The 43,824-nt window shown below is 67.9% G+C and carries 42 protein-coding genes, 1 pseudogene and 1 riboswitch; of the genes and pseudogenes, 21 read left to right on the plus strand and 22 right to left on the minus strand.

Annotation, left to right across the window (positions count from 1 at the left end; genetic code table 11):
• Positions 1 to 37: 37 nt before the first annotated feature.
• Positions 38 to 661 carry a TetR/AcrR family transcriptional regulator gene (locus tag DQP56_RS03510; protein ID WP_112683597.1) on the minus strand — a complete coding sequence of 208 codons (624 nt, stop codon included), beginning with the start codon at positions 659 to 661 and terminating at the stop codon, positions 38 to 40.
• A 381-nt stretch (positions 662 to 1,042) separates the two neighbouring features.
• Between DQP56_RS03510 and DQP56_RS03515 the strand changes: the two genes are divergently transcribed.
• From DQP56_RS03515 to DQP56_RS03540, 6 genes are all read left to right on the plus strand, one after another.
• The gene (locus DQP56_RS03515; RefSeq protein ID WP_112683598.1) at positions 1,043 to 2,023 is read left to right on the plus strand and encodes an acyl-CoA thioesterase; all 981 of its coding nucleotides are present in this window, start codon (positions 1,043 to 1,045) and stop codon (positions 2,021 to 2,023) included.
• Between the two features lie 41 nt (positions 2,024 to 2,064).
• Positions 2,065 to 3,462, plus strand: a complete 1,398-nt coding sequence (locus DQP56_RS03520) for an aldehyde dehydrogenase family protein (RefSeq protein WP_112683640.1) — start codon at positions 2,065 to 2,067, stop codon at positions 3,460 to 3,462.
• A gap of 33 nt (positions 3,463 to 3,495) precedes the next feature.
• Positions 3,496 to 4,317, plus strand: coding sequence for an SDR family NAD(P)-dependent oxidoreductase (locus tag DQP56_RS03525; RefSeq protein WP_112683599.1), 822 nt, complete (start codon positions 3,496 to 3,498; stop codon positions 4,315 to 4,317).
• A gap of 11 nt (positions 4,318 to 4,328) precedes the next feature.
• Positions 4,329 to 5,249, plus strand: a complete 921-nt coding sequence (locus tag DQP56_RS03530; RefSeq protein ID WP_112683600.1) for an LLM class F420-dependent oxidoreductase — start codon at positions 4,329 to 4,331, stop codon at positions 5,247 to 5,249.
• A 101-nt stretch (positions 5,250 to 5,350) separates the two neighbouring features.
• A complete protein-coding gene (locus tag DQP56_RS03535) occupies positions 5,351 to 6,088 on the plus strand; it encodes a DUF1906 domain-containing protein (protein ID WP_435673814.1) in 738 nt (245 codons plus the stop codon).
• Positions 6,088 to 6,738, plus strand: a complete 651-nt coding sequence (locus tag DQP56_RS03540; protein WP_112683641.1) for a hypothetical protein — start codon at positions 6,088 to 6,090, stop codon at positions 6,736 to 6,738. The genes DQP56_RS03535 and DQP56_RS03540 overlap by 1 nt, the downstream gene beginning before the upstream one ends.
• Positions 6,739 to 6,777: 39 nt before the next feature.
• Here DQP56_RS03540 and DQP56_RS03545 read toward each other — a convergent pair whose 3' ends face one another.
• The 4 genes from DQP56_RS03545 to DQP56_RS03565 form a co-directional block, all read right to left on the minus strand.
• Positions 6,778 to 7,986, minus strand: a complete 1,209-nt coding sequence (locus tag DQP56_RS03545) for a PPE family protein (RefSeq protein ID WP_205868788.1) — start codon at positions 7,984 to 7,986, stop codon at positions 6,778 to 6,780.
• Between the two features lie 19 nt (positions 7,987 to 8,005).
• On the minus strand, positions 8,006 to 8,302 hold the full coding sequence (locus tag DQP56_RS03550) for a PE family protein (RefSeq protein WP_112683603.1): 297 nt from the start codon (positions 8,300 to 8,302) through the stop codon (positions 8,006 to 8,008).
• A 280-nt stretch (positions 8,303 to 8,582) separates the two neighbouring features.
• Positions 8,583 to 8,755: riboswitch (M-box (ykoK) riboswitch) on the minus strand.
• Positions 8,756 to 9,048: 293 nt separating this feature from the next.
• Positions 9,049 to 9,639, minus strand: a complete 591-nt coding sequence (locus DQP56_RS03560) for a TetR/AcrR family transcriptional regulator (protein WP_165824889.1) — start codon at positions 9,637 to 9,639, stop codon at positions 9,049 to 9,051.
• Complete coding sequence (locus tag DQP56_RS03565) at positions 9,620 to 10,462, minus strand: SDR family NAD(P)-dependent oxidoreductase (protein WP_112683604.1); 843 nt, start codon at positions 10,460 to 10,462, stop codon at positions 9,620 to 9,622. Before DQP56_RS03565 ends, DQP56_RS03560 begins: the two co-directional genes overlap by 20 nt.
• Positions 10,463 to 10,574: 112 nt before the next feature.
• On the opposite strand from DQP56_RS03565, the gene DQP56_RS03570 reads away from it, so the two are divergent.
• Positions 10,575 to 11,438 (plus strand): LLM class F420-dependent oxidoreductase, encoded by an 864-nt coding sequence (locus DQP56_RS03570; protein ID WP_112683605.1) that lies wholly within the window; start codon positions 10,575 to 10,577, stop codon positions 11,436 to 11,438.
• Positions 11,435 to 11,944, plus strand: a complete 510-nt coding sequence (locus tag DQP56_RS03575; protein ID WP_112683606.1) for a nuclear transport factor 2 family protein — start codon at positions 11,435 to 11,437, stop codon at positions 11,942 to 11,944. The genes DQP56_RS03570 and DQP56_RS03575 overlap by 4 nt, the downstream gene beginning before the upstream one ends.
• On the opposite strand, the gene DQP56_RS03580 is transcribed toward DQP56_RS03575, so the two are convergent.
• The 3 genes from DQP56_RS03580 to DQP56_RS03590 all read right to left on the minus strand — a co-directional run bounded on the left by DQP56_RS03580 (position 11,904) and on the right by DQP56_RS03590 (position 14,502).
• Complete coding sequence (locus DQP56_RS03580) at positions 11,904 to 12,884, minus strand: alpha/beta fold hydrolase (protein ID WP_234825491.1); 981 nt, start codon at positions 12,882 to 12,884, stop codon at positions 11,904 to 11,906. The two genes, DQP56_RS03575 and DQP56_RS03580, sit on opposite strands and share 41 nt — an antisense overlap.
• A gap of 44 nt (positions 12,885 to 12,928) precedes the next feature.
• The gene (locus tag DQP56_RS03585) at positions 12,929 to 13,957 is read right to left on the minus strand and encodes a fused (3R)-hydroxyacyl-ACP dehydratase subunits HadA/HadB (RefSeq protein ID WP_112683607.1); all 1,029 of its coding nucleotides are present in this window, start codon (positions 13,955 to 13,957) and stop codon (positions 12,929 to 12,931) included.
• A 107-nt stretch (positions 13,958 to 14,064) separates the two neighbouring features.
• Positions 14,065 to 14,502, minus strand: a complete 438-nt coding sequence (locus DQP56_RS03590) for an Rv1443c family protein (protein WP_112683608.1) — start codon at positions 14,500 to 14,502, stop codon at positions 14,065 to 14,067.
• 69 nt (positions 14,503 to 14,571) lie between these two features.
• Here DQP56_RS03590 and DQP56_RS03595 point away from each other — a divergent pair, with 69 nt between their 5' ends.
• Both DQP56_RS03595 and DQP56_RS03600 read left to right on the plus strand, forming a co-directional pair.
• A complete protein-coding gene (locus DQP56_RS03595) occupies positions 14,572 to 15,324 on the plus strand; it encodes an SCO6745 family protein (RefSeq protein WP_112683609.1) in 753 nt (250 codons plus the stop codon).
• A 50-nt stretch (positions 15,325 to 15,374) separates the two neighbouring features.
• Positions 15,375 to 16,649: an amidohydrolase family protein gene (locus DQP56_RS03600; protein WP_112683610.1), complete on the plus strand. Its 1,275-nt coding sequence runs from the start codon at positions 15,375 to 15,377 to the stop codon at positions 16,647 to 16,649.
• A 5-nt stretch (positions 16,650 to 16,654) separates the two neighbouring features.
• On the opposite strand, the gene DQP56_RS03605 is transcribed toward DQP56_RS03600, so the two are convergent.
• The 6 genes from DQP56_RS03605 to DQP56_RS03630 all read right to left on the minus strand — a co-directional run bounded on the left by DQP56_RS03605 (position 16,655) and on the right by DQP56_RS03630 (position 24,341).
• On the minus strand, positions 16,655 to 17,836 hold the full coding sequence (locus DQP56_RS03605; RefSeq protein WP_112683611.1) for an acyl-CoA dehydrogenase family protein: 1,182 nt from the start codon (positions 17,834 to 17,836) through the stop codon (positions 16,655 to 16,657).
• 121 nt (positions 17,837 to 17,957) lie between these two features.
• On the minus strand, positions 17,958 to 20,129 hold the full coding sequence (locus DQP56_RS03610; RefSeq protein ID WP_112683612.1) for a molybdopterin-containing oxidoreductase family protein: 2,172 nt from the start codon (positions 20,127 to 20,129) through the stop codon (positions 17,958 to 17,960).
• A gap of 93 nt (positions 20,130 to 20,222) precedes the next feature.
• Positions 20,223 to 20,951 carry an SDR family NAD(P)-dependent oxidoreductase gene (locus tag DQP56_RS03615; RefSeq protein ID WP_205868789.1) on the minus strand — a complete coding sequence of 243 codons (729 nt, stop codon included), beginning with the start codon at positions 20,949 to 20,951 and terminating at the stop codon, positions 20,223 to 20,225.
• 87 nt (positions 20,952 to 21,038) lie between these two features.
• Positions 21,039 to 22,181 (minus strand): epoxide hydrolase family protein, encoded by a 1,143-nt coding sequence (locus tag DQP56_RS03620; RefSeq protein ID WP_112683614.1) that lies wholly within the window; start codon positions 22,179 to 22,181, stop codon positions 21,039 to 21,041.
• Positions 22,178 to 23,752, minus strand: a complete 1,575-nt coding sequence (locus tag DQP56_RS03625; protein ID WP_112683615.1) for a flavin-containing monooxygenase — start codon at positions 23,750 to 23,752, stop codon at positions 22,178 to 22,180. The genes DQP56_RS03620 and DQP56_RS03625 overlap by 4 nt, the downstream gene beginning before the upstream one ends.
• On the minus strand, positions 23,745 to 24,341 hold the full coding sequence (locus DQP56_RS03630) for a TetR/AcrR family transcriptional regulator (RefSeq protein WP_112683616.1): 597 nt from the start codon (positions 24,339 to 24,341) through the stop codon (positions 23,745 to 23,747). Before DQP56_RS03630 ends, DQP56_RS03625 begins: the two co-directional genes overlap by 8 nt.
• Before the next feature lie 77 nt (positions 24,342 to 24,418).
• Between DQP56_RS03630 and DQP56_RS03635 the strand changes: the two genes are divergently transcribed.
• Both DQP56_RS03635 and DQP56_RS03640 read left to right on the plus strand, forming a co-directional pair.
• Positions 24,419 to 26,182, plus strand: a complete 1,764-nt coding sequence (locus DQP56_RS03635; RefSeq protein ID WP_112683617.1) for an N-acyl-D-amino-acid deacylase family protein — start codon at positions 24,419 to 24,421, stop codon at positions 26,180 to 26,182.
• Between the two features lie 35 nt (positions 26,183 to 26,217).
• Complete coding sequence (locus DQP56_RS03640; protein ID WP_112683618.1) at positions 26,218 to 26,721, plus strand: SRPBCC family protein; 504 nt, start codon at positions 26,218 to 26,220, stop codon at positions 26,719 to 26,721.
• 20 nt (positions 26,722 to 26,741) lie between these two features.
• Here the strand turns inward: DQP56_RS03640 and DQP56_RS03645 are convergent, their stop codons facing one another.
• From DQP56_RS03645 to DQP56_RS03655, 3 genes are read right to left on the minus strand one after another with little or no spacing between them, the layout of a single operon-like run.
• Positions 26,742 to 27,038, minus strand: a complete 297-nt coding sequence (locus DQP56_RS03645; protein WP_112683619.1) for a type II toxin-antitoxin system RelE/ParE family toxin — start codon at positions 27,036 to 27,038, stop codon at positions 26,742 to 26,744.
• Positions 27,035 to 27,286, minus strand: a complete 252-nt coding sequence (locus DQP56_RS03650) for a type II toxin-antitoxin system ParD family antitoxin (protein ID WP_112683620.1) — start codon at positions 27,284 to 27,286, stop codon at positions 27,035 to 27,037. The genes DQP56_RS03645 and DQP56_RS03650 overlap by 4 nt, the downstream gene beginning before the upstream one ends.
• Positions 27,287 to 27,332: 46 nt before the next feature.
• On the minus strand, positions 27,333 to 28,559 hold the full coding sequence (locus DQP56_RS03655; RefSeq protein ID WP_112683621.1) for a cytochrome P450: 1,227 nt from the start codon (positions 28,557 to 28,559) through the stop codon (positions 27,333 to 27,335).
• Between the two features lie 51 nt (positions 28,560 to 28,610).
• On the opposite strand from DQP56_RS03655, the gene DQP56_RS03660 reads away from it, so the two are divergent.
• Positions 28,611 to 29,555: an oxidoreductase gene (locus tag DQP56_RS03660; RefSeq protein ID WP_112683622.1), complete on the plus strand. Its 945-nt coding sequence runs from the start codon at positions 28,611 to 28,613 to the stop codon at positions 29,553 to 29,555.
• Here the strand turns inward: DQP56_RS03660 and DQP56_RS03665 are convergent.
• Positions 29,524 to 30,144 (minus strand): TetR/AcrR family transcriptional regulator, encoded by a 621-nt coding sequence (locus tag DQP56_RS03665; protein ID WP_112683623.1) that lies wholly within the window; start codon positions 30,142 to 30,144, stop codon positions 29,524 to 29,526. The two genes, DQP56_RS03660 and DQP56_RS03665, sit on opposite strands and share 32 nt — an antisense overlap.
• Positions 30,145 to 30,322: 178 nt before the next feature.
• On the opposite strand from DQP56_RS03665, the pseudogene DQP56_RS03670 reads away from it, so the two are divergent.
• From DQP56_RS03670 to DQP56_RS03690, 5 genes and pseudogenes are all read left to right on the plus strand, one after another.
• Positions 30,323 to 31,172: pseudogene (locus tag DQP56_RS03670) on the plus strand (LLM class flavin-dependent oxidoreductase).
• Between the two features lie 10 nt (positions 31,173 to 31,182).
• Entirely contained in the window at positions 31,183 to 32,832 is a 1,650-nt protein-coding gene (locus DQP56_RS03675) for an acyl-CoA synthetase (RefSeq protein WP_112683624.1), read from the plus strand.
• A complete protein-coding gene (locus DQP56_RS03680) occupies positions 32,829 to 33,686 on the plus strand; it encodes an LLM class F420-dependent oxidoreductase (RefSeq protein ID WP_112683625.1) in 858 nt (285 codons plus the stop codon). Before DQP56_RS03675 ends, DQP56_RS03680 begins: the two co-directional genes overlap by 4 nt.
• An 11-nt stretch (positions 33,687 to 33,697) precedes the next feature.
• Entirely contained in the window at positions 33,698 to 34,783 is a 1,086-nt protein-coding gene (locus tag DQP56_RS03685; RefSeq protein ID WP_112683626.1) for an S-(hydroxymethyl)mycothiol dehydrogenase, read from the plus strand.
• Positions 34,784 to 34,811: 28 nt separating this feature from the next.
• Positions 34,812 to 36,299, plus strand: a complete 1,488-nt coding sequence (locus DQP56_RS03690) for an FAD-binding protein (protein ID WP_112683627.1) — start codon at positions 34,812 to 34,814, stop codon at positions 36,297 to 36,299.
• A 152-nt stretch (positions 36,300 to 36,451) separates the two neighbouring features.
• Here the strand turns inward: DQP56_RS03690 and DQP56_RS03695 are convergent, their stop codons facing one another.
• Together DQP56_RS03695 and DQP56_RS03700 are read right to left on the minus strand one after the other, a co-directional pair.
• Positions 36,452 to 36,922: an SRPBCC family protein gene (locus tag DQP56_RS03695; RefSeq protein ID WP_112683628.1), complete on the minus strand. Its 471-nt coding sequence runs from the start codon at positions 36,920 to 36,922 to the stop codon at positions 36,452 to 36,454.
• A 33-nt stretch (positions 36,923 to 36,955) separates the two neighbouring features.
• Positions 36,956 to 38,044, minus strand: coding sequence for a phosphotransferase (locus DQP56_RS03700; protein WP_112683629.1), 1,089 nt, complete (start codon positions 38,042 to 38,044; stop codon positions 36,956 to 36,958).
• Between the two features lie 148 nt (positions 38,045 to 38,192).
• Between DQP56_RS03700 and DQP56_RS03705 the strand changes: the two genes are divergently transcribed.
• Together DQP56_RS03705 and DQP56_RS03710 are read left to right on the plus strand one after the other, a co-directional pair.
• Positions 38,193 to 39,650, plus strand: a complete 1,458-nt coding sequence (locus DQP56_RS03705) for an aldehyde dehydrogenase family protein (RefSeq protein WP_112683630.1) — start codon at positions 38,193 to 38,195, stop codon at positions 39,648 to 39,650.
• Between the two features lie 18 nt (positions 39,651 to 39,668).
• Positions 39,669 to 40,511: an LLM class flavin-dependent oxidoreductase gene (locus DQP56_RS03710; protein ID WP_112683631.1), complete on the plus strand. Its 843-nt coding sequence runs from the start codon at positions 39,669 to 39,671 to the stop codon at positions 40,509 to 40,511.
• 57 nt (positions 40,512 to 40,568) lie between these two features.
• On the opposite strand, the gene DQP56_RS03715 is transcribed toward DQP56_RS03710, so the two are convergent.
• Together DQP56_RS03715 and DQP56_RS03720 are read right to left on the minus strand one after the other, a co-directional pair.
• Positions 40,569 to 41,249 (minus strand): maleylpyruvate isomerase family mycothiol-dependent enzyme, encoded by a 681-nt coding sequence (locus DQP56_RS03715; RefSeq protein WP_112683632.1) that lies wholly within the window; start codon positions 41,247 to 41,249, stop codon positions 40,569 to 40,571.
• Positions 41,242 to 42,663: an FAD-dependent oxidoreductase gene (locus DQP56_RS03720; RefSeq protein WP_234825492.1), complete on the minus strand. Its 1,422-nt coding sequence runs from the start codon at positions 42,661 to 42,663 to the stop codon at positions 41,242 to 41,244. Before DQP56_RS03720 ends, DQP56_RS03715 begins: the two co-directional genes overlap by 8 nt.
• A 243-nt stretch (positions 42,664 to 42,906) precedes the next feature.
• On the opposite strand from DQP56_RS03720, the gene DQP56_RS03725 reads away from it, so the two are divergent.
• Positions 42,907 to 43,824, plus strand: a 918-nt coding sequence (locus DQP56_RS03725; protein WP_133258884.1) for a PPE family protein, incomplete at its 3' end; no start/stop codon positions are given.

Below are 43,824 nucleotides of genomic sequence, written 5' to 3' on the forward strand. Positions count from 1 at the left end.
GCCGGGGCGAATGGCAGAAGGAATCCAGCGGTGGAGGTCAAGCGTCCGGAGCGGATAGCGTTTCGCCGACGCTGGGCCTCTGCTTCTGGCGGTCGGCGTTTTTCCTGATTGCCGTAACAGCATGTTCAAGTCGCCGGCGCAGTTCACGCGGTGTTGCTCGGTTTTGCGCGAGCGCGAGGAGATTCGCGATCCATACATCCGCCAACAGCGCGGCGACCTGCTGGTTATGGTCGGCGCGAGTCGGTTGGTCCGGCTCCATGGCATGGGCGAAGATGTCTATCAGTTTGTTCCGCACCAGTTGAGCGTTGACGGCGGCGGATCCGGTCGCTTGCAGATATGCGCGCGCCGCGGTATCGGCGAGTCTCGGTGTCACCGACAGCTGTTCAGTAAGACATGCGATGACGTGTAAGAGTCGCTGGTGTGGTTCGGCCGGCCCGACGATGTCGGCCCCTAGCTCACCCGCGAATTCACTCAGCCAGCTGTGGAGGCAGTCCAGCAGCAGCCCATCCTTTGATGGAAAGTAATGGTAGACAGCGCTGGCGGGGACCCCGGCAACGTCGGCCACATCCCGGATCCGCACTGACTCGTAGCCGTTAACAGCTTGTCGCAGTGCGGCATTGACAATTCGCTCCCGCCGGCCCCCATGATCGAGCAGACTCACGGGACGGCGCCTGTCGAGCCCTTGTGCGTGGCCGGCAGTCCAGACCTCTTTCGGGAAGCTGCGCTGGGACGGACTGGCCGGAGGATGCCGAGTCCGACAAACACGTCATTCCCTTTCACCCGGGGGCTTGTGTCCGCAACACTCGTGCGAACGTGTCTTCTGATCAGGAACGCTAGGGTGCGCGCCCAGTAATTGGCTGCTGAGTTCTCGTTCACCGGGACCCTTTCGTCGGTCGCGGTGGCAGCCGGCACCGCTCGCGTTTGCCGGTGAATGTTGGCAGTGCCGATAACGGGGCCGACCGGCCCTTGACATAAGTCAAGCGGTTGACTTAAATCAGGTGACGCCGCCGGTTCCCGGGTCGGCAGTCCATCGAGGAGGCCCATGTCGTCGCCGCCTGAGGCCACCGCCCAGTCCGACTTCAGCGGTCCCCTTCGCGGGTCGGACAGCCCGCTGGAACGGGGCACCCTCGGCGCCCTCGATGAGCTGCACGGGGTGCTGACGCCGCAGCCGGTCGGCGCCGACCGATTCCGGGTCGGCAACGAGGCCGTCCGCTTCGGGCGGATCTTCGGCGGCCAACTCGTCGCCCAGGCGATGGCGGCGGCCGCCGCCACCGCCGCCGAACTCATCCCGCATTCGGTCCACGCGTCGTTCCTGCGTCTCGGCGACTCAGGCGCACCCCTGGACATCATCGTCGAGCGCACCCGCGACGGGCGCTCGATGTCGGTGCGCCACGTCGTCATTGAACAAGACGGCAAGGCGCTGGTGACAGCGACGGTGTCCTTCGACGCCAACGCCGAGAGCACCGACGTAGGCACCGCAGCGGCCCCGGCCACAGCCCCGGAATCCCTACCGCTGCTGCAGCACTGGGCACAGCACGCCCCGGCAGGACTGGCCGGACCGGGAAGGACGTGGATCGACCGGCCGCCGCCGCTGGAGATGCGCATCGGTGAAGCGCCCATCTTCCTCGGCGGCGCACAGGCACCCGGGCAGCGCACTCACTGGATGCGCTTGCCGCGTCCGGTCGACGCCGGCCCACAAGCGCACGCCGTGCTGCTGGCCTACGCCAGCGACTATCTGCTGGTGGACATGGCGTTACGCTCCCACCCGCAGCGTGTCGGCTATGCCACGCACCGGGGACTGACCCTCGACCACACCATCTGGCTGCATCGCCCGGTGCAATTCGACCAGTGGCATTCCTACACCCAGCAGACGATCGCCGTCGTCGGGCATCGCGCCCTCGTGCACGGAGCCATTGTCGACGTGGCCGGGCGGCACGTGGCCAGCACCGCCCAAGAAGTTCTCATCCGGCCGACAACGAATCCGACTGCGCCCCCGGGATTTAAGGAAGGATCACAACAGTGAGTAGCACCATCGAAGCCGACCCCGCCGTCGAAACGGGTGGGATGATCCCGGTCTACAACCCCTCGACCGAGGAACAGATCGCCGAAGTCCCCGACTCCGACCAGGCGGCCGTCGACGCGGCGGTGGCCCGGGCGCGGGAGAGCTTCGAATCAGGGGTGTGGCGCAAACTGCCCGCCGCGCGCCGCGCCGAGATCATGTTCCGCGCCGCCGAAATCATCAAGGAACGCACCGCCGAGCTCGCCGAGATCGAGTCGCGCGACAACGGAATGACCGCGATGGGCGCCAGCCAGATCATCAAGGTCTCCCAGGAGATGCTGACGTACTACGCCGGATGGGTCGGCAAGATTCACGGCGAGTCGAGCAACCTGGTCTCCGACGGGCTACTCGGCCACTTCGAGGAGTACCACACCTTCACCCAGCTGGAGCCGGTCGGAGTGGTCGGCCTGATCATCCCGTGGAACGGGCCGTTCTTCGTCGCCATGCTCAAGGTGGCCCCGGCATTGGCGGCGGGCTGCAGCTGCGTGCTCAAACCCGCCGAAGAGACACCGCTGACCGCGCTGAAGCTCGAGGAGATCTTCCGCGAGGCCGGCCTTCCCGACGGCGTGCTGAACGTCGTCACCGGCTACGGCGAGACCACCGGTGCGGCCCTGACCGCCCACCCGGGAGTCGACAAGATCTCGTTCACCGGGTCCACCGAGGTCGGCCGGCTGATCGTCAAGGCCGCCGCCGGCAACCTCAAGCGCCTCACCCTTGAGCTAGGCGGCAAGTCACCGCTGATCATGTTCGACGACGCCAACCTCGACAAGGCCATCATGATGGCCGGCATGGGCCTGCTGGCCGGCTCCGGCCAGAACTGTTCCTGCACCTCGCGGATCTACGTCCAGCGCGGCATCTACGACCAAGTCGTCGAGGGCCTGGCCAACTTCGCCCAGATGCTGCCGATGGGCGGCAGCGACGACCCCGACTCGGTGCTGGGCCCGCTGATCAGTGAGAAGCAGCGTCAACGCGTGGCAGGCATCGTCAACGACGGGGTGGCCGCCGGAGCGCAGGTGGTCACCGGCGGCAAGCCTATGGATCGGCGCGGCTATTTCTACGAGGCGACGATCATCACGAACACCACCCCCGATATGCGGCTGATCCGTGAGGAGATCTTCGGCCCGGTCGGATCGGTGATCCCCTTCGACGAGGAGGATGAGGCGATCGCCGCCGCCAACGACACCGAGTACGGGCTGGCCGGCGCCATCTGGACCGGGAACCTCAGCCGCGCTCACCGGGTCGCGAACCAGCTTCGCGGCGGCCAGATCTGGGTGAACTGCGCGCTCGCTGCCGACCCGTCCATGCCGATCTGCGGGCACAAGCAATCCGGCTGGGGCGGGGAGCGCGGCCGCAAGGGCCTGGAGGCCTACTTCAACACCAAGTCGGTCTACATCAGCCTCTGACCGGTTGGTCGAGACACCACCCGGAGGTGGATCGTGGCATTGCCGAAGGATGCGTCGGCCCTCGACGGTCGAGTAGCCGTCGTCACCGGCGGCGGGGCCGGCATCGGCCGCGGTATCGCGGAGACCTTCGCGGAATTCGGTGCCCGGGTGGTGATCTGGGAGAAAGACCCGCAGACCGCGGAACGCACGGCCGCCGCGGTCGGGGGTCTCTCCTGCGCGATCGATGTCCGCGACGCTGATCAGGTCGATACGGCGCTGGCCAGAACCATGGCAGAGGTGGGGCTACCGACAGTGCTGGTCAACAACGCCGGCGGGGCGTTCTCGGCACCGTTGCTGGACACCGCCCCGAAGGGGTGGGACACCCTGATCCGTTCCAACCTCACCCATGTGCTGCTGTGCACCCAGCGCGTCGCCCAGGCACTGGTGCGGCACGGGGCGGCCGGGAGCATCATCAACATCGCCAGCATCGAGGGCGCCCGCGCTGCGCCCGGCTTCGCGGCCTACGCAGCGGCGAAGGCGGGTGTCATCAACTTCACCAAGACGGCGGCACTGGAGCTCGCGCCGCACGGCATCCGGGTCAACTGCCTGGCACCGGATCTCACCCTCACCGAAGGCATCGAGCGCATCGGCTCGGCCGAGATGCTGGCGCACGCCGGCTACATGATCCCGATGGGACGGCCCGGCCATGTCGATGAGATGGCCGGTGCCGCAGTGTTTCTGGCCGGCGATCTGAGTAGCTACGTCACCGGCCAGACGCTGCACGTCGACGGTGGGACGCACGCGGCAGGCGGCTGGTATCACCACCCGGACACCGGCGACTACCTACTCGGTCCGCCGCGGCCGAAACCAGAATGAGAGGAACCCGCATGCGGTTCGCGTTCACCTACCCGATCATCACGCATCCGTGTGACCCGGAACTGGTCTCCCCGCACGGGGTGACCACGGTGGCGAAGGCCGCTGAAGCCGCCGGTTTCGGCGCCATGGGCTTCACTGACCATCCCGCGCCGACCCAGCGCTGGCTCGACGCCGGCGGACACGACAGCCTGGACCCGTTCGTGGCGATGGGGTTCGCGGCGGCGCACACCCGAACGCTGCGATTCATCCCGAACGTCGTTGTGCTTCCCTACCGGAACCCGTTCGTGGTGGCCAAGTCCGGGGCGACGCTGGATCTGTTGTCCGGCGGCAGGTTCACCCTGGCGGTCGGCGTGGGCTACCTCAAAGGCGAGTTCGCGGCGTTGGGCGTGGATTTCGATGAGCGCACCGCATTGGTCGAAGAGAGCCTCGACGTCATCCGGGCCATCTGGACCGGGGACGACGTGTCGTTTCAGGGCCGGCACTTCAATGCCAGGGGAGTCACCGCGCATCCGCGCCCGGTCAGCAGCCCGCATCCGCCGATCTGGATCGGCGGCAACACCGGCAAGGCGCGGCAGCGGGTCGCCACCCGGGGTGACGGGTGGGCGCCGTTCGCTGCGCCGCCCGGTCTGGCCGGCACGGCTCGCACCGCCGCGATGGATTCCATCGAAATGCTTGCGGCGGGAGTCGATGACCTGAAGCGCCGCTGCGACCAGGCGGGCCGGGACTGGTCGGCCATCGACATCTGCTTCTCCAACCTGGCCGGCGGCCGCCTCGGCTACGACGACTTCGACGCCGGCGCCTACCTGGACGGTCTGGGCCGGCTCGCTGACGTCGGGGTCAGCTGGGTGCAGGTCGCGCTTCCCGGCGACAGTCTGGGGCGTGCGATCGAGGCGATAGCGCAGTTCGGGGAAGCGGTGATCAAGCACGTTTAGCGATGCACGGGCCTGCTGATGGCGCGCCGGACGCCGGCGGCGGCTACCCTTCCGGTGTGACGCGATCGGTTTCCCGCCGCGAAGCCCTGCGGTACGGCGCGCTGCTGGCACCGGCATTGGCGGTCCCCGGTTTCTTCGCGGCAACAGCCGGTGCGCCGAAGGCGGCGGCCGAGGGGCTGCAGCTCATCGATTTCGCCCACCGGCTGGTCGAGCCCGAGCGGATCAAGGCGGCCGGCTTCGCCGGGGCGCTGGTCTACGTCTCGGAGCTGCGGCCCGGCGCCACCTTCGATTTCAAGCCCGTCACCCGTGACTACGCCGACCGGCTCCGCGCGGCGGCCCTCCAGATCGTCAGCTGCTACCAGTTCGGGAAACCAGGCTGGCCGGATTCGCCGTCGGATTTCACCCGCGGCTACGACGGGGGAGCCGCGGACGCCCGCACGGCGCTGCGGCTGCACACCGCCGCCGGCGGTCCGCCGAGCGCGCCGATCTTCTTCAGCGTCGATGAGGACATCGACGCCAAGGCCTGGAAGAACTTCGCGGTCCAGTGGTTTCGCGGCATCAACTCGGTGCTGGGGGCAGCGCGCACCGGGATCTACGGCGGTGCCCGGCAGTGTTCCTGGGCGATCGCCGACGACGTCATCGGGCACTCGACCAGTGCGGGCCACCGGTGGGCCTGGCAGACCCGGGCGTGGTCGGGCGGCGAACGCGAACCGGCGGCCGTGCTCTTCCAGCGGGAGATGGTCACCGCAACCGACCCGGGTTTCCTGATCGACGACGTCCACGTCGACGTGGATGACGTGTTGGCAGCCGATTTTGGCCAGTGGGAGCTGGTGCGCTGATGGAGTGGGACGCGGCGCGGGTGGCGCGATGGTCCGGCACGCTCGGCTTCGCGCTGCCGGTTGTGACGCTCGCGGTGTATCCGATCTGGTCGTTCCCCGGCACCCAGACGCTGGCCACCGAGGTGGCCTGGTGGGCGACCCAGCACCACGATCGACTGGTCGTGACGATGCTGCTCAACACGGTCGGTGTGACGCTGTGGCTGGTGTTCGGCGGGGCAGTGTGGACACTGCTGCGGGATCGGCTGCCGGTGAGATCGGTTCTTGCGCCGTGCTTCGCCACCGGCTTCATCGGCTGCGTGACGCTGCTGCTCAGCGGGTTCACCGCGTTCGACATCCTGCTGTACCGATTCCACAGCCCCGAAGCAGTCGCGCTGCTCTACGACCTGGCGTTCGGTCTGCTGGCCATGTCCGGTATGCCGACCGTGGTGGCCCTGGCGTCGTTCGCGGTCGCGGTGTACGTCCACGGGGTGCTGCCCCGATACACCGCCCACCTCGCCGTTGCCGCTGCCGCGGTACATCCGCTGTTGTTGCTGGCGTTCATCGTCGGCACTGGACCGCTGTCGCTGGAAGGACTCTCGATCACCGCCATGCCGGCGTTCTTGTTCGCGTGGATCCTCGGAACCGCGTTGGGGATGCCGCGCCGGCCGTAGCTGTCGGTTCCTCGGCTTGCCCACGCCGCGCCGATGTACCTACCCGACCACCACCGGACGCGGCATCACGGTGAGCTTGACGCCATAGCGCGGCGTCCCGAGCCCGAAGCTGCCGCTCCGTCCGCCACCGTTCGGGAGCATCGGAGGTGGCATGGCGGTCATCGACCTGCTGTCCGGGGCGACCGTCCAGCCGCTGGCTGTACCGGCGCTCGGCGCAGCTGCCGGGACGGCCGTTGCCCAGTTCGGTGGTGCGGACAAGGATCCGACCAGGGTCGCTCTGCCCACTCCGGCCGACACCGGCGAGCCTGCGCCGCCGACCGCAGCTCCGGCAGCACGGCCGGCCGTCTCGGCCGACGCCAGTGTCATAGCTGGCGCGGAGCTGAGCCCGCCACCAGTAAGGGCGGCCGTGCCGCCGTCGAGGCCGCGGGCCAGAAACCCGAGCGTGGCCAGACCCGCAAAGCCCTCGAGGTTCCCGCCCGGATCGAAGATGCCGGTCGCGGCGATCGTATTCCACAGCTGGGCATTGATATTCAGGCCCGAGCCGTCGTCGTGGCCCCAGGTCCCGTCGAACAGACCGTCGAAGAACTTCGTCCAATGCCAATCCGGGTCCGTCGGCCTCGTGCCCTGTGCCGGCGACGCCATGCTCCGCAATGCGTTGGGCACCTGGGAGTGCGCATTTCCGGTGTCGGAGGGGAGCGCGCCAGAACTACTCTCGTCGTCTGAACTGGTGGTTTCCGGCGCTACCGCGAACGGAACCAGTTCGGTGGCCGATGCGGCAGCGGCGGCGTAGCTGTACATCGCCACGGCGTCCTGCGCCCACATCGCAGCGTAGCGGGCTTCGGTCGCCGCGATCGCCGGTGTATTCAGTCCCAGAGCGTTGGTCTTGACCAATGCCGCCAACATCACTCGATTGTCTGCGATCGCCGGCGGTGGCACCGTCATCGCGTAGGCCGACGCGTAGGCATCGGCGGCGGCGTAGGCCTGCGCTGCGGTCTGCTCTGCCTGTTCGGCGGTGACGCTCATCCAGGTGATGTAGGGCTCGGCGGCCGCCGTCATCGCCGACGCCGAGGGGCCCCACCAACCTTGGCTGACCAGGCTCGCTACCGACCATTCGAAAGATATCGCTGCAGAACGTAATTCTGCGGCCAACAGGTTCCAGGCCGCTGCGGCGGACAGCATCGGACCGACACCGGGGCCGGCGTACATGCGTGCGGAATTGATTTCCGGGGGAATTGCTCCGTAATCCATCATCAGTAAACCGTTTTCGCTAGATCGAGATGGCGTTGGCAGCGTCGGTCGCTGCGTAGGACTGCGCGCTGCGCTGCAGCATGATCACGAACCTCTCGTGCACCACAGCGGCGCGCTTGCTGATCGCCTGGTACATCTGCGCATGTCTGGCAAATTGGGCGGCGGTCAGTGCAGAGACCTCGTCGGCGGCCGCCGGAACCACCCCGGTTGTCGGCCCGGCGGCGGCCGTGTTCTGCGCAGCCACCGTATTGCCGATGCTGCTCAGATCAGCAGCTGTCGCGGTGAGCTCTTCGGGAAGTGCAGACACAAAAGACATCGAAACTCCTTGGGGCATAGCGAATAACACTGCAGGGACAGCAAATTCGCACGCTGGAACCGCGCTCGGGACAGCAGACGGGAGCGCGGATACGGTATGGCGCAGGCCGAGTCAGAAAGTGAAAGCGGCGCCGCGAACGGGTTCGAGCGAAGTGGTCGTCGAACTCGGATAAGGACTATCGTCCGGACTCAATCTTGCTCTCACCTCCTAACGGCCAGGGCACACGGGGATGCCGGCGCAGCATGCACATCAGGGAGAGCCGGGCCGACAACACCGCCGGCCGGCACCCCTCTCGTCAGAGTTTCGGCACTGCACGCCGTATCCGGCCAGAAGCCGGAAGCCACTTGGGCTCAACCCTTAAGCCGGGAAGAGCTGTCCTGACCCTGGGCGTCTCTCGACGTTGGAGGTCAGTGGCCTGTATCCGTACAGACGCCTCACCTAGCGAGGTGCGTTCGCGGCCATGGTGGCAGCAACAGTGCGCGGAGTCAACTCGACCGGCGTGGCGTGGCTGCCGTGCCGGACCAATCTGGGTATGGAAACCCGCTGGCCAGCAACGTATTTCGGGGTTAGAGAGAAGGCGCTTTCCCGCGACCGACGTTGGCCCCGTGGGGCGCGTTTCGAAATACGTTGGGTGTCAGTCTGGTTCGCAGGAGCCGGCCTTTCGCGTCGGGGAGGTGTCCCCGTTGGATCAGCGTAGAACTAGCTGTGCGCGGCATGAAAACCTGCTATACATCGGTGACGCGGAGCTAGGTTTTGCGCCAGGGTGCCAGCAGCAGTTCGCACGCGCGGCGCATGTCGGTTTCGGCTTGCGCCGGCGTGGTCTCACCCATCACCGCCCACGACAAGACGCCATAGGCGCACTGCTCGACCAGCAGCGCAAGCTGGGCGTCCTGCGGTGCGGGTCGGGTGATCCCGGCGACCGACAGGATGATCTCGCGCAGATTGAAATCGCCGGCCGCTCTGGACTCGGCTCGCCGGGCATTGACCGAAGTGATCATCGCGCGGGCCAACCGGGGTCGGGCGAGCATGGACCGGCAGATACCGGCCATGAGTTCGCTGACATCGGCTGTTGGACAGCCGGTCACCGGCTCCGGCGGCGTGATGGATCGGGTGTAGTGCAACAGCAGCGCGCTGAACAGGTGATGCTTCGTCGGGTAGTAGCGGTAGACGGTGGTGATCGAAACGCCGGATTGATCCGCCACAGCCTGCATCCGGACCGCCTCCAGCCCGTGGCGGGCGCCGAGTCGGGCGGCGGTGGCGAGTATCCGTTCGCAGCGCCGTCGCTGGGCGGCCGTTCTGGGAGCCGCCGGCTCGCGATCAACCGGTGGGCGGGGCATCGGAGTCGGGGGTGGGCCTGCCGCCGAGCAGCTTCTGCATCATCCGATGGGACGCGAGTATGGCTGCGGCCCGGTCGGGCGTGGCGCGCAGCGCGGGATTGCCGGCATGAGCCGAGACGACGTGCACCGGGCCGTGGGGGAGCTGGGCCAGTCCCTCGCGGGCGACGTCGGCCGGATCGGAGACCGGCATCCCGGGGATGTCGAAGTTGAGCCCCACCCGCTGCATGGCCGGTGTCCTGGTGACGCCGAGCACCAGTTCGAGCACATGCACGTTGTGTTCGCGCAACTCCAGCCACAGGCCCTCGGCGTAGATCCGGGTGAAGGCCTTCACGCCGCCGTACACGCTGTGCCGCGCCGAACCCTGGTAGCCGGTGAGCGAGCCGACCAGCAGCACACCGCCGCGACGGCGAGCACGCATCGGGCCGGCGAAGTGATGGATCAGTGCCAGCGGAGTCGTCACATTCAGGTCGATCACCTGCTGGAAGGCCGCCAGATCGCCGTCGAGGAACTCCGCGCTGTGGGTGTTGGCGCCGGCGTTGTAGATCAGCAGGCCGACCTCGAGACCCGTCGTGGCCGAGCGGATCTGCTCGATGCTGTCGGCCTGCGACAGATCCAGCGCCAGTTCGCGGACGTCCACGCCGAGTTGGCGGCAGCGGTCAGCGGTGTGGTGCAGCGGTTCCGGTTTGCGTGCGATCAGGACCAGGTCGATTCCCGCGCGGGCCAACAACAGCGCGAACTCGGCCCCGACACCTTCGGAACCGCCCGCGATCACGGCCCAGGGTCCGTACTGCGGGCCCCAGGCCGGTGCCTCACCGCTGGACAACAGCAGCCTCCATAACTAAAATTCACTTTAGTTTCTCGCAAGGCTACCTCGGCCACGCAGCGCAAGGAAAGTGCATGAACCGATTGCGGTACGACGTTCGCCGGGCTCGTTGATGCGCGTCGGCCTGTTCACGCCGGTGGTCATCCAGGTGCCCGGCACCGCCTCCGAGTGGGAAGCCGACGGCGGTATCGACGACATCGCCGAGATCGCCACGGCCGCCGATGAACTCGGCTACTCCCACCTCACTTGCTCGGAACACGTCGCGGTGCCCGTCGAAGTGGCGGCGTTGCGCGGCGCGACGTACTGGGACCCGTTGGCCACCTTATCGTTTCTCGCCGCACGCACCCGACGGATCAGGCTGGTCACCTCTGTGCTGGTGCTCGGATACCACCACCCGCTAGAGATCGCCAAGCGCTACGGCACCCTGGATCGGATCAGCGGCGGCCGGCTCACCCTCGGCGTGGGCGTCGGTTCGCTGCGGGAGGAGTTCGACCTGCTCGGCTGCGCCTGGGAGGAGCGCGGCGCCCGTGCCGACGACGCGATGAAGGCACTGCGCGCGTCGTTGTCGACCAGCCGTCCCGCCTACCACGGCGACTACTACCGATACGACTCGCTGATCGTGGAGCCGTGTGCGGTGCAACCGCGGGTGCCGATCTGGGTGGGCGGCCGAACCAGGCGCTCGCTGCGACGGGCGGTCGAACTGGGTGACGGCTGGACGCCGTTCGGCCTTACGGTGGACGAGATCGCGAAAATGCTTGGCTCCATAGCTGTTCCCGGTGACTTCGCCGTCGTGCTGGCGACACTGCCGCTGGACCCGATCGGCGCCCCGCAACACGCCACCGATCAGATCGAGCGGCTGGCCGAAGCGGGGGCGACGGATGTCAGCTGTGTGATCTCGGCGCAATCGGTGGGGCATTTCTGCGACCAGCTGGCAGCACTCGCGCAGCTGACGAACCTGGCCGAGGAAGGTTCGTGACCGAACAACGGCTCGCCGACCTCGAACGCCGGCTGCAACGCATCGAAGACGAACGCGCCATCGAGCGCCTGATCGCCTCCTACGGCCCGCTGGTGGATGCCGGGGATGCCGACGCCACCGCCGCCCTCTGGTGTGACGACGGCGTCTATGACGTCGAGAACTGGCTGATGCAGGGCCGCAACGATATTGCGGCGATGGTGCGCTCGTCGGGGCATCAGGAGCTGATCAACGGTGGTTGCGTGCATTTCCTGGGCCCGGCGGTGGTCACCGTGCACGGCGATGACGCGGTGGCGGTGTGCGACTCGACGCTGCTGGTCAAACGCGAGACCGGCTATCAGGTGGCGCGCGGGGGCGTCAACTATTTCCACCTCCGGCGGGGGTCCGAAGCGTCCTGGCAGATCGTCACACGTATCAACCGCCGCCTCGACGGCAGTGCCGAGAGCCGCGCCCTGCTGGTCGACGGAGTTATGGGACGGATTCGAGGAACTCCCGCACCAGGCGAGTGAACTCCTCGGGCCGGTCGTAGGTGACGATGTGCCCGGCGCCGGCGATGGTGACCAGCCGGGATTGCGGTGCGGCGGCATGGGCCGCGGCCAGCTGGGCGGCGCCGACCAGCGGATCGTCGGCGCCGCGGACCCACAGGGTCGGCACCGACAGTCGCGGCAACTCGGGCAGCAGGTTCAGTCGCATCGAGCGCGGGCCGTAGGCTTCGATCTGCCAGTCGTCCAAGGCCTTCTCGCCGTGCCGGTGCTTGGCGCGGGCCTCGCCCACCACCGCGGCCATGATCTCCTCGAAATCCGGGGTCCGTTCTCCGGCAGCCAGGTTGGCGAGCATGGACCGGCGGATGGCGCCGGGAAACCGGGCCAGATACCAGCTGGCGGCGCGCAGCAGGCCCGGTGTGCGCATGACCAACCAGGTCAGCAACTGCGCCGGGCGCTTCGCGTCGAGTCCACCGGGCCCGATCGCGACCAGGGCGCTGACGCGCTCGGGATGCTCAAGGGCGAAGCCGGTGGCGATCCCGGCGCCCAGCGACAACCCGATCAGCGCCACCTGCGGCAGCTCCAGCACGTCGAGCAACTCGCGCAGGAAGCGGCGGAAGAACGCGTCGTCGAGCACCCCGTGCCACGGCCTGCTGGCCCCGTGGCGGGGCAGATCGATCAGGTGCACGCGGTAGTCGGCTGCCAGCTCCGGGGCGACTCGGCGCCACACCCCCTGCGCGGTATCGAGCATCGCGCCGTGCAGCAACAGCAGGGGCGGTCCGGTATCGCCGGCGCGGTAGACCCGCACCGGGCCGCCACAGATGGTGAGGTCGGTGTAGTTGTCGAACGGATCGGTCACGGTCGTCTCCGGCTCGCGGCCCAGCGCAACATCCGCACGTACCCCGACCACGAGTTGCGCGGCCCGCGGCCACCCCGTGGTATCGCCGACCAGTTCTGGCGCGGCCACCACCGATCGTCGTCGCCGGCGAGGCCGGCTGTCACTGCGCCCAACTAGCGGAACCGGACGTGCAATGTCGCCAGGCCGAAGATCTTCTTGTCACCGGATTTCGCGCCGACCAAGATGACGCCGGTGCGGGTCTCGGGATCCAGCGACTTGATCTTGCCGCTGAACTCGATGTCGGCGCCCTCCTTGGCCGACACGACCGCGGGCGCGGACAGCCGTACCGCGTAGCGGGTGACCGCACCGGGGTCGCCGGTCCAGGCGGAGGCGAAACCGGCGCCCAACCCCATGGTGAGCATGCCGTGGGCGATCACATCGGGCAGCCCGGCCAGCTTGGCGATCTCCTCGTCCCAGTGGATCGGGTTGGCGTCACCGGCCACCCCGGCGTAGTTCACCAGGTCGCCCCGCGAGAGCCGGGTGTGGCGCACCGGGAGCGGGTCGCCGACCTTCAGCTCGTCGAACGACGGTGTGGCCGGGGTGCGGGTCAGGCCGCCGTCGGCGATGTGGACCTCGCCTTCGGGTCGCACCGTTTTTTCGTAGCCGGCCTCGGATTCGCCGACGCCGAGGATGTTGACGTCGTGCATCATCGCGTTGTGCACGGCGGTCTTGATGGCCGGGTCGATGTCCTCGGCGGTCACCCCGACGACGGTGGTGTGCAGGGTGTGCACCCGCTCGCCGGCGGTGTTGGTGAAGGTGTTGGTGACGGTGATCAGGTCTCGTCCGGCGATCCGGCGTACCGACGTCAGCTCGACGTCGATCTTCAGCTCGTCCCCGGCGACGATCGGCCGGTGCTGCTCGAAGACCTCTTCGGTCTGCATGTAGGTGTCGTAACCGACGACCACCGACTCGAACATCCGGCGGTTGCACTGCATGCCCGGAGCCGAGGTGAAAGTCAGCGGTGCCACCACGTCCGGATAGCCCATTTCCGCGGCGGCGGCGACGTCCCAGTGCGCGGGGTGGTAATCCTGCACCGCGCGGGCGTACTCGCGGACCTTCTCGCGGCCGACCAGATAGGTGCCGTCCATCTGGTAGTAGTGGCCGACCCGTGCTTCCATCGGCGATGCCTGTGCTGCGGTCATGAATTGACTCAACCGTTCTGTCGGTGTGTTTGCTGCGCCCGACCCAAGCACCCTAGCGCGCGGACTCGACGACCGAAGATTCCGTGCCCTCGCCCGGCCCGAGCCGGTTAAGCGAGCAGCGGCGCCAGCATGCGCCAGCGGCGGTGCCGATGGGCGAACAACAGCCGGATGAACAGCCGGGTGCCCCAGCCGGTGACGCCGTCGACGGTCTCGATCTCATCGGTGTAGCGGCAGCGCTGCTCGTCGAGCGGCGTGAACGTGAGGCGATGATTCCAGGTCCGCACCGGGCCGCCGTGCTCGTTGGTGTAGATCATCAGATCCTCGAGTTCTTTGATCTCGAGGTGATGCCTCCAGGACGGGATCACGCCGAACCACCACAGCCGCGTCGACACCCGGGTGCCCACCTCGACGCGATCGGGGGCTGCCAAGGGGCGCATCGTGAGCAACGGGGCCAAAACGAATTGCATCAATTCGGGCTTCCGCGCCAGTGCCGCGGCGCGTTCGGCCGGAATCGGCAGCTCGGTGCGCAGGGCGACGATACTCATCTTCGGCCACTTTAGCCGGATGCGCACGGCCCGGGGGATAGGCTGCCCTGGTCGGGAGGAGCCGAACCCATGAGCGACATCGAGAAGTCGGCCGCAGCCGCCGGAGCGGCGATGGAGCAGGCCGTCGCGGTGTTCATGCTGCACCCGGAGACCTTCGCGGGCAGCATCGCCACCGGCTATCAGAACCCGCTGGCCGGCTACGTCGCCGGGCGCGGCGGCGTGCTGGGCGAGGCCACCGGTGACGCCGTCGGTGCGGTGTTCGCGGTGTTCGAACCGACCGGACTGAGCGCCATGTGGGACGAGGGCGTCGCGGTGCGCGGCGCTGCCGCCGCGGCGCAACAATATTGGAGCCAAACGGCCGAGTTCGGGCGCAAGTACCTCTCCGGTGCCCAGGGGCTGGATCGGATCGCCGCACTCGGGGAGAAGGTCATCGCGGCGACACCGCCGGCGGGCCTGCCGTTGTTCGCCGGCTGGCGCGCGATGCCGTTGGCCGACGACGCCGCGGGGAGGGCGCTGCAGGTGATGTTCGTGCTGCGAGAACTGCGCGCCGGTGTGCATTTCAACGCGCTGACCATCTCCGGCATCACCCCGATCGAGGCGCACATGCTCAACAAGGGGCCGCAGTACGCCACGATGTTCGGCTGGCCCGAGCCGTTCGCCGACGGCGCGGACAAGAAGGACCGCTACGCCCAGATCGAAGCGGCCACCAACCGGCGGATGGCGGAACTGTTCGCCGCCGCCCTGGCCCCGGACGAGGCCGCGGAACTGGCCCGGTTGAGCACCGCGGCGCTCGCCGTGTTGCAGGCCGCCGTCCCGGGCTGACCGGCCCGCAACGCGACGGCGACGGAGTCTCGAGCGGAACTGAGGAAGCCATGACTGCAAAGTGGGACGCGATCGACCGGTACGTCGTCATCTCGACCGACACCCACGCCGGAGCCGATCTCTACGACTACAAGCCGTATCTGCCCGCGCGCCTCCACGACGATTTCGATGCCTGGGCAAAGACCTACAGCAGCCCGTTCGACGACCTGATCGTCGCCACCGCCAACCGCAACTGGGACCACGAGTTGCGGATCACCGAGATGGACGCCGACGGGGTGGCAGGCGAGGTATTGCTGCCCAACACCGTTCCGCCGTTCTTTCCGACCACGCCCAACATCACCATCAGCCTGCCCCGCACCCGTGATGAGTTCGAGCAGCGATGGGCCGGGGTACAGGCCCACAACCGGTGGCAGGTCGACTTCTGCGCATTGGCACCCGCGCGGCGGCGCGGGTTGATCCAGATCTTCCCCAACGACATCGACCTGGCGCTCAACGAGATCCGCTGGGGTGCCGGGCTGGAGTGCTTCGGCGGTGTGCTGATCCCGGCCGTCTCACCGGGCGACCCGCAGGTGGCTCCGCTGTTTCACACCCGCTACGAGCCGATCTGGGCGCTGTGCGCGGACTTGGACCTGACGGTGGTACAGCACGCCGGGGCCGGCAGCCCCGAGATGCCGATGGACCAGCCGGCCTCCAACGCGGTGCTGATCACCGAGATGGCGCTGTGGGCCCAGCGCACGCTGAGCCACCTGATCCTGGCCGGGGTCTTCGAGCGGCACCCGGAACTGCGGTTCGTGCCGACCGAGCAGGGCACCTTATGGGTGCAGCAGCAACTGATGATGCTCGACGCCATGGTGCCCACCATGAAGACCGAGGCCAACAACCGCACCTACGGGATGTTCGGCGGCTCGTCCGTTGACGAGATGACCATGCTCCCCAGCGAATACGCCCGACGGAACTGCTATCTGGCCAGTGAGCTGACACCTTACGATGCGGCGATGATCGATTACCTGGGAGCCGACCACATCATGTGGGGCAGCGATTATCCCCACGAGGAAGGCTTCGCGCCGCATTCCAAGCTGGCGATCCGCTGGGCACTGCATGACCGGTCGGAGCAGGAGTGCCGCAAGATCCTGGCCGGAAACGCGGGCCGGCTGTACCGCTTCGACCTCGACGCGCTTGCTCCCGTCGCCGCCGAGATAGGGCCAACCGTCGCCGAAGTGGCGACACCGCTGGGAGACACCGGCTATCGCGCCCCGGCCGCATTCGGCTACCGGCCTTTTGAGGGCGGGCTGGCCCTGAAGCGGTTGGCCCCGGAACGCGGGTAGGGGTCCTAGATCATCGCCCGGAGCGGTCCGGCCGGCTCGATACCCAGCGAACTCAGCGCGGCGGCGTGGAACGTGGTGCCGGGCACGTGGATGGCATGGTTGAGCCCCGCATGCGCGTCGCGCCAATACCGTTGCAGCGGCTTGTCCATCCGCAACGCGTTGCCTCCCGAGCGGGCGAAGATCTGGTCGACGGCTCCCACGGCCCGCCACACCGCACGGATCTGGGTGCGGCGCCCGGCGGCGCGATCGGCGAAACCGACCTCCTCGCCGGCGGCGACCATGTCATAGATCCGGTCGACGTTGGCCAGTAGCTCTTGTCGGGCGGCGTTGATGTCGGCGGCCGCCTCGCCGATGGCATACATGACGTAGGGGTCGTCTTTGATCGCGGTTCCGGTGGCGCTCACCCGTTCCCGTTGGTAATCCAAATGGGCTGCCAGTGCGCCCTCGGCGATGCCGATGACCGCCGAGGAGATACCGAGCGGAAACATCGTCGACCACGGCATCAGATACAGCGGGTCGGTCATGCCGGCTTCGCGCTGGGCGCTGCCGTCCATCACCTTCAGGCCGTCCATGGTGCGGTAAGTGGGGACGAACGCGTCTTTGACGATGACGTCCTTGGAGCCGGTTCCGCGCAGCCCCACCACGTCCCAGGAGTCGTCGACGATCTCGTAGTCGCTGCGCGGCAGGATCACGTGCAGAATGGCCGGCGGCATGACCGGGACACCCTCGGTGTCGCCGACCATGCCGCCGAGGATGATCCAGTCGCAGTGGTCGGTGCCGGAACTGAACTGCCAGTGCCCGGTGAACAGATAACCGCCGTCGACCGGTCTGGCCACGCCCTGCGGCGCATACGGTGAGGCCATCCAGGTGTCGACGTCATCGGCCCACACCTCGTCGCCGACCTGCGGATCCGCGTAGGCCAGCTGGTAGGGATGCACGCCGACCACGCCGGCCACCCATCCGGCCGAAGGATCAAGCGCCGCGGTGGCCATCACGGTCTCGGCCCACTCGCGCGGATGTGCCTGGTATCCGCCGTGTTTGGCTGATTGCAGCAGCCGGATTGAGCCCGCGTCCTTCATCGCCGTGACGGTCTGATCGGTCAGCCGGCCGATGCGCTCCGCCTCGCCGGCCTGCGCACGCAACTGGTCGGCGATAGCCATCAGCCGGTCGATCACCCGCTCGCCCATGTTGTCGCCCTTACGTTGTGGACTTGAAAATCGAATGGTGTGTTGCCGATGATCTCACCGGCGAGGGCCGGTGTCTGCCGAAAACGGCAGTGAGATCAGTCGACGGCCACGCCGCGCTCGCTCAGAGCCGTTCCAGCCCGACGTAGCACGAACTCAGCGCCGACGTCTGCGACAGCGGGTCGAGGCTCGCGCCGTCGACCAGCAGATTGCGGTTGACGCCGAACGACTCCGGTGCTCGGCCACCCCGCGGGTCGAAGATCCGCGAACCCCAGCCGTGGTCGATGATCACCAGACCACGCCGCGGTCGGTCGGACAGCGTCGCCGTCAGTTTCACCTCACCGACCGAGGAGAACACCCGCACCCGGTCGCCCCCGCCGATGCCGAGGGCGGCGGCGTCCTCGGTGTTGATCACGACCTCGTTGCGTTTACCGGAGCGGTGCAGCCCGGGCAGCTCATTGAGCCAGGAGTTCATCGAATGCCGATTGCGCCGGTTCCCCAGCTGGAACGGAAAACCCTCCGGCGCGCGAGGACTGGGGTCAGCAAGCAATTCCCGTGCCCGCGCCAGGAACTCGGGCGGCGCCGCGTGGACCATTTTGTCGTCGGTCCGCAACGCGTCCTTGAAGTGGCCGAACTCGCGCGGCCCCAGCACTATCCCGTGCGGGTGGGTCATCAGGTCACGCCAGGTAAGCCGGCGGCCGTTGACCTTCCGCGACATCCGCACAATGAGGCGGTCGAGCCAGTGCGGACCGAACGCCAGCGCGGGGCGACCCGTCACCGCCGCCACCCGCCGGGTCGCCTGGATGAACCCGTTGAGGGCCTTCGCCCCGAACAGTGGTCTACCCATCGCGATCGCGAGGTCGACGAAGATCTCCCACTCCTGCCGGGCATCCGGCGGCGGCTCGATGACCTTCGCGCCGTACTGGACGAACGGTTGATCGTGCATATTGCTGGTGAACGCCAACAGGTCGTTGCGCTCGAGCCAGTGCACCGCGGGCAGCAGCCAGTGCGCGTGCCGGTGACTTTCCCGCTGTACGAGGTCGATCACAACCAGCAGGTCCAGTTCGGCCAGCGCCTTGTCCAGTTTGGCCCCGTCCGGGCCCGACACCACCGGGTTGCCGCAGTTGATCAGCATTGCCTTGATCTGCCCGCGGCCCGGTGTGGTGATCTCGTCGGGCAATTCCGCCAACGCGTGCGCTCCGGCTACCATCTGCCGTCCTGCCACCCGGCTGACGTGCGGCTTGGTCTTGGCCAGTTCGGCCAGTTTCAGGGCGTCGAAATAGCCCGGTTCGAAGCGACGCCCGCCCGGGCGGTCCATCCGGCCGGTGATCACGTTGAGCACCTGGCCGAGCCATTCGCCGACGGTGCCCGCCGCGTGTTGCGAAACCCCGGTGCGCGTGACCACCATGGCGCCGCGGGCCGCTGCAAAATCCCGCGCGGTGCGCTCGATCAGGTCCCGGTCGATCCCGCACCGGTCGGCCAGGTCATCCAGATCCGCGCCGGCCACCAGCCGACGCAGCTCCGGGACACCGGTCGCGAGGTCTGTGCAGTCGCGCCGGTGCTCGCGGCCCTCGTCGAGGATCACCTTCACCATCGCCAGCAGCAGCGCCCAGTCCTGGCCGGGCCGCACCGCCAGGTGCACGTCGGCCTTCTCCGCGGACTCGGTGCGAAACGGATCGACCACCACGAGGGTGGCGCCGCGCTGTTGGCGGACCAGCGCGCGGCGCCAGCCGTCGGGGACCGTCTCCAGCCAGTTCCAGCCGCTCACCGCTGGATTGGTGCCGACCAGCAGGAAGTAGTCGCAGTTGTCGACGTCGGAGACCGGCACCATCAGTGCCGATCCGAACATCGCCTCGGCCACCACATGCAGCGCGTTCTGGTCGACGGAGCCGACGGCGTAGCGGTTGCGGGTGCCGACGGCGTCCATCCAGGCGTTCATGAAGATCACGTTCGACGACGAGTGCCCGGATGGGTTGCCGTAGTAGGTGCCGATCGTGTCGGGCCCGCCCGCGTCGATCAGGGCGTTCATCCGCGCGGCGATGTCGCGGATCGCCACGTCCCAGGTCTCCTCGACGTAGGCGTCGCCCACCCGTCGCATCGGCCGCAGGATCCGGCGCGGATGTTCTACCAGCTCATTGGCGGTGCGGCCCTTGGCGCAGAAGTCATGCCAGCTGTGCGGGTTGTGCTTGTCGGCGGAGATCTTACGGACCTGGTTGTCCTGGACCGTCACCTCCAAGCCGCAGGAGGCCAGGCAGTACCTGCAGAAGGTGTGCACCGTCCTCGGGGCTGCTGCCATGCCGCCATGGTGCCCGAGCACTGGAGCGCGTGTCCGTCAAATGCGAATGAGCACAGTGCTTATCGTGCGCTGTACATCGGCCCGAGACGCCTTTCACGCATTGCGGATGGTGAGCCCGCCGTCGGCGACGAGTGTCGCTCCGGTGATGTACGAGGCGGCCGGTAACAGCAGCGACAGCGTCGCGTGCGCGACCTCTTCGGGCTCCCCGTAACGGCGCAGCGCCGTGCGCCGGCGAGCAAAGACCGCCTTCTGCTCGTCCGGGATGGCGGCGGTCATGCCGGTGTTGATCGGGCCCGGGCACACGCAGTTGACGGTCACCCCGGCCGGGCCGAGTTCCACCGCAAGCGACCGCGTCAGACCGATCACGCCGTGTTTCGCGACCGTATACGGTGCGATTCCGGCGGTCGCGCCAAGACCCTCGGTGGACGCTATGTTGACGATCCGTCCGGTACCCTCCCGGCGCAGATCGGGCAGCGCGGCGCGGACGAACCGGGCGTAGGTGGTCAGGTTGATCGCCATCGTGGTGGCCCACACGCCCTCGAAGTCGTCGCTGTCCACCGGCGCGGGGAGGCTCACCCCGGCGTTGTTGACCAGTCCGTCGATCGGGCCGAGAGACTCCCGAACCTCGCCGAGGACAGCTGCGGGGGCCTCGGCCGTGCCGACGTCCGCGACCACGGCGTGGCACCGGGCGCCGGCGTCGCGGAGTTCCTCGGCCACCCGCGCCAGCCCGTCGGCGGCACGGTCGACGACACCGACCACCGCGCCCTCATCGGCGAGCAGGTGCGCGGTTGCCCTGCCCATCCCGCTGGCGGCCCCGGTCACCACAACCACCTTGCCCGCAACCGAACGGCTCAACGACGTCAAACGAGGCATAGGGCATCAAACCACTCCCCGGCGCTGAGCGCTCGGTTAGAACACCTGCCGTTGCACCAGGACGTCGGCGAACTTGCCCAGGTCGGCGGCGAAGATCGCGGGCTGTTCGAAGGCGGCGAAGTGACCGCCGCGGTCCGCGACCGAGTAGTGCACCAGGTTGTAGCGGCGGGCCGCCCAGGCGCGCGGTGTTTGCAGAATCTCGTAGGGATAGACCGCATACCCGGTGGGTACCTCGACCCGGCCGGTCCACGTGCCGATCGGACCGGTGCCTGCCCGGGTGGATTCGCAATACAGCCGGGCCGCCGAGGTCGCGGTCGCCGTCAGCCAGTAGAACATCAGGTTGTCGATGAGCCGATCGGTGCTGATCGGTATGCCTTCTCGGGTGTCGCACCAGGCGTGAAACTTCTCCAGAATCCAGCCGGCCAGCCCCACCGGTGAGTCGTCCAGACCGAAGCCCAGCGAATGCGGCCGGGTGGCTTGCTGATTCAGGTAGGCCATGCCGTCGGTCATCCGTTGGGCCGCGGCGGCGATCGCGGCCTGCTCGGTCTCGGTCACGGCGGCCAGCAACTCCGGGTCGTCCCGGTCGGGCGGTGCGAAGCACATGTTGGTGTGGATGGCGGCGACCCGATCGGCGTAGTGCTCGCCGAGGTGGCGGGTGACGATGGCACCCCAGTCGCCGCCCTGCGCGACGTATCGGTGGTATCCCAGTTGTGTCATCACGTCGGCGACCGCGGCAGCAACCGCCGCGGAGTCGACACCGCGCTGCCGGGTGGGCCCGGAGAAGCCGTATCCGGGCATCGAGATGACCACGACGTGGAAACGGGACCGCAGCAACGGGATTGCGTCGAGGAACTCGACGATCGATCCGGGCCAGCCGTGGGTGATCACCAGCGGAATGGCATTCGGGCCGGTCGCTCGGGCATGCAGGAAGTGCACCCGCTGCCCGGCGGCCTCGGTGACGAACGAGCCGATGGCATTGACTTCGGATTCGACACGGCGCCAGTCGTAGCGGTGCAGCCAGTGCTCGACCACGTTCTTGAGGAACCCTTGTTCGGTGCCGTAATCCCAACCCGCACCGCCGATTTCGGCGGGCCAGCGGATATTGCTGAGCCGACGTCGCAGGTCGTCGAGTTGGCGCTCGTCGACGTGGAGAGTCAACGGTTCGATGCGGTTGCTCATATCTTGAGGTCCCCCCTGTCGGCGGGGATCGGCGGAACCCCGGTTGGCTGTCGAAATACATAGTCGGCCAGCGGAGAGCGCCGGCTGAACCGGCGCGAGCCGGTGATGGTCTGGGGACGGTGATAGACCGTCTCGTGCTGGGAGTTGACGAAATACGTGGACAGGCCCGGATTGCAGGCGGTCAGGTACAGGTGCACGGCCTTGCCGCGGCGGCGCATGAGGTCATTCCAGCGTTGAAAGGCGGTGTCGCTGACTGTCGCGCTGGTGGCACCGCGCCGGAGCGCTTCGGTGATCACCCGAACCGCGTGGGCGGCGATGGTCTCGACGTAGTCCATCCAGGCCAGGCCGACGAAGCCGAGCGGGCCGACGATCTCCCAGCGGTTGGGCAGCCGGGGGTGAGCGGTGCCGGCGTAGCTGCGCAGCCCGTCGCTGCGGTAGTAGTGGGCGAGGTCGAAACACTCGGATCCCAGAACCGTTCCGGGGCGGTAGGTTTCGGGGTCGGTCCACAGCTCGTAGCCGGTCGCGGCCACGATCAGATCCGCCGGGTGGTCAACTCCGTCGACGGTGCGGACACCGGTGGCGGTGATGCGCTCGATGGGCGTCGTGACCAGGTGCGTGTTGGGGTCGTTCAGCGCCGGCAGGAAAGCACTGGAGATCACCGGCCGCTTGGCCAGCAGGCCGTAGCGCGGTACGAGAGCGCGCCGGGTCGCGGGATCGGCGACCTTGGCACGCAACAGCAACCGGTAGAGCCCACGACAATAGCTGTCGTAGAGTGGCATCAACCGGATGAGCACCCGGTCCGGCAGGTACACCATCAGGTGCACCAACGGGCCCACCATGAATATGTCCATGGCCAGCCGGCCCAGCAGATTGACGGCACCGACCGCCCAGCGCATCCGCAGCAGCGGGCGCAGCCGGCGCGGAATCGCGAAGTCGATCTTGGGTAATAGCCACGCGGGCGTGCGTTGATAGATCTCCAGCGTGGCCGCCCCGGCGGACAGCGCGGCGGCGATCTGAACGCCACTCGACCCGGTACCGATGACCGCGATGCGCTTGCCCGCGGTGTCGTAGCCGTCGTCCCAAGCGTTGGGCCGCAGTACGGTGCCGGTGAAGTCATCGATGCCGTCGATCGGGATGGCGGTCTTGGGGTTGACGTAGCCGCCGACCGAGTTGATGACGAACCGTGCCGACACCATCTGACCGCCGTTGATCGAGAGCCGCCACAGCTGTGCAGCGGCGTCCCACGCCTGCCGAGTCACATCGCAGTGGGCACGAAGATGCTCGTACAGACCGAGCCGGGCGGCGGTATCGCGCAGGTAGCGATGGATCTCCGGGCCGGGAGCGAACAGCCGGCTCCAATCCGGATTGGGTGCGAAGGACAACTGGTACCACATCACCGGGATGTCCACTGCCAGGCCTGGATAGTGGTTGTCGCGCCAGGTGCCCCCGAAGTCGTCGGCTCGCTCCAGGATGACGAAGTCGTTGATGCCGGCGTCCAAGAGTTGTTTTGCGGTGGCGATTCCGCCCGGGCCGGCGCCGACGATCGCCACCACGTGGTCCGGGTCAGCCATGGCCGGCTCCGCTCAGCCCGTCGATGATGTGCTCGCACACGAAGCGGCGCACCGCGCGGGGGCTGTCCAGCTTCACCCGCATGGGCGGCAGCAACTCGAAACTGAACAGCAGCCGCACGATCCATTCGCTGGCGCGGCCCGGATCCAGGGCATCGCTGACCTCCCCGCTGCGTTGTGCGGCGCGCACCAGTGGCGTCCACAACTGCACCGAGCGCCGCATCAGCTCCTCACCGCCGTGTTCGAGCAGCAGCACCAGCACACTCTGGTTGATCGCGCGGGGTTCGGCCGACGATCGGCGGCGATGCGCCGAGATCAGCACCGCCGCGGCCGCGACCTGTTCGGCCAGACTCTGCTGCTGGTTCACCTCGGCGGCCATGGTCGCGATGAACGCCGAGGACAGCTGCTCCAGCGCAGCGGCGATCGCTTCGTGGCGGGTGCCCAGGATGTTGTGCACCGTGCCGCGGGACACCCCCGCCGCCTCGGCGACCGCCGTCAGGCTGAAGCGCCGCGGACCGAGCTGGCGCAAGGTGTCGGTCGCGGCGGTGAGCAGCGGTGACGGCAGCGTTGAAGATCCTGCATCGCCGGGCACTTGCACACACTAACGAAATGTGTACAAATTGATCAACACCATTCGTCGCCGCGCCCGGTACTTCGAAGGAGACGGCTGTGTACGACCTCGCGATCACCGGTGGCACCGTCGTCGACGGGACGGGAGCCGATCGCTACCCGGCCGATATCGGCGTCCGGGACGGCAAAATCGTCGCGGTTCAGCGCCGCACCGGAGCCGACGATCCCGGCTTGAGCGGCGCGGCAGCCGAGACGATCGACGCCACCGGCCGGATCGTGGCCCCCGGGTTCGTCGACATCCACACCCACTACGACGGGCAGGTGAGCTGGGACAGCCTGCTGGAGCCCTCCAGCGGGCACGGTGTGACCACGGTCGTCAGCGGCAACTGTGGGGTCGGATTCGCCCCGGTGCGCCCCGGCCGCGAGGAGTGGCTGATCAAGCTGATGGAGGGCGTGGAAGATATCCCCGGCACCGCGCTGACCGAAGGCATCACCTGGGGATGGGAGAGCTACCCGCAGTACCTGGATGCGCTCGAGCGGCAGAGCTTCGCCGTCGACGTCGGCAGCCAGGTCGCGCACGGCGCGATCCGCGCCTACGCCATGGGCGACCGTGGTGCGCGCAACGAACCGGCCAGCGGCGATGACATCGCCGCGATGAGCGCCCTGGTGCAGGAGGCGATCGAGGCCGGGGCGCTGGGCTTTTCGACCTCTCGCACCCTGGCACACCGCGCGATGGACGGCGAACCGGTGCCGGGCACCTTTGCCGCCGAAGACGAACTGTTCGGGCTGGGCCGCGCGATGGCCGCCGGGGGTCAGGCGGTGTTCGAGCTGGCTCCGCAGGGCACTGCCGGCGAGGACATCGTGGCGCCGAAGAAGGAACTCGAGTGGATGCAGCGCCTCGCCGCCGAGATCGACCGCCCGCTGTCGTTCGCGCTGATCCAGGTCGACGCCGACCCGAACCTGTGGCGCGAACAGCTCGACATCTCCGCCGCCGCCCACCAGGCGGGCAGCGCGCTGTACCCGCAGATCGCCGCCCGGCCGTTCGGGATGCTGCTGGGTTTCCCCGGGCACCACGGGTTCACCCACCGCCCGACCTACCGGCGGCTCAAAGCGCAGTGCAGCCGCGAGGAACTCGCGCAGCGGCTCGCCGAACCGGCGGTCAAGGCCGCCATCCTGGCCGAAGACGACCTGCCCGTCGATACTTCCCTGCAGTTCGACGGGATGTTCGCGCTGGTGCAGCATTCGCTGCACCGCATCTACGACCTGGGCGACCCGCCGGACTACGAGCCGACACCGGACCGCTCGGTGGCAGCGATCGCCGCGGCGCGCGGTGAGGATCCGCTGTCGACGCTGTATGGCCTGATGCTGCGCGATGACGCCGGCGCCATGCTGATGCTGCCGTTCTTCAACTACGCCGACGGCAACCACGACGCGATCCGCGAGATGCTCACCCACCCCGCCGGCGTGCTGGGCCTGTCCGACGGCGGCGCGCACTGCGGATTGATCTGCGATGCCTCCTACCCGACCTTCCTGCTCACCCACTGGGCCCGCGACCGGCACCGCGGCGAAAAACTGCCGCTGGAATACGTGGTGCGCAAGCAGTGCCGCGACACCGCGCACCTGTTCGGGCTGACCGATCGCGGCGTCATCGAGGTGGGGAAGAAGGCGGACCTCAATGTGATCGACATGGCCGCGCTGACCCTGCACCCGGCCCGGATGGCCTACGACCTGCCGGCCGGGGGCCGCCGCCTGCTGCAAGGGGCGAGCGGATACGACGCCACCATCGTCAGCGGTACCGTCACCCGGCGCAACGGCGCCGACACCGGCGCCCGCCCGGGCCGGCTGGTGCGTGGCGCGCGCTGAATCACGACGTACAGAAAGGAAATTCGTTGTCGCGGATGTATCCCTGCGAGCGTGTCGAACTCGGCTTCATCGAGCAGGCACCGCAGCGGTTCAGCAACAGCGTCGAGCTGGCCGTCACCCCCGAACAGGTGTGGGAAGTGCTGGCCGACGCTGACGCCTGGCCGCACTGGGCGTCAGTGATCACCAACGTGAGCTGGACCAGCCCCAAACCGCACGGTGTCGGCACCACCCGGCTCGTCGACATGCGCGGCGGCATCGTCGGCGACGAGGAGTTCCTCGCCTGGGAACCCTGTCGGCACATGGCATTTCGGTTCAACGCGAGCTCTACGTCGGCGTTGGCGGTCTTCGTCGAGGACTATCGCATCGAACCGACCGCGCAGGGTTGTCGGCTCACGTGGACCCTGGCCAACAAGTTGACCGGGCCGGCGCGGCTGTTCTCCCCGCTCAGCGGGCCGCTGATGAACCTGGCGTTTCGCCGCTTCCTGTCGAATCTGCGCCGCTACACCGACCAGCGGTTCGCGACCCTGCAGCGCGGGTAGGGGTGCGGAGGCTGCGAGCCTCAGAGACGCCGCTCGGTGTCCATTCGTTGGTGCAAGACCCGAACTACGTCGACGACGGCGTCGGCAGTCAGTCGATAGAACAGCGTGTGGGATCCGGCCGATAGTTTGCGATAGCCGGGTCGGATCTCGTCACAGGTTCGGCCGATCCGTGGATTCGCGGCAAGACGTTCGATCGCGTACTGGAGCTCGCGCAGGTACTCTTCGGCCTGGTCGACGCCCCAGCGGTCCGCGGTGTAATCCCAGATCTGTTCCAGATCTGCTCGCGCGGCAGGTGAGAGCAGGTATCGAACAGTCACCGGATACGCGACGCATCCGTCCGCTTGCGGTCGAGGAAGGCATCGAAGTCAAACGGCGTCGACTCGCCGCTACGTTCACCGTCCTCGAGGGCGGTGCGCAGGGCCCGCAGTTGTGCTTCGCGATCCTCCAGCAGCCGCAATGCCGAGCGAATAACCTCGCTGACCGATCGGTAGCGTCCGGATGCGATCTCCTGGTCGATGAAGGCCTGGTAATGATCGTCGAGCACGAAGGACGTGTTCTTGCCCATGTCTGCCACGATACCAAAATTTGGTATGCAGGGCCGAGGGCCGGCCTCAGCGCGGCTCGATGGTGACCGGCATGTGCCGGACCCCGGCGTGCTTGTTGCTGCGGACGTACTCGATCGGGCCGGTCAAGGTCACGGTGCCCACCCGGTCGAGTAGCACGTCGAAGATCACCCGCATCTCCAGGCGGGCCAGCGTCGAGCCGAGGCAGAAGTGCACGCCGCGCCCGAACGTCAAGTGCGGGTTAGGGTTGCGGGTGATGTCAAACATGTAGGGTCCGGCGAACACCGAGTCGTCCCGGTTCGCCGACGCCCACCACAGGCTCACCTTGTCGCCGGCCCGGATCTGCTGTCCGTGCAGTTCGACGTCGCGGGTCGCGGTGCGCCGGTTGTAGGGTGTCGACGACGCCCAGCGCAGCAGTTCCTCGACGGCCACCGGCAGCAGCTCCCGGTCCCGGCGCAACCGCTCCCACGCCTCGGGATGCTCGCTGAGTGCCGACATGCCGATCGCGATCGAATTGCGGGTCGTCTCACTGCCTGCGGCCATGATCAGGCTCAAGAACATCTGCTGCTCGTTGGCGGTGAGCGGCTCGTCGTCGATCTCCGCGTGCGTCACCACCGACAGCAGGTCGTCGGCGGGCCGGGCGCGCTTGCGTTCCAGCAGCTCGGCGCCGTAGGCGTGCATCCGGGCATGGGCCTGCACCAACCGGTCACTGACCTCGCCGACTTCGCGGTCCTCGTAGTCCAGCGTGACGTTGGCCCAGTTCATCAGCTCGTGGCGGTCTTCCTGCGGTACGCCCACCAGTTCGGCGACTGCCTGCAGCGGCAGCTCCGCGGCGACATCGACCAAAAAGTCGCACTCCCGCTTGGCCAGCGCGGCGTCGATGATCGTCACCGCGCGCCGGCGCAGATCCTGCTCGATCCCGCGCAGCGCCCGCGGAGTCATGCTGGGCATCAGCAACTTCCGGAATTTCGCGTGCCGCGGATCGTCCATCATGTTCAGCAGCGCACCGACGGCGAAACCCCGCGGCATGTCCTCCAGGGTGGTGCCGCCGCCGTCGCGCGCGCCGCCGGTCTCCGAGGAGAAGGTCTCGTTGTCGGTGGCCGCGGCGACGATATCGGCGTAACGGCTGAACACCCAGAATCCTTCGCCGCCCGGACAGTGGGCGGTGGCCGGATGGAACCAGACCGGTGATTCGCGGCGCAGCACGTCGAACACGTGGTGCGGGAAGCCGGCGGTGAACCGGTCCAGGTCGGTCAGGTCGACGTCATCGTGCATCAACTCAGGACCATACACATAGATCGTGGTGTCCCGTCTATAGTTCGGCCTGTGAGTGCGACGGACTGGACTGTGAAGCAGGGTTCACCCCAGCGCGGCCGGACCGCCGTCGTGACCGGAGCCAACACCGGCGTCGGACTCGAAGTCGCCCGCGGGCTTGCCACACTCGGCGCCGACGTGGTGCTGGCTTGCCGCAACCTCGACGCAGCCGACGCGGCCCGCGATGACATCCTGCGGACGGTTCCGGGTGCGCGGATCGACGTGGTGCACCTGGATGTCAGCGACCTGGCGTCGGTGCACGCCTGCGCCGAGAAGCTGCGGGCCGCCCACCCCGTCATCGACATCCTCGTCAACAACGCCGGTGTCATGCACCAGACGCGCCAGCTGACGGCCGATGGCTTCGAAGGTGACTTCGGCACGAACTTCCTCGGGCCGTTCGCACTGACCGGACTGCTGCTCGACCGGGTGCTCGTATCCCCGGCCGGGCGGATCGTAGCGGTGAACAGCAAAACCAGCCGGGGCGGCCGAATCTCCTTCGACGATCTGCAGTTGGAGTCCTCGTTCAGCCCGGCGGCGGCCTACACACAGTCCAAGCTCGCCCAGCTGATGGCGGTATTCGAACTGCAGCGGCGGCTGGAAACGGCGGGCAGCCCGGCTATCTCGCTGGCCGCGCATCCCGGCGGCACCCGCACCGGGATCCTGCGCGAGCAGTCCCGGTCGATTCGCTGGGTCTTCAACCGGCGCTTCCGCTTTCTGACGGGCTGGTTCACCCAGGCTCCCGCCGACGGAGCGTTGCCGATGCTGCGGGCGGCCACCGACCCGGGTGCCACCGGTGGCCAGTTCTACGGCCCGGGGGGACGTTTCGAGCAGATCGGCCCGCCGGTACTGGTCCGGGCCGCCCGCAGAGCCCACGACGTCGAGGCACAGCAACGGCTCTGGCAGATCGCCGAAGAACTCACCGGCGTCAGCTACCCGCTGACCCGCGCACCTTCGTAGCGCCGCGCGCCGCGGTCACCGCCGGCGCGATCCACCGCCGCAGCAGCCGGCGCAACTCGCCGCCCGGGGCGGGCAGCGGCGCCAAGATGAACGACTGCAAGGTGCGCAACACCATCTCGATGATGTCGTCGATCGCCTGCTCGTCGAAGCCGGACCAGTCGACATCGAGCCGCTGGAGAATGGAATGCCCGAAGGTGCGGCCGGTGTCGGTGGTCACCGTGACGGCGAACGCGCTGGGCGGTTGCGCGCGCAACAGCAGCCCGACGTAGGGGTCGACCGGGAGTCGCTCCAGGGTCAGTGCGACACCTTCGGCGACCGCATCCCCGGGATCGGTGATTCCGGCAAGTGCCGCGGCCAGTTGGTCCAGAAAATCCCCGACGCCGTCGACCGCGGTGGCCGACAGTAACTCCTCGGTGCTGGGGAAGTAGCGGTAGACGGTCTGGCGGGTCACGCCAAGGGTACGGGCCACATCGGCGATGCTGGTCTGCTCGCCGCGTTCGTCGATGGTGCGCCGGGTCGCTTCCAGGATCCGCGCCACCGCCTCCTCGTCGCTGGCGGGCACATCGCCGCCCCAACCGCGGGTGCGCATCAGTGCCCCTGCCCCAGGGCTAGAACTCGCATAGTCCGGAACGGTAGCCGACCTGGCACCTGATCGACGTCATACACGTAACTAGGGCATGTATGATCTGCTTCGTGAGTGTGGAGAACCCGGGCAGATTCACCCGTACGGGGATCCGGCCGCCAGCCGCCAGCCACGGTTCGTCGGCGTGAAAGTCTATATCAGCACCGGATTCCTCCCGACCGCCGACATCCTCGCGCTTGGGGCTGCCGCGGACCGGCTCGGCTATGACGGTGTTGGAATTCCAGATCATGTGGTGAATTTCGCCGAGCTGACCACGCGATACCCCTACACCGTCGATGGTGAGCGGCGCTGGTCGCCGTTCACCGACTGGCCCGACCCATGGGTGCTGATCGGAGCGCTGGCCCAGATCACTTTGTCACCACCGTCTACGTTGCGGCCCTGCGTGACCCGTATTCGGCCGCAAAGGCGATCGGTACCGCGGCGGTGCTGGCCGACGGCCGCCTCGATCTGGGTCTGGGTGTGGGGTGGTGCGAAGAAGAGTTCACGTTGATGGGACAGCCTTTTGTCGGCCGCGGGAAGCGCACCGAAGAGGCAGTCGAACTCATGCGCGACCTCTGGTCGCCGGGCTGGACTGAACATGACGGCGAGCACTACCGCACTCCCCGGCTGGAGATGACACCCAACCCACCGCCCATCCCGGTGCTGTTCGGCGGATTGACCGATCTCGCGCTACGTCGAGCCGCCCGCTACGACGGCTGGGTCGGCGATCTGATGACACCGACCAGGCCATCGACACTGTCGCAAAGCTGCGGAGGTACCGGCGGGCAATCGGCCGCGAGGCGGACGAGTTCACCGTGCTCGCACCGCTTATCGATGTGTTCGGGACCGATGACATTGCCCGCGCTGAAGCCGGTGGCATCACCCACATCCTCACCCAGCCGTGGACCTATTACTGCAAGCCGGACGCGCCCGTCGAAGCCAAAATCGAGGCGATGGCGACGTTCCGGCACGACTTCCGCCTTGATTGTCATTAGGAGCAGTGCGATGACCCGTTTTGATCTGTCCTCGGTTTTTGCGACCGTGGCCGACGCGATCCACGACCACACTTTGCTGGTGTGGCGGGACCGCCACTACAGCTACGGAGAGACCAACGCCCGGGTCGACGGCGTCGCACGCTACCTGGCAACGCGGGGGCTGGGCTGCCACATCGCCCGAGACCAGCTCGCAGGCCACCAGTCCGGCCAGGACCACCTCGGCATCTACCTGCGTAACGGCAACCAATACCTGGAGACAATGCTGGCCGGATTCCGGGCCCGGGTCGCGCCGTTCAACGTCAGCTACCGCTACGTCGAAGAGGAGCTGATCCACCTGCTCGACAACGCCAATTCCCGCGCACTGGTCTACGGCGCAGAATTCGCGCCAACAGTAGCGGCGATTCGCGATCGACTGCCGAACCTCGAAGTCCTCATCCAGGTCGCCGACGACAGCGGCAACGCCCTGCTTCCCGGGGCGGTGGACTACGAGTCCATCACCGAGACCACCGCACCAGCCGCCGGGATCCCCACCCCCAGCCCCGACGACCTCTACATTCTCTACACCGGCGGAACCACCGGCATGCCCAAAGGCGTGCTGTGGCGCCAAAACGACATCTTCATGGCGTCGATGGGAGGTCGGCCGTTCGGCAGCGAAACCCCGTTGGCGTCGTATGCCGAACTGGCCGCGCAGGCCGGCCAGGCCCCCGGCGCACTGTCGATGCTGATGTTGGCCCCGCTGATGCATGGCGCCGCGCAGTGGGCCGCCTTCAACATCATCACCCGGGGTGGTCGCATCGTGATCCCCGACGATGTGGAGCGGCTGCGACCCGATCAGGTGCTGCGTCTGGCCGAACGCGAACGGGTGATCAACATCCCGGTGGTCGGCGATGCGATCGCCCGACCACTGATCGAAGAGATCGAAACCGGCAACTACGACCTGTCATCACTGCTGACTATCAGCAATGGAGGTGCACCGCTATCGCCGACACTGCGAGAGCGCATCGTCACCGCCCTGCCCCACATCATGATTCTCGACGCCGTGGGCGCATCCGAGTCAGGCCTGCAGATGAATACCATGGCCGCGAAAGACTCTGAGACCGCGGTATTCACACCGGCCTCCGATACCGGTGTTATCGCAACGGAATTCACGCACGCTCTACTACCCGGCGACGGGGAAGGCTGGCTGGCCCGGCGAGACCATATTCCTCTGGGCTACCTCGGGGACGAAGACAAAACCGCTGCCACCTTCCCCACGATCGACGGTGTGCGCTGGTCGGTTCCGGGAGACCGCGCCGAATACCTGCCCGACGGCCGGGTTCGGTTGCTGGGCCGAAACTCGTTGACTATCAACTCCGGTGGCGAGAAAATCTTCGTCGAAGAGGTCGAGCGGGCCATCGCGGCGCACCCCGCGGTGCGCGACACCGTTGTGGTGGGCCGGCCGTCGCAGCGCTGGGGCAGCGAAGTCGTCGCCATCGTGCAACTCGCCGAGGACGCTGCGGTCACCGATGAGGAGATCCTGACCACCTGCCGGCGCCACATCGCCGGATACAAGGTCCCCAAGACCGTGATCCGGGCCCCCCAAATCCTGCGTTCACCGGTCGGCAAGGCCGACTACCGCTGGGCCAGCGACCTTGCCACGACGACAGAAGCGAGCCAATGAGTCCCACGACGCTCAACTACGGGCTTGTGTTGTTCACCAGTGACCGTGGAATCAACCCGGCGTCGGCCGCCAAACTCGCCGATGATTATGGCTTCACCACGTTTTACGTGCCCGAGCACACCCATATCCCGGTGAAGCGCCAAGCCGCGCATCCGACCACCGGGGACGAGTCGCTGCCCGACGACCGCTATATGCGCACCCTGGATCCGTGGGTGAGTCTGGGAGCGGCCTGTGCGGTGACCTCGCGGGTCCGGTTGTCCACCGCGGTGGCGCTGCCGGTCGAACATGATCCGATCACGCTGGCGAAATCGATCGCCACGCTCGATCACCTCTCCGGTGGCCGGGTCAGCCTGGGGGTCGGTTTCGGCTGGAACACCGACGAGTTGGCCGATCACGGGGTGCCGCCGGGGCGCCGTCGCACCATGCTGCGCGAATACTTGGAGGCGATGCGGGCGCTGTGGACCGAAGAAGAAGCGTCGTTCGAGGGCGAATTCGTCAACTTCGGCCCCAGCTGGGCCTGGCCCAAGCCGGTGCAGTCGCACATTCCGGTGCTGGTGGGTGCGGCCGGCACCGAGAAGAACTTCAAGTGGATCGCCCGCAGTGCCGATGGCTGGATCACCACGCCACGCGACTTCGACATCGACGAGCCGGTGAAGCTGCTGCAGGACACCTGGGCGGCCGCCGGCCGCGACGGCGCGCCGCAGATCGTGGCGCTGGACTTCAAGCCGGTGCCCGAGAAGCTAGCGCACTGGGCCGACATCGGCGTCACCGAGACGCTGTTCGGGTTGCCGGACAAGCCCGAGGCCGAAGTCGCCGCCTACGTCGAACGTCTCGCTAAAAAGCTTGAACTCTGAAGGGGAACAACATGAGTCAGACAGTGCGCGGTGTGATCTCCCGCGAGAAGGGCAAGCCGGTCGAGGTGACCGACATCGTCATTCCCGATCCCGGCGCCAACGATGTCGTGGTGGCCGTCACCGCCTGCGGGGTGTGCCACACCGACTTGACCTACCGCGACGGCGGTATCAACGACAGCTACCCGTTCCTGCTGGGCCACGAGGCCGCCGGCACCGTGGAAGCGGTGGGTTCTGCGGTGACCGCAGTGGAGCCCGGGGACTTCGTGGTGCTGAACTGGCGCGCGGTGTGCGGGCAGTGCCGAGCTTGCAAGCGCGGTCGCCCGCAGCTGTGCTTCGACACTTTCAACGCTTCGAAGCCGATGACGCTGACCGACGGCACCGAGCTGACCCCGGCGCTGGGTATCGGGGCGTTCGCCGACAAGACTCTGGTGCACGAGGGTCAGTGCACCAAAGTCGATTCGGCCGCCGACCCCGCGGTGGCCGGGCTACTGGGCTGCGGGGTGATGGCCGGGCTGGGCGCGGCGATCAACACCGGCGGCGTCACCCGCGACGACACCGTGGCGGTGATCGGCTGCGGCGGCGTAGGTGACGCCGCGATCGCCGGTGCCGCGCTGGTGGGCGCGCGGCGCATCATCGCCGTCGACACCGACGACACCAAACTGGCCTGGGCCCGCGACTTCGGCGCGACAGACACCATCAATGCCCGCACGCAGGATCCGGTAGAGACCATCCAGGAGCTCACCAACGGCTTCGGCGCCGACGTGGTGATCGACGCGGTCGGGCGCCCGGAGACCTGGAAGCAAGCGTTCTACGCACGCGACCTGGCCGGAACCGTTGTGCTGGTGGGAGTTCCGACCCCGGACATGCGGCTTGACATGCCGCTGATCGACTTCTTCTCCCACGGCGGCTCGCTGAAGTCGTCCTGGTACGGCGACTGCCTGCCCGAACGCGACTTCCCCACGCTGATCAGCCTGTACCTGCAGGGCCGGCTGCCGCTGGAGAAATTCGTCTCCGAACGCATCGGTCTCGGCGATGTCGAGGAGGCCTTCGACAAGATGCACGCCGGCAAGGTGCTGCGTTCGGTGGTGGTGTTGTGAGGGTCAGCAACGAGGAGGAGTGGCGCCAATGAGCACCCAACCGGAAACCATCAGGGCCGAGGATATTTCAGCGTGGTCGCACCAGGTCGATGTCGTGGTGATCGGCTTCGGTATTGCCGGCGGTTGCGCGGCGGTCAGCGCGGCGGCGCGCGGGGCCCGGGTGCTGGTGCTGGAGCGGGCTGCCGAGGCCGGCGGCACCACAGCCATGGCTGGCGGCCACTTCTACCTGGGCGGCGGGACCGCCGTCCAGCAGGCCACCGGGCATCCGGACTCGGCGGAGGAGATGTACAAATACCTCGTCGCGGTGTCGCGTGAGCCCGAGCACGACAAGATCCGGGTGTACTGCGATGGCAGTGTCGAACACTTCAACTGGTTGGAAGACCTGGGATTTCAATTCGAGCGCACGTACTACCCGGGCAAGGTCGTGGTGCCGCCGGGGACAGAGGGCCTCAGCTATACCGGCAATGAAAAGGTTTGGCCGTTCTGCGAGCAGGCCGTCCCGGCACCGCGCGGGCACTCGGTGCCGATGCCGGGCGAGCTGGGCGGAGCCAAGCTGGTCGTCGACTTGTTGCTCAAGCGCGCCGACGAGCTGGGTGTGCAGTTCCAGTACGAAACGGGGGCAACCAATCTGATCCTGGATGGCAAGGGTGCGGCGGTGGGTGTCGCCTGGAAGCAGTACACCGAGACCGGCGCCGTGCGGGCGAAGTCGGTCGTCATCGCCGCGGGGGGCTTCGCGATGAACCCCGACATGGTTGCCGAGCACACGCCGGCGCTCGGCCAGCCCCGCCGCACCAAGCACCACGGGCTGGTGGCGCCCTACATCCTGGGCAACCCCAACGACGACGGCCTCGGCATCCGGTTGGGCGAGTCGGCGGGCGGGGCCACCAAGTTCATGGACGAGCTGTTCATCACCGCCGCGGCGTACCCGCCGGAGGTCCTGCTCACGGGTGTGATCGTCAACAAGGACGGTGAGCGGTTCGTGGCCGAGGACTCCTACCACTCGCGAACCTCGGCTTTCGTTTTGGAGCAACCCGAGCAGACCGCCTACCTGATCGTCGACGAGGCACATACCGAGATGCCCGAGATGCCGCTGATCCGGTTCCTCGACGGTTACGAGACGATCGCCGAACTGGAGACGGCGCTCGGCCTCCCGGCCGGTAATGTGGCCGCGACGCTGGCCCGCTACAACGAGCTGGCGATCAAGGGGGAAGATCCGGACTTCCACAAGCAGCCGGAATACCTTGCGCCGCAAGATAACGGTCCGTGGGCGGTGTTCGATCTGTCGCTAGGACGGGCGATGTATTCGGGGTTCACGATGGGCGGCTTGGCCGTGACCGTCGACGGTCAGGTGCAACGCGCCGACGGCACGGTCATCCCGGGCCTCTACGCGGTCGGAGCCTGCGCATCCAACATCGCTCAGGACGGCAAGGGCTACGCCAGCGGCACCCAGTTGGGCGAGGGCTCCTTCTTCGGCCGCCGCGCCGGAGCACACGCCGCGCACCGCCCTGGTGACTGAGCGTCCAGCCTCTCGATCGATGGTGCTGAAGCCGTGGCTGTACTACTGCAAGCCCGGCGCGCCCATCGAAGGAAAGATCGACGCGATGACTGCATTCCGCCGCGACGGTCCGTAGCCGTTCTGCTGCAACAGAGTTCGGTTCGGCAGGTCCGTTAGGTCCCCAACTCTCGCGCGATGGCGGCGTGATAGTCGTCGATCTTGGCGGGATTGACCGCTCGGAAGAACCCGTCCGGCAGGGGCGCGTGCTTGTAGGCCTCGACCGTCATGGTGCGGGTGAACAGCGTGACGTCGTCGGCGGGCCGGGTGAAGTGGTACTGGACGGTGATCCGCCCCTCCATTCCGCCGTTACCGTCGCGGTCGTGCCCGAGGCGCCCGACCGAATTGAAGACCCACAGCCGCGGGCGCATCGCCATCGCCAGTTGCCAGCTGAAGATCCGTTCACCGTCCGGGCCGGCCTCGGCCCAGGTGTCGCCCACCTCCAAAGGCAGTCGGCCGGGCAGGTTTTCGATATGAGCGCTACCTGGATAGGTCTTGGTCCAGTTGGCCGGGTTGGTGACGAAATCATAGATCGTCTCCGGGGCGTGACTGAACGCGGTTTCCGAACTCGTGGTGACGATGCCCAACGGTGCGCCTTTCTGATCGCAGTGCCTGGGACCCTACAGCGCCGCCCGCAACGCGGCGACGGTGTCGAGATCCTCGAGTGCGGCCACCGCGCGGGCCAGCCCGGCCAGCGCGATGGCGTCGTCTTGCATGCCGCCCAGGCCCGCCGTGATCGCGCTGGCGGTGTAGACGTACAGCGCCGACTGGCGATAGCGGGTCCAGAGATCCTCACGGTCGAGATCGGGCCCGCCGGCCGCTCGGACCGCCTGCCGGTAGGTGTCGAGGAGGTCACGCTCGGTGCGTTGTCGGTCCGCGGTCGTCATGCCGCTGATCAGTGAGTAGGAGAGCTCACGGCTGACGTGTCCGCGCCGGATCGCCTGCCAGTCCAACAGCCCGGCCCGGCCGTTGCGGAAATACACGTTGCCCGGGTGCGCGTCGCCGTGCATCAGGGTCTGCGGCCCGCTGTCGATCAGCGATGCCACCGCGCCGTAGTTCTCGTCTATGAATCGTCCACGATCGACGGGTATCTCGGTCTTGTCCGCCAAGCGTTTAGCCGACATTCGGAGCAGCCGTCCGGTCAGCAGTGCGACGGGATCCTCCGACGCCGAGTACACCCAGCCCAATGCGGCCTTACGCGACGTCGGCAGGCGTTCCCAGAACACGGCGTGCACCCGGGCGAGGAGTTCGACGAGCAGCACAGCTTGGTCCTTGGTCAGCGGGTCGAATGCCGTTGCGTGCGCTTGCGGTACGTCGCGCAGCTGGGGCGCGACCTCGCTGTAGAACCGGGTCTCGGTCTCGGCCAGCCGGCCCAGCTCGGTGATGAACCGGGTGGCGACGGTCTCGGCGGGCATCTTGACGAAGACCGTGCTGGGAACGCCGTCGCCGTCGAGTGCCAGTCGGGCCCGCGAAGACGTACCCGCATCGCCGTCGACGACGGTGACGCGCTCCACCCGCCGACCGAGAAGCCGCGTCAAGTGCGCTTCGGTCAGGTCGGCGACGCGGCGGGGCAGCCGCGCGGAACGTCCGATGACAGCATCGGTGACGACCCGCCTCGTGCCGCGGCCGAGCTGGGCGGCCAAACCCATCGCTGGGGCGAAGTGCCGCTCGCGGCGGGGCCGGGCCGGTACCCCGACGAGTTGTCCCATTTGCTGCCCTTTCACCCGAGCTGTTCTGACCAGCGACCCTCCGAAACACACCTTTACAGATCGTCAACAGAATGTCTCACTGTTGACCACACCGTGGGCCGGATGCTAAGCAAGTGCCCAGCATCTCCGCGACGAGAAGGGTCCCGCTATGGCACTGCAGTCGGTAATCGATGATCTGGCGAAGCGTCCCGGCACCGGTGAGGTGATCCCGGTGATCGACCCGGCCACCGAGGAGCAGATCACCGAGTTCCGCGACGCCGGCCCCGAAGCAGTCGACGAGGCCGTCGCCCGCGCCAAGGCGGCCTACCAGTCGGGCGTCTGGACCGACATCGCGGCTCGCGAGCGCGCCAAGGTGCTGTGGCGCCTCGGTGACCTCATCGACGAGCACGCCAAGGAGTTCACCGAACTGGAGTCGCTGGACGCCGGCATGCCGCCGGCCCAGGCCGAGATGATCGTGTCCACCTGCGCGGAGTTCTTCCGCTACTACGCCGGCTGGTGCACCAAGATCAACGGCGCCAGCTACCAGGTGCAGATGGAGGGCGGTGTCAACAGCACCCACGCCAATTTCCACGCCTACACCCACAAGGAGCCCTACGGCGTCGTCGGGCTGATCTACCCGTGGAACGGCCCGCTGTTCAACGCCTGCGCCAAAGTCGCCCCCGCGCTGGCCGCCGGTTGCAGCAGCGTCGTCAAACCGGCCGAGGAGACCCCGCTGTCGGCGGTGCTGCTGGAGAAACTGATCGCGCAGGCCGGGGTGCCCGACGGCGTCGCCAACTTCGTCATCGGCTACGGCGCCACCGCCGGTGCCGCGATCACCGCGCATCCCGACGTGGAGAAGGTCGCCTTCACCGGCTCCACCGAGGTCGGCAAGCAGATCATGCGCGACTCGGCGGACAACCTGAAGAAGGTCACCCTCGAGCTGGGCGGCAAGTCCCCGGTGCTCATCTACGCCGACGCCGATCTGGACATGGCGATCATGATGGCCTCGATGGGCATCTTCGTGCACTCGGGTCAGGGCTGCGTGTGCGGTTCCCGAATCTTCGTGCAGCGCAGCGTCTACGAGCGAGTGGTAGCCGGCATTGCGATGATCGGGGAGAACCTGGTGCTGGGCGGGCCGAAGGACGAGGGCGCCATGATCAGCCCGCTGGTCAGCCAGAAACAACTCGATCGGGTGCTGGGCTACATCGACCAAGGTAAGAAGGACGGCGTCGAGATCGTCAGTGGCGGTTACCGATTGGACCGCAAGGGCTACTTCGTCAAGCCGACCGTGGTCACCGGCGTCGACCCGGCGACCAGCCGGCTCTACCGGGAGGAGATCTTCGGTCCGGTCGTCACCATCCTGCCGTTCGACGACGACGACGAAGCCGTGGCGATGGCCAACGACACCAGCTACGGCCTGGCCGCCACCGCCTGGACCACGAACCTGGCCCGCGCCCACGATCTGGGCAAGCGGCTCAACGCCGGCATGGTGGGACTCAACTGCCAGTTGACGTTCGACCACAACGTGCCCTTCGGCGGCTTCCAGCAGTCCGGCGTCGGCAAAGAGTTCGGCTACGAGGGCATCGACGCCTACCTGAAGACCAAGTCGATCTGGGCGGCGCTGTAGCGCCGACGGAGTCTTGTGATGGCCGAATGGTTCCTGTTCCTGCCGCAGAGCAGACTCAGCATCGACGACATCGTGCTGCGGGCACGCACCGCCGAGGCCAGCGGTTTCGACGGCCTGGCGTTCCTCGACCACCTCGAGACCCCGATGGCACCCGACGCCCCGGTCTGGGAGGCGATGACGATCGCCACCTGGGTCGCCGCGCACACCGAACGGCTGCGGATCGGCCACCTGGTGCTCTGCGATGCGTTCCGACATGCCGCGGTGCTGGCCAAGCAGGCGGTGACCCTGGCCGAGGCCACCGGTGGGCGATTCGAGCTGGGGTTGGGATCGGGGTCGATGCCCGACGAGTTGGCCCGCTTCGGCCTTGGCGAACCCACCGCGGGCGGCCGTGTCACCGCCCTGGCACAGACGGTGGCCGCGCTGAAACGCTACTGGTCCGGCGGCGAGGACGCCCAGCTGCCGACACCGAGCAGCCCGATCCCGCTGCTGCTGGCCGGCCGTGGCCCGAGGATGCTGAAACTGGTTGCTCAGCATGCGGATTGGTGGAATCTACCGGCCACACACGTCAACGAACTGCCGCAACTGGTGGACAAGATCGGTTCGGCGCGGGCCTCGGTGCAGCAGATGGTCGGGTTCGTCGGCGACGGTGCTGACGCCGAGGCGGTGATCGGCAAGGCACGCCGCCGGTTCAGTCAGCTCGGCCCCGGGCTGGTCTGCGGCGGTGCCGACGAACTGGTCGCCTACTTCACCGGCCTGCGCGACCATGGCGCGCAACGCTTCTATGTGTGGTTCTCCGATTTCGCCGCACCGGAAACGATCGCCGAGTTCGGCAAACAGGTAGTTGCTGCACTGCGGGAGTGAGGGCACGCGCGGGGTCACTCCCGGTGACGTTCCTCCGCCGCGGCGGGCCGGGCGTACCTAGGTCAGCCGGCCGGGCGGGATCGGCTGGTCGTCGTCGCGGGGGCCGAACGCGCCGAACCCGTCGACGAGCTGACCGAGTGGCTCGGGCGACCAGTCCCAGGCGGCGATCTGCCGGCGCGACCGCCGGCTGAACACGCCGCGCAGCAGTTCATAGCCGTCGGCGCGCAGCACGGTCACCGACACCCCTGAGCCGCAATGCCATTCCTGCCCCAGTTCGTCTGTGATCACCAGCGTCGCGGTGTCGCGCAGCCGGCGGCCGGGGAAGTAGCCCATCACGTCCAGGAACGGCTGCCAGTGCTCGCGGTCGGTGCGTGGCAGGCCCAGCGCCTCGTGCAGGTCCGCTTCGTGGCAGATGGCGTCCGCGGCCAGATTCGGACCGGTGTGCTGCTCCGGCAGACTCGATTCGACCGCCGGGGCGGCGCGCTCCCATTCGTCGAGCAACTCCTCGATCGGCAGCGCGCGCCGTTCGGCGACGTGCCGTCCGGTCCAGGAGTCGCCCGGCGCACCGTCGAGGCGCCCGGCCAACACATCGGCGGCGCCGCCGACGAGGTGGGCCAGCACGTCGTGCACCGTCCAGCCGGGCGTGGCCGGGACCGGCGTGCGCAGTTGGTGGTCGCCGAGCCCGGCGGCCAGCGCCCCGATCCGGCCGCGAGCGGCGCGGTAGATCGCGTCAAGCATGGGAGCCCCCGGCGCTGGGGCGTCGCGAAAACAGGGTGCCCGTGGGGCTTTCGGGAGTCAGCGGGCGGGTGAGCTGTCGGTCGCCGCGCAGGTTGGCCAGCAGGATACGGCCCAATAACGCCGGGTCGCGTAGCCGCGACGGCGGGTCGACGAGGTTGCGCACCCGTAGCAGGCGTTCGGTGACGACGATGTCACGGGCCGCTGCGTTGCCGGCCGCCTCGGCGAGCCAGCGGCCGAGCCGGTGGCGGAGCGGTCGTGGGTGATCCGGCGAGGACGGGTGGTCGGCGGCGGCGTTCGCAGCCCAGACCGGTGCGATCCGGCCGGCCGCGGCGCGAAAGAACCGCTGCGGCAGTGCCGGTCCGCGTTCGCGCAGGCAGTCGCGCAGCACGACCGCCTCGAGTGCCGCCATCGTCATGCCTTGGCCGTGCAGCGGATTGAGCCGGCACAGCCCGTCGCCGGTCACCACCAACCCGGCGGGCATCCGCGGCATTCGGTCGTAGCGGTGCCACAACGCGCCGGTGTCGCGGGACACCGCGAGCTCGCCCATCGGTGTGGCATCGCGTAACCCCGCCATGATGTCGGCCGGCAGGAGCTGCTTGGCCGCGGCCAGCATGGCGGTGAAATCGGATGGGGGAGCGCCCTGCTCGTCGCTGCGGGCGATGGCCAGCATCCAGGTGTCGTGTTCGTAGGCCACCAGCAACAGCACCGGGGCGGGCCGGCCCCGGTTGACGAAGACCAGCCGGTCGGTGAGCCGGTCCGGCGGGATGCGCAGCAGCTGGCTGGAGTAGCCCCAGTTGGCGTTGCGGCGCTGCTCGGGCACGCAGCCGAAGCCGTGCCCGGCCAGGAACTCGGTGGTGCGCGAAGCGCGTCCCGTCGCGTCGACGACCAGATCCGCGGGCAGCACCTGCGTGAGGCGGTTACGTTGATTCGTGACACGGACACCGGTGACCGCGCCCCGGTGGTGCACCGGCTCGATCGCGTCGTGGCCGTCGAGAAATGCGACGTTGCCGATCCGGTCGACACGGCGCCGCACCTGGAACTCCAGGAGCGGCCGGCTCGCGCTGTAGATCGCCAACGACGTCGGATCGGCGAGCCTGCCCGTCCGGTTGAGCTCATGACGGCCGAGACGGGCGTACCGCCCGGACAGGTCGGGGTTGTCGATCACCACCGCGCCGGCGGTGGCGAGCTCGGCGAGGATGCCGGGGAACAGTTCGCCGAGGATGTTGGTGCCGGCGCTGAGGAAGCTGTGCAGGTGGCGGCCCTGCGGCACCCCCTTGCGGTGGACCGGGTGATCGGGCAGCTGATCGCGGTCCACCACCGTGACGCAGTCGTAGAACTCCGACACCACCCGGGCCGCCAGCAGTCCGGCCATCCCGGCTCCCAGCACGACCGCAGACGTTCCCGATTCGCCCACCGCAATCCCCTTCCCGACGCCAGCGGCCAACGATACACACAAATTAAGAAATTTAAGAGTATCTTGGCGTAACAGTAAGGCGCTGGGCCGGCCGGACGGCCGCCGACATGTGATCGCGGCCACAGGATTCTCCAGGAATTCGGACAGGCACCTCCCGGCGATCTACCAGACGGCCGCCTTAGATTCACCTTCTGACCACCGCGGGTGGTCGTCGGGAGTCCCCACCTCCGGAGGTCAGGCGAGATGGAATTTGCAGCTACGCCCCCCGAAGTCCACTCCGGCCTGATGTATTCCGGAGCGGGGCCCGGGCCGTTGCTGGCCGCCGCCGCGGCGTGGTCCGGGCTGGCCGGCGAACTGCACTCCGCGGCCGCGGCCTACCGTTCGGTGATCGCCGATCTGTCCGGGTCCTGGCACGGGCCGTCCGCGATGTCGATGGCGGTGGCGGCCACCCCCTACGCGGAATGGATCGGTGCGACGGCGCTGCGGGTCGAGCACGTGGCCGGCCAGGTCGCCGCGGCGGCCGCGGCCTACGAGACCGCGTTCGCGGCGCACGTCCCGCCACCGGTGATCGCGGCCAACCGCAGCCTGCACATGACGCTGGTTGCGACGAACCTGCTGGGGCAAAACACCCCGGCGATCGCGGCCACCGACGCGCTCTACGCCGAGATGTGGGCGCAGGACGCTGCCGCCATGTACACCTACGCCGGCTCAGCGGCGGCTGCCACCCAGGTCAGCGTGTTCGACCCGGCTCCGGAGGCTGCCGACCTCACTGCCGTGACCCGGGCGGTCACCGCAGCGGAGAATGCCGGGGTCAGGACCGCCTCGGCCGCCCCGTCGCGGGTTTCGCAACTGATGTCGGCGGTGCCCCGCGCGCTGCAGAACCTCAACCCGTCCCCGGCGCAGGCGGCCCCGTCCCTCGGTGACGTCGGTTCGGGGATCGGGGACATCGGCAAGCTGCTGGGCGACCTGGTGGGGCCGTACTCGCCGCTCGGTCACCTCTCCAACCTCGGCAGCGGGTGGCTGATCGCCGGCCAGCTCGTGGGCTTGGCCCAGAACCCGCCCGGGGTGGCCGGCGTGCTCAGCGGCCCGGCCCCGATCACCGGTGCGCTGGGCCCGCTGACGGGTGGGTACATCTCCTCCCAGCTGCCCCTGTCGGCGGTG

It is taken from the genome of Mycolicibacter senuensis (assembly GCF_003284925.1).
GTDB classification, from domain to species: Bacteria; Actinomycetota; Actinomycetes; order Mycobacteriales; family Mycobacteriaceae; genus Mycobacterium; species Mycobacterium algericum_A.

Excerpts from the sequence above, each read along its gene's own strand:
- DQP56_RS03690 (WP_112683627.1), top strand. The coding sequence starts at position 34,812 with ATGAGCACCCAACCGGAAACCATCAGGGCCGAGGATATTTCAGCGTGG.
- DQP56_RS03570 (WP_112683605.1), top strand. The coding sequence starts at position 10,575 with ATGCGCGTCGGCCTGTTCACGCCGGTGGTCATCCAGGTGCCCGGCACC.
- DQP56_RS03665 (WP_112683623.1), bottom strand. The coding sequence starts at position 30,144 with ATGCGCACCCGCGGTTGGGGCGGCGATGTGCCCGCCAGCGACGAGGAG.
- DQP56_RS03545 (WP_205868788.1), bottom strand. The coding sequence starts at position 7,986 with ATGGATTACGGAGCAATTCCCCCGGAAATCAATTCCGCACGCATGTAC.
- DQP56_RS03600 (WP_112683610.1), top strand. The coding sequence starts at position 15,375 with ATGACTGCAAAGTGGGACGCGATCGACCGGTACGTCGTCATCTCGACC.
- DQP56_RS03700 (WP_112683629.1), bottom strand. The coding sequence starts at position 38,044 with ATGGGACAACTCGTCGGGGTACCGGCCCGGCCCCGCCGCGAGCGGCAC.
- DQP56_RS03625 (WP_112683615.1), bottom strand. The coding sequence starts at position 23,752 with ATGGCTGACCCGGACCACGTGGTGGCGATCGTCGGCGCCGGCCCGGGC.
- DQP56_RS03715 (WP_112683632.1), bottom strand. The coding sequence starts at position 41,249 with ATGCTTGACGCGATCTACCGCGCCGCTCGCGGCCGGATCGGGGCGCTG.
- DQP56_RS03655 (WP_112683621.1), bottom strand. The coding sequence starts at position 28,559 with ATGCACGATGACGTCGACCTGACCGACCTGGACCGGTTCACCGCCGGC.
- DQP56_RS03710 (WP_112683631.1), top strand. The coding sequence starts at position 39,669 with ATGGCCGAATGGTTCCTGTTCCTGCCGCAGAGCAGACTCAGCATCGAC.
- DQP56_RS03530 (WP_112683600.1), top strand. The coding sequence starts at position 4,329 with ATGCGGTTCGCGTTCACCTACCCGATCATCACGCATCCGTGTGACCCG.
- DQP56_RS03585 (WP_112683607.1), bottom strand. The coding sequence starts at position 13,957 with ATGACCGCAGCACAGGCATCGCCGATGGAAGCACGGGTCGGCCACTAC.
- DQP56_RS03560 (WP_165824889.1), bottom strand. The coding sequence starts at position 9,639 with ATGCCCCGCCCACCGGTTGATCGCGAGCCGGCGGCTCCCAGAACGGCC.
- DQP56_RS03515 (WP_112683598.1), top strand. The coding sequence starts at position 1,043 with ATGTCGTCGCCGCCTGAGGCCACCGCCCAGTCCGACTTCAGCGGTCCC.
- DQP56_RS03610 (WP_112683612.1), bottom strand. The coding sequence starts at position 20,129 with ATGGCAGCAGCCCCGAGGACGGTGCACACCTTCTGCAGGTACTGCCTG.
- DQP56_RS03595 (WP_112683609.1), top strand. The coding sequence starts at position 14,572 with ATGAGCGACATCGAGAAGTCGGCCGCAGCCGCCGGAGCGGCGATGGAG.
- DQP56_RS03650 (WP_112683620.1), bottom strand. The coding sequence starts at position 27,286 with ATGGGCAAGAACACGTCCTTCGTGCTCGACGATCATTACCAGGCCTTC.
- DQP56_RS03705 (WP_112683630.1), top strand. The coding sequence starts at position 38,193 with ATGGCACTGCAGTCGGTAATCGATGATCTGGCGAAGCGTCCCGGCACC.
- DQP56_RS03640 (WP_112683618.1), top strand. The coding sequence starts at position 26,218 with ATGTATCCCTGCGAGCGTGTCGAACTCGGCTTCATCGAGCAGGCACCG.
- DQP56_RS03680 (WP_112683625.1), top strand. The coding sequence starts at position 32,829 with ATGAGTCCCACGACGCTCAACTACGGGCTTGTGTTGTTCACCAGTGAC.
- DQP56_RS03540 (WP_112683641.1), top strand. The coding sequence starts at position 6,088 with ATGGAGTGGGACGCGGCGCGGGTGGCGCGATGGTCCGGCACGCTCGGC.
- DQP56_RS03620 (WP_112683614.1), bottom strand. The coding sequence starts at position 22,181 with ATGAGCAACCGCATCGAACCGTTGACTCTCCACGTCGACGAGCGCCAA.
- DQP56_RS03605 (WP_112683611.1), bottom strand. The coding sequence starts at position 17,836 with ATGGGCGAGCGGGTGATCGACCGGCTGATGGCTATCGCCGACCAGTTG.
- DQP56_RS03685 (WP_112683626.1), top strand. The coding sequence starts at position 33,698 with ATGAGTCAGACAGTGCGCGGTGTGATCTCCCGCGAGAAGGGCAAGCCG.
- DQP56_RS03590 (WP_112683608.1), bottom strand. The coding sequence starts at position 14,502 with ATGAGTATCGTCGCCCTGCGCACCGAGCTGCCGATTCCGGCCGAACGC.
- DQP56_RS03675 (WP_112683624.1), top strand. The coding sequence starts at position 31,183 with ATGACCCGTTTTGATCTGTCCTCGGTTTTTGCGACCGTGGCCGACGCG.
- DQP56_RS03520 (WP_112683640.1), top strand. The coding sequence starts at position 2,065 with ATGATCCCGGTCTACAACCCCTCGACCGAGGAACAGATCGCCGAAGTC.
- DQP56_RS03550 (WP_112683603.1), bottom strand. The coding sequence starts at position 8,302 with ATGTCTTTTGTGTCTGCACTTCCCGAAGAGCTCACCGCGACAGCTGCT.